This is a genomic window from Pseudomonas sp. P135 (genome assembly GCF_020312125.1).
Lineage (GTDB): Bacteria > Pseudomonadota > Gammaproteobacteria > Pseudomonadales > Pseudomonadaceae > Aquipseudomonas > Aquipseudomonas fragariae.
Map to the genome: position 1 here is coordinate 57,672 of NZ_JAGPYR010000012.1, position 57,422 is coordinate 115,093.

The 57,422-nt window shown below is 59.3% G+C and carries 47 protein-coding genes and 4 tRNA genes; 41 read left to right on the forward strand and 10 right to left on the reverse strand.

Annotated features, from left to right (window positions below; genetic code table 11):
- Positions 1-382: 382 nt before the first annotated feature.
- The 9 genes from uvrB (at position 383) to KBY08_RS17930 (ending at position 7,768) form a co-directional block, all read left to right on the forward strand.
- Positions 383-2,398: an excinuclease ABC subunit UvrB gene (gene uvrB / locus KBY08_RS17890; protein ID WP_003345654.1), complete on the forward strand. Its 2,016-nt coding sequence runs from the start codon at positions 383-385 to the stop codon at positions 2,396-2,398.
- A 696-nt stretch (positions 2,399-3,094) separates the two neighbouring features.
- Positions 3,095-4,576, forward strand: coding sequence for a glutamate--tRNA ligase (gltX, locus tag KBY08_RS17895; protein ID WP_011267360.1), 1,482 nt, complete (start codon positions 3,095-3,097; stop codon positions 4,574-4,576).
- Between the two features lie 148 nt (positions 4,577-4,724).
- A tRNA-Ala gene (locus KBY08_RS17900) sits at positions 4,725-4,800 on the forward strand.
- 88 nt (positions 4,801-4,888) lie between these two features.
- Positions 4,889-4,964, forward strand: a tRNA-Glu gene (locus tag KBY08_RS17905).
- Positions 4,965-5,015: 51 nt separating this feature from the next.
- A tRNA-Ala gene (locus KBY08_RS17910) sits at positions 5,016-5,091 on the forward strand.
- 46 nt (positions 5,092-5,137) lie between these two features.
- Positions 5,138-5,213 (forward strand) — tRNA-Glu (locus tag KBY08_RS17915).
- 525 nt (positions 5,214-5,738) lie between these two features.
- Entirely contained in the window at positions 5,739-6,200 is a 462-nt protein-coding gene (locus tag KBY08_RS17920; protein WP_003397383.1) for an acyl-CoA thioesterase, read from the forward strand.
- 29 nt (positions 6,201-6,229) lie between these two features.
- A complete protein-coding gene (locus KBY08_RS17925; RefSeq protein ID WP_024660961.1) occupies positions 6,230-7,195 on the forward strand; it encodes a tRNA dihydrouridine synthase in 966 nt (321 codons plus the stop codon).
- Positions 7,196-7,324: 129 nt separating this feature from the next.
- Positions 7,325-7,768, forward strand: coding sequence for an Hsp20 family protein (locus KBY08_RS17930; RefSeq protein ID WP_003316521.1), 444 nt, complete (start codon positions 7,325-7,327; stop codon positions 7,766-7,768).
- A 66-nt stretch (positions 7,769-7,834) separates the two neighbouring features.
- Here KBY08_RS17930 and KBY08_RS17935 read toward each other — a convergent pair whose 3' ends face one another.
- The gene (locus tag KBY08_RS17935) at positions 7,835-10,027 is read right to left on the reverse strand and encodes a putative bifunctional diguanylate cyclase/phosphodiesterase (protein ID WP_111522677.1); all 2,193 of its coding nucleotides are present in this window, start codon (positions 10,025-10,027) and stop codon (positions 7,835-7,837) included.
- A gap of 63 nt (positions 10,028-10,090) precedes the next feature.
- A complete protein-coding gene (locus tag KBY08_RS17940; RefSeq protein ID WP_003345646.1) occupies positions 10,091-10,963 on the reverse strand; it encodes a LysR family transcriptional regulator in 873 nt (290 codons plus the stop codon).
- A 145-nt stretch (positions 10,964-11,108) separates the two neighbouring features.
- Here KBY08_RS17940 and leuC point away from each other — a divergent pair, with 145 nt between their 5' ends.
- The 9 genes from leuC to KBY08_RS17985 all read left to right on the forward strand — a co-directional run bounded on the left by leuC (position 11,109) and on the right by KBY08_RS17985 (position 21,172).
- Complete coding sequence (gene leuC, locus KBY08_RS17945; protein WP_003406190.1) at positions 11,109-12,533, forward strand: 3-isopropylmalate dehydratase large subunit; 1,425 nt, start codon at positions 11,109-11,111, stop codon at positions 12,531-12,533.
- A 10-nt stretch (positions 12,534-12,543) separates the two neighbouring features.
- Positions 12,544-13,185, forward strand: coding sequence for a 3-isopropylmalate dehydratase small subunit (gene leuD, locus KBY08_RS17950; RefSeq protein WP_011267363.1), 642 nt, complete (start codon positions 12,544-12,546; stop codon positions 13,183-13,185).
- Positions 13,186-13,340: 155 nt separating this feature from the next.
- Complete coding sequence (gene leuB, locus KBY08_RS17955) at positions 13,341-14,423, forward strand: 3-isopropylmalate dehydrogenase (RefSeq protein WP_111522690.1); 1,083 nt, start codon at positions 13,341-13,343, stop codon at positions 14,421-14,423.
- A gap of 70 nt (positions 14,424-14,493) precedes the next feature.
- Positions 14,494-15,606: an aspartate-semialdehyde dehydrogenase gene (asd, locus tag KBY08_RS17960; protein WP_002552957.1), complete on the forward strand. Its 1,113-nt coding sequence runs from the start codon at positions 14,494-14,496 to the stop codon at positions 15,604-15,606.
- A 180-nt stretch (positions 15,607-15,786) separates the two neighbouring features.
- The gene (locus KBY08_RS17965) at positions 15,787-16,791 is read left to right on the forward strand and encodes a 2-dehydro-3-deoxygalactonokinase (RefSeq protein ID WP_011267365.1); all 1,005 of its coding nucleotides are present in this window, start codon (positions 15,787-15,789) and stop codon (positions 16,789-16,791) included.
- A 1-nt stretch (position 16,792) separates the two neighbouring features.
- The gene (locus KBY08_RS17970; RefSeq protein WP_011267366.1) at positions 16,793-17,428 is read left to right on the forward strand and encodes a 2-dehydro-3-deoxy-6-phosphogalactonate aldolase; all 636 of its coding nucleotides are present in this window, start codon (positions 16,793-16,795) and stop codon (positions 17,426-17,428) included.
- A 12-nt stretch (positions 17,429-17,440) separates the two neighbouring features.
- Positions 17,441-18,646 (forward strand): galactonate dehydratase, encoded by a 1,206-nt coding sequence (gene dgoD / locus KBY08_RS17975; protein ID WP_263870095.1) that lies wholly within the window; start codon positions 17,441-17,443, stop codon positions 18,644-18,646.
- Between the two features lie 326 nt (positions 18,647-18,972).
- Entirely contained in the window at positions 18,973-20,283 is a 1,311-nt protein-coding gene (locus KBY08_RS17980; protein ID WP_057457295.1) for an MFS transporter, read from the forward strand.
- Between the two features lie 79 nt (positions 20,284-20,362).
- Positions 20,363-21,172, forward strand: coding sequence for an IclR family transcriptional regulator (locus tag KBY08_RS17985; RefSeq protein WP_011267369.1), 810 nt, complete (start codon positions 20,363-20,365; stop codon positions 21,170-21,172).
- An 11-nt stretch (positions 21,173-21,183) separates the two neighbouring features.
- On the opposite strand, the gene KBY08_RS17990 is transcribed toward KBY08_RS17985, so the two are convergent.
- On the reverse strand, positions 21,184-22,236 hold the full coding sequence (locus tag KBY08_RS17990; RefSeq protein WP_003406175.1) for an NAD(P)-dependent alcohol dehydrogenase: 1,053 nt from the start codon (positions 22,234-22,236) through the stop codon (positions 21,184-21,186).
- 179 nt (positions 22,237-22,415) lie between these two features.
- Here KBY08_RS17990 and KBY08_RS17995 point away from each other — a divergent pair, with 179 nt between their 5' ends.
- On the forward strand, positions 22,416-23,309 hold the full coding sequence (locus KBY08_RS17995; protein ID WP_058398551.1) for an AraC family transcriptional regulator: 894 nt from the start codon (positions 22,416-22,418) through the stop codon (positions 23,307-23,309).
- A gap of 101 nt (positions 23,310-23,410) precedes the next feature.
- Here KBY08_RS17995 and KBY08_RS18000 read toward each other — a convergent pair whose 3' ends face one another.
- Positions 23,411-25,066, reverse strand: a complete 1,656-nt coding sequence (locus KBY08_RS18000; RefSeq protein WP_003406170.1) for an electron transfer flavoprotein-ubiquinone oxidoreductase — start codon at positions 25,064-25,066, stop codon at positions 23,411-23,413.
- A 519-nt stretch (positions 25,067-25,585) separates the two neighbouring features.
- Between KBY08_RS18000 and KBY08_RS18005 the strand changes: the two genes are divergently transcribed.
- From KBY08_RS18005 to KBY08_RS18045, 9 genes are all read left to right on the forward strand, one after another.
- The gene (locus tag KBY08_RS18005; RefSeq protein ID WP_024642775.1) at positions 25,586-26,335 is read left to right on the forward strand and encodes an electron transfer flavoprotein subunit beta/FixA family protein; all 750 of its coding nucleotides are present in this window, start codon (positions 25,586-25,588) and stop codon (positions 26,333-26,335) included.
- Positions 26,336-27,265, forward strand: a complete 930-nt coding sequence (locus KBY08_RS18010) for an electron transfer flavoprotein subunit alpha/FixB family protein (protein ID WP_003366683.1) — start codon at positions 26,336-26,338, stop codon at positions 27,263-27,265.
- A gap of 116 nt (positions 27,266-27,381) precedes the next feature.
- The gene (locus KBY08_RS18015) at positions 27,382-28,209 is read left to right on the forward strand and encodes a substrate-binding periplasmic protein (RefSeq protein WP_011267373.1); all 828 of its coding nucleotides are present in this window, start codon (positions 27,382-27,384) and stop codon (positions 28,207-28,209) included.
- Positions 28,210-28,219: 10 nt separating this feature from the next.
- Positions 28,220-28,573, forward strand: a complete 354-nt coding sequence (locus tag KBY08_RS18020) for a DUF4398 domain-containing protein (RefSeq protein ID WP_003409835.1) — start codon at positions 28,220-28,222, stop codon at positions 28,571-28,573.
- On the forward strand, positions 28,570-29,385 hold the full coding sequence (locus KBY08_RS18025; RefSeq protein ID WP_011267374.1) for an OmpA family protein: 816 nt from the start codon (positions 28,570-28,572) through the stop codon (positions 29,383-29,385). Before KBY08_RS18020 ends, KBY08_RS18025 begins: the two co-directional genes overlap by 4 nt.
- Positions 29,386-29,602: 217 nt before the next feature.
- Complete coding sequence (locus KBY08_RS18030; protein WP_003366691.1) at positions 29,603-31,042, forward strand: PLP-dependent aminotransferase family protein; 1,440 nt, start codon at positions 29,603-29,605, stop codon at positions 31,040-31,042.
- Positions 31,043-31,156: 114 nt separating this feature from the next.
- Positions 31,157-31,798 (forward strand): hypothetical protein, encoded by a 642-nt coding sequence (locus KBY08_RS18035; protein WP_011267375.1) that lies wholly within the window; start codon positions 31,157-31,159, stop codon positions 31,796-31,798.
- A gap of 94 nt (positions 31,799-31,892) precedes the next feature.
- Positions 31,893-32,150, forward strand: a complete 258-nt coding sequence (locus KBY08_RS18040; RefSeq protein ID WP_003406159.1) for a YkgJ family cysteine cluster protein — start codon at positions 31,893-31,895, stop codon at positions 32,148-32,150.
- A 56-nt stretch (positions 32,151-32,206) separates the two neighbouring features.
- A complete protein-coding gene (locus tag KBY08_RS18045) occupies positions 32,207-32,818 on the forward strand; it encodes an START domain-containing protein (protein WP_177410964.1) in 612 nt (203 codons plus the stop codon).
- Between the two features lie 65 nt (positions 32,819-32,883).
- Here the strand turns inward: KBY08_RS18045 and gltA are convergent, their stop codons facing one another.
- Positions 32,884-34,173, reverse strand: a complete 1,290-nt coding sequence (gene gltA, locus KBY08_RS18050) for a citrate synthase (RefSeq protein WP_002552974.1) — start codon at positions 34,171-34,173, stop codon at positions 32,884-32,886.
- Positions 34,174-34,534: 361 nt separating this feature from the next.
- On the opposite strand from gltA, the gene sdhC reads away from it, so the two are divergent.
- The 9 genes from sdhC to sucD all read left to right on the forward strand — a co-directional run bounded on the left by sdhC (position 34,535) and on the right by sucD (position 45,997).
- A complete protein-coding gene (sdhC, locus tag KBY08_RS18055; protein WP_003423585.1) occupies positions 34,535-34,909 on the forward strand; it encodes a succinate dehydrogenase, cytochrome b556 subunit in 375 nt (124 codons plus the stop codon).
- Positions 34,903-35,271 carry a succinate dehydrogenase, hydrophobic membrane anchor protein gene (gene sdhD, locus KBY08_RS18060; RefSeq protein WP_003316551.1) on the forward strand — a complete coding sequence of 123 codons (369 nt, stop codon included), beginning with the start codon at positions 34,903-34,905 and terminating at the stop codon, positions 35,269-35,271. Before sdhC ends, sdhD begins: the two co-directional genes overlap by 7 nt.
- Positions 35,272-35,274: 3 nt before the next feature.
- Positions 35,275-37,047 (forward strand): succinate dehydrogenase flavoprotein subunit, encoded by a 1,773-nt coding sequence (gene sdhA / locus KBY08_RS18065; RefSeq protein WP_003394562.1) that lies wholly within the window; start codon positions 35,275-35,277, stop codon positions 37,045-37,047.
- Positions 37,048-37,059: 12 nt separating this feature from the next.
- Positions 37,060-37,764, forward strand: coding sequence for a succinate dehydrogenase iron-sulfur subunit (locus KBY08_RS18070; RefSeq protein ID WP_003316554.1), 705 nt, complete (start codon positions 37,060-37,062; stop codon positions 37,762-37,764).
- Between the two features lie 259 nt (positions 37,765-38,023).
- The gene (locus KBY08_RS18075) at positions 38,024-40,855 is read left to right on the forward strand and encodes a 2-oxoglutarate dehydrogenase E1 component (protein WP_003366703.1); all 2,832 of its coding nucleotides are present in this window, start codon (positions 38,024-38,026) and stop codon (positions 40,853-40,855) included.
- A 41-nt stretch (positions 40,856-40,896) separates the two neighbouring features.
- A complete protein-coding gene (gene odhB / locus KBY08_RS18080; protein ID WP_011267377.1) occupies positions 40,897-42,132 on the forward strand; it encodes a 2-oxoglutarate dehydrogenase complex dihydrolipoyllysine-residue succinyltransferase in 1,236 nt (411 codons plus the stop codon).
- 172 nt (positions 42,133-42,304) lie between these two features.
- Entirely contained in the window at positions 42,305-43,741 is a 1,437-nt protein-coding gene (gene lpdA / locus KBY08_RS18085; protein ID WP_011267378.1) for a dihydrolipoyl dehydrogenase, read from the forward strand.
- A 208-nt stretch (positions 43,742-43,949) separates the two neighbouring features.
- A complete protein-coding gene (gene sucC, locus KBY08_RS18090; protein ID WP_003316561.1) occupies positions 43,950-45,116 on the forward strand; it encodes an ADP-forming succinate--CoA ligase subunit beta in 1,167 nt (388 codons plus the stop codon).
- On the forward strand, positions 45,116-45,997 hold the full coding sequence (gene sucD / locus KBY08_RS18095) for a succinate--CoA ligase subunit alpha (RefSeq protein WP_003316562.1): 882 nt from the start codon (positions 45,116-45,118) through the stop codon (positions 45,995-45,997). The genes sucC and sucD overlap by 1 nt, the downstream gene beginning before the upstream one ends.
- A gap of 98 nt (positions 45,998-46,095) precedes the next feature.
- Here sucD and KBY08_RS18100 read toward each other — a convergent pair whose 3' ends face one another.
- Positions 46,096-46,671, reverse strand: a complete 576-nt coding sequence (locus KBY08_RS18100) for a GNAT family N-acetyltransferase (RefSeq protein WP_024660985.1) — start codon at positions 46,669-46,671, stop codon at positions 46,096-46,098.
- A gap of 301 nt (positions 46,672-46,972) precedes the next feature.
- On the opposite strand from KBY08_RS18100, the gene brnQ reads away from it, so the two are divergent.
- Complete coding sequence (brnQ, locus tag KBY08_RS18105) at positions 46,973-48,286, forward strand: branched-chain amino acid transport system II carrier protein (protein WP_003406141.1); 1,314 nt, start codon at positions 46,973-46,975, stop codon at positions 48,284-48,286.
- A gap of 94 nt (positions 48,287-48,380) precedes the next feature.
- On the opposite strand, the gene KBY08_RS18110 is transcribed toward brnQ, so the two are convergent.
- Positions 48,381-48,641: a lipoprotein gene (locus tag KBY08_RS18110; protein WP_002552985.1), complete on the reverse strand. Its 261-nt coding sequence runs from the start codon at positions 48,639-48,641 to the stop codon at positions 48,381-48,383.
- Positions 48,642-48,954: 313 nt separating this feature from the next.
- Between KBY08_RS18110 and htpG the strand changes: the two genes are divergently transcribed.
- Both htpG and KBY08_RS18120 read left to right on the forward strand, forming a co-directional pair.
- Positions 48,955-50,862 carry a molecular chaperone HtpG gene (gene htpG / locus KBY08_RS18115; RefSeq protein ID WP_003406139.1) on the forward strand — a complete coding sequence of 636 codons (1,908 nt, stop codon included), beginning with the start codon at positions 48,955-48,957 and terminating at the stop codon, positions 50,860-50,862.
- A gap of 90 nt (positions 50,863-50,952) precedes the next feature.
- Positions 50,953-51,681, forward strand: a complete 729-nt coding sequence (locus tag KBY08_RS18120) for a dienelactone hydrolase family protein (protein ID WP_003406137.1) — start codon at positions 50,953-50,955, stop codon at positions 51,679-51,681.
- Positions 51,682-52,199: 518 nt separating this feature from the next.
- Here the strand turns inward: KBY08_RS18120 and fabB are convergent.
- The 3 genes from fabB to KBY08_RS18135 form a co-directional block, all read right to left on the reverse strand.
- Complete coding sequence (gene fabB, locus KBY08_RS18125; protein WP_003406135.1) at positions 52,200-53,423, reverse strand: beta-ketoacyl-ACP synthase I; 1,224 nt, start codon at positions 53,421-53,423, stop codon at positions 52,200-52,202.
- Between the two features lie 10 nt (positions 53,424-53,433).
- A complete protein-coding gene (gene fabA, locus KBY08_RS18130) occupies positions 53,434-53,949 on the reverse strand; it encodes a 3-hydroxyacyl-[acyl-carrier-protein] dehydratase FabA (protein WP_003316569.1) in 516 nt (171 codons plus the stop codon).
- 221 nt (positions 53,950-54,170) lie between these two features.
- On the reverse strand, positions 54,171-56,108 hold the full coding sequence (locus KBY08_RS18135; protein ID WP_003406132.1) for an ATP-binding protein: 1,938 nt from the start codon (positions 56,106-56,108) through the stop codon (positions 54,171-54,173).
- Between the two features lie 284 nt (positions 56,109-56,392).
- Here KBY08_RS18135 and KBY08_RS18140 point away from each other — a divergent pair, with 284 nt between their 5' ends.
- Positions 56,393-57,418: an NAD(P)H-dependent glycerol-3-phosphate dehydrogenase gene (locus tag KBY08_RS18140; RefSeq protein ID WP_003406131.1), complete on the forward strand. Its 1,026-nt coding sequence runs from the start codon at positions 56,393-56,395 to the stop codon at positions 57,416-57,418.
- The last annotated feature ends 4 nt before the right edge of the window (positions 57,419-57,422 follow it).

Below are 57,422 nucleotides of genomic sequence, written 5' to 3' on the forward strand. Positions count from 1 at the left end.
TGAAGAGTGGGAAGGGGACACGCTGAGGCTCGATGCGCCAAAGCGGTGCGCAAACAGAGCGTAGTATAGAGAGCATCCCCTCGGTGATCGACAGTGCAGGGCGGGTTTTTTACAGGTTTTTGCGCATATTTGTAGAACGTTCGTTCGGTTAAAACCTCAATGCTTTAAGTGGATGCCTTGAAAGGCTGATATATGACTCCATCTATTAGCCATCACTTCAAAACATCGCACGCCTGCTTCCCGGCGGGAACGGCTGTTTGCGATGATTTCGTCATGGCGCGCCGTCATGCGCCGACGAATATTTCCAGTTGTGCCGTCGAGGCGGTCAGGTCGCGGAGATTCACGCGAACCCGTCACACGCGCACCATTCAAGAGGTCAGTTATGTCCGAGTTCCAGCTCGTTACCCGCTTTGAGCCAGCCGGCGATCAGCCCGAGGCCATTCGCCAACTGGTCGAAGGGATCGACGCAGGGCTCGCGCATCAGACCTTGCTCGGGGTGACCGGCTCGGGCAAGACGTTCAGCATCGCCAACGTGATTTCCCAGATCAAGCGTCCGACGCTGGTGCTGGCACCGAACAAGACCCTGGCCGCGCAGTTGTATGGCGAATTCAAGGCGTTTTTCCCGAACAACGCCGTGGAGTATTTCGTTTCCTACTACGACTACTACCAGCCCGAAGCCTATGTGCCGTCGTCCGACACCTTCATCGAGAAGGATGCGTCGATCAACGACCACATCGAACAGATGCGCCTGTCGGCGACCAAGGCGCTGCTGGAGCGCAAGGATGCGATCATCGTCACCACGGTGTCGTGCATTTACGGTCTGGGCAGTCCGGAAACCTATCTGCGCATGGTCATGCACATCGATCGCGGCGACAAACTCGATCAGCGTGCCTTGCTGCGCCGCCTGGCCGATCTGCAATACACCCGTAACGACATGGACTTTGCCCGTGCGACCTTCCGGGTGCGCGGCGACGTGATCGACATCTACCCGGCCGAATCCGATCTGGAAGCGATCCGGGTCGAACTGTTCGATGACGAGGTCGAGAGCCTGTCGGCGTTCGATCCACTGACCGGCGAGGTGATTCGCAAGCTGCCGCGCTTCACCTTCTATCCGAAAAGCCACTACGTTACCCCGCGCGAAACGCTGATCGAGGCGATGGAAAACATCAAGGTCGAGCTGCAGGAGCGCCTCGAATACCTGCGCAGCCAGAACAAACTGGTGGAAGCCCAGCGTCTCGAGCAGCGCACCCGTTTCGATCTGGAAATGATGCTCGAGCTGGGCTACTGCAACGGTATCGAAAACTACTCGCGCTACCTGTCGGGTCGTCCGTCCGGTGCGCCGCCACCGACCTTGTTTGACTACCTGCCCCCCGATGCCTTGCTGGTGATCGACGAATCCCACGTCAGCGTGCCGCAGGTCGGCGCGATGTACAAAGGTGACCGTTCGCGCAAGGAAACTCTGGTCGAGTACGGCTTCCGCCTGCCGTCGGCACTGGATAACCGGCCGATGCGCTTCGATGAGTGGGAGGCGATCAGCCCGCAGACCATTTTCGTCTCGGCGACTCCGGGTAACTACGAGGCCGAGCACGCCGGGCGTATCGTCGAGCAAGTGGTGCGTCCGACCGGCCTGGTGGACCCGCAGATCGAGATTCGTCCGGCGCTGACCCAGGTCGACGACCTGCTGTCGGAAATTCACAAGCGTGCTGCGCTTGAGGAGCGGGTACTGGTCACCACGCTGACCAAACGCATGTCCGAGGATTTGACCGACTACCTGAGTGACCACGGCGTGCGGGTGCGCTACCTGCACTCGGACATCGATACGGTGGAACGTGTCGAAATCATCCGTGACCTGCGACTGGGGACGTTCGACGTGCTGGTGGGCATCAACCTGCTGCGCGAAGGTCTGGACATGCCTGAAGTGTCACTGGTGGCGATTCTCGATGCCGACAAGGAAGGCTTCCTGCGCTCCGACCGTTCGCTGATCCAGACCATTGGCCGGGCCGCACGGAACCTCAACGGCCGGGCGATTCTGTATGCCGACCGGATTACCGGCTCGATGGAGCGCGCCATCGGCGAGACCGAGCGACGTCGCGAGAAGCAGATCGCTTTCAACCTGGAACACGGTATTACGCCCAAAGGCGTATTCAAGGACGTCGCCGACATCATGGAAGGCGCCACCGTGCCTGGCTCGCGCAGCAAGAAGCGCAAAGGCATGGCCAAAGCCGCCGAAGAAAACGCCCGCTACGAGAACGAACTGCGCTCGCCGAGCGAGATCAACAAACGCATTCGCCAACTGGAAGAAAAAATGTACCAACTGGCCCGCGACCTGGAATTCGAAGCCGCTGCGCAGATGCGCGACGAAATCGGCAAACTGCGCGAGCGCTTGCTGGCGGTTTGATTGGCTAGCCGACTCTCGCGTCAATCCGCGTTGATCATCGTGCCAATGCTCTGCGTTGGCATGCCGTTGTCAAATCTCAATCCACCTGACAGAACTGCCGTGTGACGCGGAGCGTCACGAACTGCATTCCCACGCGGAGCGTGAGGAACGATAGTCATCAACTCCCGAGCCGTGCCTTTAGCCAAATTGCCCTAAAGTGCTTTTTGAGCGCGATGGCACAGACGACGCAGAGTGCGACGTAAGTGACGGCTGAGTCCTGGCGCTGATCCGGGGGTAGCCTGGCAGGACGCCAGGCTAGCCGCACCGGACCATGGATGGTCCGTTGCGGCGACCCCCGGATCAGTGTCAGGGCGAAGGAACCCGACGAAGTCGGGCCGGAAACAGGAGCGAGGGGGGTTTGCCTACTTTGGCCCCATCAAAGTAGGTCGCCGAGGGGCGAAAAGGTGACCTGAGCCGAACCTCAATCCACCTGACATCGCAGAACCGCTTTGTGACGCAGAGCGTCACGAACTGCATTCCCACGCGGAGCGTGCGGAACGAGAACTATCGTGGCTTGAAGCCTTTTTTCAGCACCCATCGGGCCCTGTGAGCAGCGCTGAGCGCGGAGCGCGAACGCAATCACATTGCCCGTGCTGGAGCCCCATGCCCCCGGCCTGTTAACATTCCGCGCTTGATCGACCTCATTCGGGATTTTCCATGACCACCGTTCGTACCCGCATCGCGCCATCGCCCACAGGCGACCCCCACGTCGGCACGGCCTACATCGCGCTGTTCAACTACTGCTTTGCCAAACAGCATGGCGGCGAGTTCATCCTGCGCATTGAAGACACCGATCAACTGCGCTCTACCCGCGAGTCCGAACAGCAGATCTTCGACGCACTGCGCTGGCTGGGCATCGACTGGAGCGAAGGCCCCGACGTCGGTGGTCCTCACGGCCCCTACCGGCAGAGCGAGCGCGGCGACATCTACCAGAAATACGCGCAGCAACTGGTCGACATGGGCCATGCCTTCCCGTGCTTCTGCACCGCCGAAGAACTCGACCAGATGCGCGCCGAACAGCAGGCCAAGGGCGAAACCCCGCGCTATGACGGTCGTGCCTTGCTGCTCTCCAAGGAAGAGGTTCAGCGCCGCCTGGATGCCGGCGAGCCACACGTTATCCGCATGAAAGTGCCGACCGAAGGTGTCTGCGTAGTACCTGACATGCTGCGTGGCGAAGTCGAAATCCCGTGGGACCGTATGGACATGCAGGTCCTGATGAAGACCGACGGCCTGCCGACCTACTTCCTCGCCAACGTCGTCGATGACCACCTGATGGGCATCACCCACGTACTGCGCGGTGAAGAATGGCTGCCATCGGCGCCGAAACTGATCCTGCTGTACGAATACTTCGGCTGGGACAAGCCGCAGTTGTGCTACATGCCGCTGCTGCGTAACCCCGACAAGAGCAAGCTGTCCAAGCGCAAGAACCCCACCTCAGTCACCTTCTACGAGCGCATGGGCTTCATGCCCGAGGCGATGCTCAATTACCTGGGGCGCATGGGCTGGTCGATGCCTGACGAGCGCGAGAAGTTCTCCCTGCAGGAGATGGTCGACAACTTCGACCTGTCGCGTGTTTCGCTGGGCGGGCCGATCTTCGATATCGAGAAGCTTTCCTGGCTCAATGGCCAATGGCTGCGTGATCTGCCGGTCGAGGAGTTCGCCTCGCGTCTGAAGACCTGGGCGCTGAATCCTGACTACATGATGAAGATTGCACCGCATGTGCAGGGCAGGGTAGAGACCTTCAGTCAGGTCGCACCGCTGGCCGGCTTCTTCTTCGCCGGTGGCGTCACGCCTGATGTGAAGCTGTTCGAGCACAAGAAGCTGTCCCCGGAGCAGGTGCGTCAGGTGATGCAACTGATCCTGTGGAAGCTGGAATCGCTGCGTCAGTGGGAGAAGGAGCGGATCATGGGCTGCATCCAGGCCGTGGTCGAGCATCTCGAACTCAAGCTGCGTGATGCCATGCCACTGATGTTCGCTGCGATCACCGGCCAGGCCAACTCGGTGTCGGTGACCGATGCGATGGAAATCCTCGGTCCGGACCTGACCCGCTTCCGGCTGCGTCAGGCCCTCGATTTGCTCGGTGGCGTTTCCAAGAAAGAAAACAAGGAATGGGAAAAGCTTCTGGGCTCTATCGCCTGAGGCATTACCTGTTCCTGTGAATCGCCCCCGGTTTTCCGGGGGTTGAATGGTAAGTGGTTGTATTACCGACAAAAAAGTTTGCAGATTGTAGAAAATAAATTTGACAGCCCTGTCACTCACGCTTAATATGCGCCCCGTCCACTGATGTGGGGCTTTAGCTCAGCTGGGAGAGCGCCTGCATGGCATGCAGGAGGTCAGCGGTTCGATCCCGCTAAGCTCCACCAAATTTAGCGTTTCAGAGTGCTGCTACACTGCTCTGAAATGATGTGAAACAAGCGGATCCAGCGACCGTTTGCTTTACGAGAAGGTTTTGTCCCCTTCGTCTAGTGGCCTAGGACACCGCCCTTTCACGGCGGTAACAGGGGTTCGAGTCCCCTAGGGGACGCCAGTTTCACCGAGTGATGCCGGAAGGTTGATCTCCGCCGAGAGGCGTAAATCCGGGGCTTTAGCTCAGCTGGGAGAGCGCCTGCATGGCATGCAGGAGGTCAGCGGTTCGATCCCGCTAAGCTCCACCAATTTTGCCAGGGTTCATCGTTCGATGAACCTGACTGAAGGTTTTGCGTCCCCTTCGTCTAGTGGCCTAGGACACCGCCCTTTCACGGCGGTAACAGGGGTTCGAGTCCCCTAGGGGACGCCACGATTTCCCGCTCTGCGGGACCAAGGGTCATTCGATTATTGAATGGCCCTTTTGTTTTTTAGGGGTTTGAAAACCCCTCCTTTCTGTTTTTATCTATTGCCACACTCAACTGTAACCGACTCTCGTGCCGATACTGCGTTGGCATGCCGTTCGGGACACTCCGCGTCCTCTATGCGTTCGCAACGCAGTGCGCCGCGAACTGCATCCTCGCGCTACAGCCCTCATGGTTATACATAAGTCTTGTGGGAGCGAGCTTGCTCGCGAAGAGGCCGGTATAGCTCCCAGGAAATAGGGGTTGGATGCATCGTCTTCGTGAGCAAGCTCACTCCCACAGGTCTGTGTCCAGTCTGCACGTACGGTTTCAGGCCTTTTATCCGGGCTTATCCAGACTTGTGTGTGACTCTGAGCGCTGTAGCGTGAAGAGCAAAAGGCGTTCCGAGGGGCGCTTTTCATGCCAGCGCGTGTGAACGCGCGCCATGACCCGCTACACTCCCGCCAATCACATCTACTCAAGCAGGAGCACGCATGGTCTGGGATCGGGCAACGCCTTTCGTCATTGATCTGAATGTCGCCGCCGAAGACATCGACGGGCTGGGGCACGCCAATAACGCCGTCTATGTGTCCTGGCTGGAGCGCTGTGCCTGGCGTCATTCGCAGTTTCTCGGGCTGGACCTGACTGAATATCGGCGTCTGGACCGGGCCATGGCGGTGGTCAGGCATGAGATCGATTACCTGGCCAGCGCCTACGAGAACGACGAACTGCAGTTGGCGACCTGGATCGTCGACTGGGACCGCCGCCTGAAAATGACCCGCTGCTTTCAGCTCAAGCGTCCTGCCGACAACCTGACGCTATTACGCGCGCAAACCACCTTTGTCTGCATCGAACTGTCCAGTGGGCGACCCAAGCGCATGCCTGCCGAGTTCATCGAGGGCTATGGCGCAGCCATCTCTGACAGCGCCGTTCCCAATCCGCACGTCGGGCAGTAAACTGGCGGACTTTTTTTCGAGTGTGACCCATGCAAATTGCTCTGGCGCCCATGGAGGGGTTGGTCGACGACATCCTGCGTAATGTGCTGACGAAAGTCGGCGGCATCGACTGGTGCGTGACCGAATTCATCCGGGTGTCCGAGCGTTTGATGCCGGCGCACTACTTCTACAAGTACGCTTCGGAGTTTCATAACGGCGCGAAGACTGACGCCGGTACGCCTTTACGGCTCCAGCTGTTGGGCTCCGATCCGGTGTGTCTGGCCGAGAATGCCGCGTTCGCCTGCGAGCTGGGCGCGCCCGTACTGGACCTCAACTTCGGTTGCCCGGCCAAGACCGTCAACCGTTCCCGTGGTGGCGCAGTTCTGCTCAAGGAGCCGGAACTGCTGCACACCATTGTCAGCCAGGTGCGCCGTGCTGTGCCCAAAGACATACCGGTCACCGCCAAGATGCGTTTGGGCTACGAAAACACCGACCTGGCGCTGGATTGCGCCAGAGCGTTGGCTGACGGCGGGGCCGAGCAAATCGTCGTGCATGCGCGCACCAAGGTCGACGGCTACAAGCCGCCGGCGCACTGGGAGTGGATCGCGCGCATTCAGGAAGTGGTCAAGGTCCCGGTAGTTGCCAACGGGGAAATCTGGACCGTTGAGGATTGGCGGCGATGCCGCGAAATCTGCGGCGCGCGGGACATCATGATCGGTCGCGGGCTGGTGGCGCGCCCCGATCTGGCCCGGCAGATTGCTGCGGCGCAGAAGGGCGAAGAGGTCGTGCCAATGACCTGGGACGCGTTGCAGCCGATGCTGCGGGTCTTCTGGCAGGACTGTCTGGTGAAGATGACGCTGATTCAGGCACCGGGTCGGCTCAAGCAGTGGCTGGTGCTGCTGACCAAAAGCTACCCCGAGGCGATCCTGATGTTCAATACGTTGCGCCGCGAGACCGACTGCGATCGCATCAGCGTATTGCTGGGCTGCGCGCCCGGTTGCTTACCCAAAAGCTGATCCCGACGAACGGTCAAAAAAATCCTGAAAAAAGTCTCTTGAAAAGCGAAAGGCTGTCCCTATTTTGGTGATCAGGCGATGCCGAAAACGGGTCGCTTAAACCACTCGCTGATAAACAGGAGAATTGTTATGGCTACTGCATTTTCTCTGGCTCCACTGTTTCGCAACTCAGTGGGATTCGACCGCTTCAACGACCTCTTCGAGTCGGCGGCGCGAAATGAGACAACCAGCGGCTATCCGCCCTACAACGTCGAGCGGCACACCGATGACCATTATCGAATCGTGATCGCTGCAGCAGGCATGCAAGAGCAGGATCTCGAGTTGCAGGTTGAAAAAGGTGTGCTGACCGTGATCGGCAACAAGCGCGAGCAAGAAGCCGAAAACGTGACGTATCTGCATCAGGGTATTGCCCGGCGTGAATTCAAGCTGTCGTTCAGGCTGGCGGACAATATCGAGGTCAAAGGGGCCGATCTGTCTCACGGCCTGCTGAATATTGACCTGGTGCGCAACGTGCCGGAAGAAGCGAAACCGAAACGCATTCCGCTCAATAGCCAGAAAGCGCTGGAAAACTGATCCGTCAGGTGATGTTGAGTCAGCGGCACGTAACAGGGAAGGCGCCTCAGGGCGCCTTCCTTTTTTTCAGTCCTGATGTGCGGTTTGCTGCGCAGGCCGTTTGAGCTCCAGCAAGGACTCGAACTGCGGGCCTGGCAGTGGTTCGCTGAACAGATAGCCCTGATAGGTGTAGCAGCCGACTCTTTCAAGAAACGCCAGTTGCTCGGAGGTTTCCACGCCTTCCGCGATCACGTTCAGGTTGAGGCTCTGCGCCATGGCGACGATGGCGCGGATGATTTCTGCGTCATTGGGGTCGTTGGTGGCGTCCTGGACGAAGGACTGGTCGATCTTCAGCGTATCCACCGGCAAGCGCTTGAGATAGGTCAGGGACGAATAGCCGGTGCCGAAATCATCCATCGCAAAGCTGACGCCCAGCGCCTTGAGGCTGAGCATCTTGAGAATGGTGTCGTCCAGATTCTGGATGACGATACCTTCGGTGATTTCCAGCTTGAGCATGGACGCCGGCAACTGGTGCAGCGTCAGGCTGCGCTCCACGCGCTCGATGAAATCGTGCTGGAGAAACTGCCGCGGGCTGATATTGACACCCATCAGGAATTTGTTTTCCGGGATCAGCCCTTGTCTTAACAGCAGGCCGCCGGTTTTGCAGGCTTCATTCAGAATATGGCTGCCGACCTCCAGAATCATCCCGCTTTCTTCAAGTATCTGCACGAACTGATCGGGCGCCAGCAAGCCGTATTCCGGGTGTTGCCAGCGCAGCAGGGCCTCGGCGCCGGTGATGTATTCGTTGCGACAGTCGACCTGGGCCTGGAAGTGCAGGTGAAATTCGTTGCGGGTCAGGGCCAGGCGCAAGTCATTTTCCAGGCGCAGACGCTGGCTGACGGCCTGTTGCATGGACACATGGAAAAACTGTGAAGCGTTACGCCCGCAATCCTTGGCCCGATATAGAGCGATATCGGCGCGCTTGAGCAGATCGGCCGGGGTCAGGCCATCATCCGGAATCAGCACCACGCCGATGCTCGGGGTGACCTGCAGGCGATGGCCGTCGAGAAACATCGGCTCGGCCAGCAGGTTGCGCAGGTTGTCGGCCAGCTCCCGCACTTGTCGGGTGACCTCGTCCTGCGAGCCTTCCAGGCCGCAGATCAATACCACGAATTCGTCGCCGCCCAAGCGCGCCACGGTGTCTTCCTGGCGCACGCTGGCTTCCAAGCGCGCGGCGATGATGCTCAGAACGCTGTCGCCCACCGGATGGCCGAGCGAGTCATTGATGTGCTTGAAATGGTCCAGATCGAGAAACAGCAGGGCGCCGCGCAGGTTCTGGTGCTGAAGCAGCGACACCTGCTGGCTCAGGCGGTCGAGCAGCAGTGCGCGATTGGGCAGCCCGGTCAGCGGGTCGTGATAAGCCAGGTGCTGAATCTGCGCCTGGGCATTTTTAAGCGCGCCGATGTCGCGGGCGTTCATCAGCAGGCAAGCGGTGTTGTTCAGGGTGATGAACTCGACCGATATATCCAGCACCAGCGGCGCGCCATGCTTGTCCCGACCGTCCATTTCGCGGTGATGCACGCGGCCTTTCTGGCGCAGTTCTTCAAGCATGTGTTCGCGCTGCAAGGTGTCGGTCCAGATGCCGACTTCATGCGCTGTACGGCCAAGCACTTCCTGGGCGCTGAAACCGGTCAGGCGGCTGAAGCCATCGTTGACCTCGACGTAGCGGCCCGAGTCGATTTCAGTGATGGTGATCGAGTCGGGGCTTGAATGAAACGCCTTGGCAAATTTTTCCTCGCTGGCCTCCAGGGCTATCTGAGCACACTGTTGGGTAATGTCCATCAGGGTGCCGGACAGCCTGACGGGCTGGCCCTGTTCATCCCGATAAATCCGCGCGCGGCCTTCAAGCAGGCGTGACGTGCCGTTCTTCAATTGAAACCGGTAGGTGACTTGCAGGCAGTCCTGCCCGGTTTCGAGTGCCGCAGCGTAGATTGCACGCATGCGACGGCGTTCTTCGGCGGGCAGGCTGCCGAAGAACTGCCCGCCAGACTGGTCGACGGGCAGTGCCGGCATGCCGTGCAACAGCGCCGCGCGTGCCGAAGCCTGCAGCCGGTTGCGGACGATATCCAGATCCCAGGTGCCCATTTGCGCCAGGTCCAGTGCCAGCTCCAGGCGATCACGGGTTTCCTGCAGGGCCCGCTCTGCGTCTTTCAGCGACAGCCTGGCAGAGGCCGTCTGTACGGTGGTTTTCGGCGCGGCGTTATCCGGTGGGTTGGGCATGTTATCCGAGCCTTTGATCGATGGAGCCGCCAGAGCGATCTGTCTGCGGCCTGCAGCCTCTATTCACTGTGTCTGCGCATCGAGCAGTTTCATGAATGCCCGTGCCGCATTCGATAGCGTGCGTTCGGTGTGCAGGATGTAGCCTAGCTGGCGATTGAGCTGTACGCCCGGCAGCGGAATGCGCGCCACCTGCTCGTCGAGCATGGTGCGCGGCAGAACGCTCCAGGCCAGGCCTATGGAAACCATCATTTTGATGGTCTCCATATAGTTGGTGCTCATGGCGATGTTGGGCTTGAGGCCCTGGGCCTCGCACAAGCCGCTGACAATGTGATGGGTAAACGTGTTACCGCCGGGAAATACCGCCGGATAGCGCACAATATCCTCCAGCTTCATCGGGCCGCTGTTGGCCAGCGGGTGCTCGGGTGCAGCGACGAAATCCAGCGGATCGTCCCATACGGGCACGGCGCGGATCAGTGCATGCGGCTCGGGCGCCAGTGTAATGACTGCCAACTCGGCGCGCCCGTGAAGAATTTCTTCATAAGCGATTTCCGAATCCAGGAACTGAATGTCCAGTGCAACCTTCGGGTAAGTGCGGGTAAAGGCCCGTAATATCGGCGGCAAACGGTGCAGGCCGATGTGATGGCTGGTCGCCAGAGTCAGCCGCCCGGTGACTTCCCCGGTCAGGTTGGTCAGTGCCCGGCGGGTGTCATCCAGCACGTTGAGAATCTGGTAGGCGCGTGGCAGCAGGGCGCGTCCGGCCTCGGTCAGACTGACTTCGCGGCCCAGGCGATCGAACAGGCGCACGTTGAGTTGCTGCTCCAGACCGGCGATGCGCTTGCTGATGGCCGGTTGGGTCAGGTAAAGGCGTTCGCCTGCCCCGGAGAAACTGCCGGTCTCGGCAATGGCGATGAAGGCATTGAGGTTGGCCAGGTCCATGGTCAGATTCCAGTTGGTTATCCAAAGTATGAAAATTATGAATTTGAGTTATTTAAGCATATTCCATAGGATGACCGCACAAGCCAAAGGGTCATCGCCACGATTGCCCAAGGCATAGAAACAAGCTGATGAGGAAGTACGTCCGATGGCCGGGAAAACGCTCTACGACAAGCTCTGGGATTCGCATTTGGTCAAACAGCGCGACGACGGTTCGGCGCTGATCTACATTGACCGTCATATCATCCATGAAGTGACCTCGCCGCAGGCGTTCGAAGGTCTGCGGCTGGCGAAGCGCAAGCCGTGGCGGATCGACTCGATCATCGCCACGCCTGACCATAACGTGCCGACCACGGCCGAACGCAAGGGTGGCATCGGTGCCATCGAGGATCAGGTGTCGCGCTTGCAGGTGCAGACCCTCGACGACAACTGCGACGAGTACGGCATCACCGAATTCAAGATGAATGACCCGCGCCAGGGCATCGTCCATGTGATCGGCCCGGAGCAGGGCGCAACCCTGCCAGGCATGAGCGTGGTCTGCGGCGACTCGCACACCTCTACCCACGGTGCATTCGGTGCGCTGGCCCACGGTATCGGCACTTCCGAGGTCGAGCACGTGCTCGCCACCCAGTGCCTGGTCGCCAAGAAAATGAAGAACATGCTGGTCTCGGTCGAAGGGCAATTGCCGTTCGGCGTGACGGCCAAGGACATCGTGCTGGCAGTGATTGGCAAGATCGGCACCGCAGGCGGTAACGGTTACGCCATCGAGTTCGCCGGCAGCGCGATTCGCGACCTGTCGATCGAAGGGCGCATGACCATCTGCAACATGTCCATCGAAGCGGGTGCCCGGGTCGGCATGGTGGCCACCGACGAGAAGACCGTCGAGTACGTCAAAGGCCGTCCGTTCGCACCCAAGGGCGCGGAGTGGGACCTCGCTGTCGAAGCCTGGAAGGACCTGGTGTCCGACCCGGACGCTGTGTTCGATACCGTGGTCAGGCTGGACGCCGCACAGATCAAGCCGCAGGTCAGCTGGGGCACCTCGCCGGAAATGGTCCTCGCGGTCGATCAGAACGTGCCGGACCCTGCGCAAGAGCCGGATCTGGTCAAGCGCGGCTCCATCGAACGTGCGCTCAAGTACATGGGCCTGAAAGCCAATCAGCCGATTACCGATATCCAGCTGGACCGGGTATTCATCGGTTCCTGCACCAACTCGCGCATCGAAGATTTGCGTGCTGCTGCGGATGTCGCCAAGGGCCGCAAGGTGGCTTCAACCATCAAGCAGGCCATCGTGGTGCCGGGTTCGGGGCTGATCAAGGCGCAGGCCGAGAAGGAAGGGCTGGACAAGGTGTTCATCGAAGCCGGCTTCGAATGGCGTGAACCGGGCTGCTCCATGTGCCTGGCGATGAACCCGGACCGCCTGGGTTCCGGCGAGCATTGCGCGTCGACCTCCAACCGTAACTTCGAAGGTCGTCAGGGCGCCGGTGGCCGGACGCATCTGGTGAGTCCGGCGATGGCCGCTGCCGCTGCAGTGAATGGCCGTTTCATCGATGTTCGCGACCTGATCCAGCACTGAGGAGTCCCGTATGAAAGCCTTTACCCAGCACCATGGCCTGGTCGCTCCTCTGGATCGTGCCAATGTCGACACCGACCAGATCATTCCCAAGCAGTTTCTCAAGTCGATCAAGCGCACGGGTTTTGGCCCGAACCTGTTCGATGAATGGCGTTATCTGGATGTCGGCCAGCCGTATCAGGACAACTCCAAGCGCCCGCTGAACCCTGACTTCGTGCTCAATCATGAGCGGTATCAGGGTGCCAGCGTGCTGTTGGCCCGGGAGAACTTCGGTTGCGGTTCCAGCCGCGAACACGCGCCTTGGGCACTGGAAGAGTACGGTTTCTGCGCAATCATTGCGCCGAGCTACGCGGACATCTTCTTCAATAACAGCTTCAAGAACGGCTTGTTGCCGATCATCCTGTCCGAGGAAGACGTTGATCAACTATTCAAGCAGGTGGAAGCCTCGCCCGGTTATCAGTTGAGTATCGATCTGCAGGCGCAGACCGTGACCCGTCCGGATGGCAAGGTCCTGAGCTTTGAAATCGATGCGTTCCGCAAGCATTGCCTGCTCAATGGTCTGGACGACATCGGCCTGACGCTGATGGACGCCGAGGCCATCGCCGGTTTCGAGAGCAGGCACCGCGCCAGCCAGCCGTGGTTGTTCCGCGACTGATCGATTGATCGATCGACAGCGGATGCATGTTTGCCAGTAAGGTGTAATTGCGCCTTGCTGGCAAAAGTGTTTTGGCCGGACGCTAAATTTTCTGTGGTATTGAGCGTTTCAAGCAGGCGTTGTCAAAGACGCCGATGCACAAAATCGAGGATGTTATGAGCAAGCAGATTCTGATTCTCCCAGGTGACGGTATTGGTCCGGAAATCATTACCGAAGCGGTCAAGGTGCTGGAGCTGGCCAACGAAAAGTATCAACTGGGCTTTGAATTGACCCACGACGTGATCGGCGGCGCGGCCATCGACAAGCACGGCGTGCCGCTGGCCGATGAAACCCTGGAGCGTGCCCGTGCGGCCGACGCCGTGCTGCTCGGCGCAGTCGGCGGACCGAAATGGGACACCATCGAGCGTGACATCCGTCCTGAGCGCGGTCTGCTGAAAATCCGTTCGCAACTGGGCCTGTTCGGCAACCTGCGTCCGGCGATCCTTTATCCGCAACTGGCCGACGCGTCGAGCCTGAAGCCGGAAATCGTCGCCGGCCTGGATATCATGATCGTTCGCGAGCTGACCGGTGGCATCTATTTCGGCGCGCCACGCGGCACGCGGGTGCTGGATAATGGCGAGCGTCAGGCTTACGACACGCTGCCTTACAGCGAAAGCGAGATCCGCCGCATTGCCAAGGTCGGTTTCGACATGGCCATGGTGCGTGGCAAGAAGCTCTGCTCGGTGGACAAGGCCAACGTGCTGGCGTCCAGCCAGCTGTGGCGCGAAATCGTCGAGCAGGTCGCCAGGGATTACCCTGAAGTCGAACTGAGCCACATGTACGTCGACAACGCTGCCATGCAACTGGTGCGTGCACCCAAGCAGTTCGATGTGATCGTGACCGACAACCTGTTCGGCGACATCCTCTCCGATCAGGCATCGATGCTCACCGGCTCCATCGGCATGCTGCCGTCGGCCTCGCTGGACACGGCCAACAAGGGCATGTACGAGCCATGTCACGGTTCGGCGCCGGACATCGCCGGCAAAGGCATCGCCAACCCGTTGGCGACCATTCTCTCGGTGTCGATGATGCTGCGTTACAGCTTCAATCTGACCGATGCGGCCGATGCCATCGAAAAGGCTGTCAGCCTGGTTCTGGATCAGGGTATCCGCACCGGCGACATCTGGTCGGAAGGCAAAGTCAAAGTCGGTACGCAGGAAATGGGCGATGCGGTAGTCGCCGCGCTGCGGAATCTGTAATCTCTCTGGCCCGCCGCCTGCTGTGTACGCGCAGAGCGGCGGTCCCACTTTTATTCAAGGTGTAGTTGCGATGAAACGTGTAGGTCTGATCGGTTGGCGTGGCATGGTCGGTTCCGTGCTCATGCAGCGGATGCGGGAAGAGCAGGACTTCGATCTCATTGAGCCGGTGTTCTTCACTACTTCCAATGTCGGTGGCCAGGCGCCTTCGGTGGGCAAGGATGTTGCGCCCCTGAAAGATGCCTACAGCATCGACGAGCTGAAAACCCTGGACGTGGTGCTGACCTGCCAGGGTGGCGACTACACCAATGAGGTGTTCCCCAAGCTGCGCGAAGCGGGCTGGCAGGGTTACTGGATCGATGCGGCGTCCAGCCTGCGCATGCAGGATGATGCGGTCATCGTGCTTGACCCGGTGAACCGCAAGGTCATCGACCAGCAACTGGACGCGGGCACCAAGAACTATATCGGTGGCAACTGCACCGTCAGCCTGATGCTGATGGGGCTGGGCGGCCTGTTCGATGCCGGTCTGGTCGAGTGGATGAACGTCATGACCTATCAGGCGGCCTCCGGCGCCGGCGCGCAGAACATGCGTGAGCTGATCAGGCAGATGGGCGCGGTGCATGCTTCGGTGGCCGATGATCTGGCCAACCCGGCCAGCGCCATTCTGGACATCGACCGCAAGGTGGCTGAAGCCATGCGCAGCGAGTCGTTCCCTACCGAGAACTTCGGCGTACCGCTGGCGGGCAGCCTGATCCCGTGGATCGACAAGGCCCTGCCAAACGGCCAGAGCCGCGAAGAGTGGAAAGGCCAGGCCGAGACCAACAAGATCCTCGGTCGCTTCAAGAGCCCGATCCCGGTGGACGGCATCTGCGTGCGCATCGGCGCCATGCGTTGCCATAGCCAGGCGCTGACCATCAAGCTGAACAAGGATGTGCCGATTGCGGACATCGAAGGTTTGATCAGCCAGCACAACCCGTGGGTCAAGCTGGTGCCGAACAACCGCGAAGCCAGCATGCACGAGCTGAGCCCGACCGCCGTGACCGGCACCATGAGCATTCCGGTAGGGCGTCTGCGCAAACTCAACATGGGTTCGCAGTACCTGGGCGCTTTCACCGTGGGTGACCAGCTGTTGTGGGGCGCTGCGGAGCCGCTGCGTCGCATGCTGAGAATCCTGCTGGAGCGTTGAGGCTTCGGTTTCACAGCCAACCCGCTTCCTGAAAGGGAAGCGGGTTTTTTAATGGCTGATACTTTTGGTTGATCGCCCTTTGTCCCTATATATGGGATTGAAATTTACATATTGAGATAAGTGTAACAACGGGTTTATAGTCGTCCTGCACTCACTTCCAAAAAAACAACAGGTGACGCAATGCAGGCGCAATTGATCGCGCTCGATTGGGGGACAACCTCACTTCGTGCTTATCGACTTGGCGAACATGGCCAGGTACTGGAACAGCGCGCGTTGAGCGCGGGCATCATGCAGTTGCCAACCACGCCGCGGCTGATCGCGGGGCAGTTCTGCAGTGACGGTTTCGAACTGGCCTTCGACCAGGCGTGCGGCGACTGGCTCGATGCCCAGCCGGATCTGCAGGTGATTGCCTGCGGCATGGTCGGCAGCGCGCAGGGCTGGCGCGAGGCGGCTTATCGGGAAACGCCGGCCAGCGTCAACGAGCTGAGCGCAGCGTTGCAGACGGTACGCAGCGTGCGCGGCGTGACGGTGCACATCATCCCCGGCGTCCTGCAGCGCTCGACCCTGCCCAACGTCATGCGTGGCGAAGAAACCCAGGTGCTGGGTGTGCTGGCAGGGCTCGAAGACGGGCAGGGCAGCCAGCCGCTGCTGATCGGTCTGCCGGGCAGCCACTCCAAATGGGTGCAGGTAGAGCGCGGTCGCATCGTTCACTTCGATACCTTCATGACCGGTGAGGTTTACGCCGCGCTCTGCGCCCACACCATTCTCGGGCGCACCATGCAGCCTGCCGAGGCGTTCGATGAGCAGGCCTTTGACCGCGGCTTGTCGATTGCCCTGTCCGACGCGGGCTCCGCCGGGCCACTGTCGACTATTTTCAGCACGCGAACGCTCGGCCTGACCGGGCAATTGAGTGCCAGCGCGCAACCTGACTATCTTTCCGGCCTGTTGATTGGCCATGAACTGGGCGCCATCGCCAGGCTGCATCTGCACAACCACGAACAATTGCCTGCGGTGATCCTCATCGGCAGCGATTCGCTGTGCACGCGCTATGCACGCGGGCTGGCCGTTTGTGGCTTTCCCGGGGTGACATTGGCCGAGCAGGCGACCGAGCGCGGCCTCTGGCAGGTCGCCGTGCAGGCTGGCCTGATCGCGCGCCGCTCGTCCCAACACATTCGAGAGGTTTGACATGCTCAAGCAAGCATTGAAAGAAAATGGTCTGGTCGCGATTCTGCGCGGCTTGCGTCCCGAAGAAGCGCCTGCCATGGGCGATGCGCTGTACGAAGCGGGTTTTCGGGTCATCGAAGTGCCGCTCAACTCTCCGCAACCGTTCGACAGCATCCGCCTGTTGCGACAGCAGTTGCCTGCCGATTGCCTGATCGGTGCTGGCACTGTGCTCACCCCTGAGCAGGTGACTCAGGTCAAGGACGCCGGCGGGCAAGTGATCGTCATGCCGCACAGCGACGCCAAGGTGCTGCGTGCGGCCAAGGCGGCCGGGCTATTCCTGTCGCCAGGCGTCGCGACGCCGACCGAAGCCTTTGCGGCACTGGCCGAAGGCGCCGATGTGCTCAAGCTGTTTCCTGCCGAGCAGATGTCGCCGGCGGTGGTCAAGGCGTGGCTGGCGGTCTTGCCCAAGGGCACGATTCTGCTGCCGGTCGGTGGTATCTCGCCGGACAACATGAAGGTATTTCTCGACGCCGGTGTGAAGGGGTTTGGTCTGGGCTCCGGGCTGTTCAAACCTGGCATGAGCGTCGCAGACGTCACCGAGCGTGCCCAGGCCTATGTGGCGGCCTGGAAGCAGCACAGCGCAGCGCTTGCAGACTGACCGGCGCAGCAGATGCCGCCGTGCAGTAGCCGCTATCCAATAAGAGAATCAACAAGAGAAACCGCACCCATGAAAATCACCAAACTCACCACGTTCATCGTTCCGCCGCGCTGGTGCTTCCTCAAGGTCGAGACCGACGAGGGCGTTGTCGGCTGGGGCGAGCCAGTGGTCGAAGGCCGCGCGCATACCGTCGCCGCTGCCGTGGAAGAGCTGTCCGATTACCTGATCGGCAAAGACCCGCGCAACATCGAAGACATCTGGACGGTGCTGTATCGCGGCGGCTTCTACCGCGGCGGCGCGATCCACATGAGTGCGCTGGCCGGCATCGATCAGGCGTTGTGGGACATCAAGGGCAAGGCGCTGGGTGTGTCGGTCAGCGACCTGCTCGGCGGTCAGGTGCGTGACAAAATTCGCGTCTACTCGTGGATTGGCGGTGATCGGCCCGCCGACACGGCGCGCGCCGCCAAGGAAGCGGTGGAGCGCGGTTTTACGGCGGTGAAGATGAATGGCACCGAAGAGCTGCAGTTTCTCGACACCTTCGACAAGGTCGACCTGGCGCTGGCCAACGTGGCCGCCGTGCGTGATGCGGTGGGGCCGAATGTCGGCATCGGTGTGGACTTCCACGGCAGGGTCCACAAGCCGATGGCCAAGGTGCTGATGAAAGAGCTGGACCCGTACAAGCTGATGTTCATCGAAGAGCCGGTGCTCAGCGAGAACTATGAAGCACTGAAGGAACTGGCGCCGCTGACCAGTACGCCGATTGCGCTGGGCGAGCGGCTGTTCTCGCGCTGGGACTTCAAGCGCGTATTGAGCGAAGGCTACGTCGACATCATCCAGCCGGATGCCTCGCACGCCGGTGGCATTACCGAAACCCGCAAGATCGCCAATATGGCCGAAGCCTACGACGTTGCGCTGGCGCTGCATTGCCCGCTGGGGCCTATCGCGCTGGCGGTGTGCCTGCAACTGGATGCGGTTTGCTACAACGCGTTCATCCAGGAACAGAGCCTGGGTATCCACTACAACGAAAGCAACGACCTGCTCGATTACGTCAAACACCCGGAAGTCTTCGACTACGACAAAGGCATGGTCAAGATCCCCAACGGCCCCGGCCTGGGCATCGAAATCAACGAAGAGTACGTCATCGAACGCGCCGCCATCGGCCACCGCTGGCGCAACCCGATCTGGCGTCATGCGGATGGCAGTTTTGCCGAGTGGTAGAACAGCAAATCCGCTAGCCATCTTTTCGGCGCTCTGCGCTCATTGCCATACATAAGTCCTGAAGAGCCTGGAAAATGGGCGTTCAGGCTTCTGCCCGCAGGGCGTGGGAGCGAACTTGTTCGCGAAAAGGCCGACATGTTCTCTGAAAATGTTTCGTTTGAAGAATTGTCTTCGCGAACAAGTTCGCTCCTACGGCCTTCGGCCAGAATCAAAAGCGCACTTGCGTATAACGATGAGCGCTCTGCGTGGGAACGAGAATCGGCGTGCCTTCAGCTCGGTTATATCGAAATACAGACCTCAATAAATCCAACAAGAGGCTACATTCCATGCGCACTCGAACTCTGGAGGGTGCGGCATCCCTGGTGACGCCGTCCCGCAAACGTTTCTTTATCATGGTGCTGCTGTTCATCACCGTAGTGATCAACTACCTGGACCGCAGCAACCTGTCGATTGCCGCACCAGCGCTGACCTCCGAACTGGGCCTTGACCCGGTGCATGTCGGGCTGATCTTTTCCGCGTTCGGCTGGACCTACGCCGCCATGCAACTGCCCGGGGGCTGGCTGGTGGACCGCGTGCCGCCGCGCATTCTCTACACCGCAGCCCTGCTGCTGTGGTCCATCGCGACCATCATGCTCGGCTTCGCCGCCAGCTTCATCGCCCTGTTCGTACTGCGCATGGCGGTTGGTGCGCTGGAAGCGCCTGCTTATCCGATCAACAGCCGCGTGGTCACCACCTGGTTTCCCGAGCGCGAGCGGGCTACCGCCATCGGCGTCTACACCTCCGGGCAGTTCGTCGGCCTGGCGTTTCTGACCCCGGTACTGGCCTGGCTGCAGGCGCACTACGGCTGGCACATGGTGTTTGTCGCTACCGGTGGAGTCGGCGTGTTGTGGGCGTTGATCTGGTACACGGTGTATCGCGAGCCACGTGATTTCAATGGCGTCAATCAGCAGGAAATCGAACTGATCCAGGAGGGCGGCGGGCTGGTGGACATCCAGAAGGACGTCGAAAAACAGAAGCAGGCGTTCAGCTGGCTGGACCTGGGTATTGTGTTGAGCAAGCGCAAGCTGTGGGGCATCTACCTGGGGCAATTCTGCCTGAACTCCACGCTGTGGTTTTTCCTGACCTGGTTCCCGACCTACCTGGTGAAATACCGGGGCATGGACTTCATCAAATCGGGCCTGCTGGCGTCGTTGCCGTTCCTCGCCGCGTTTGTCGGTGTGCTGTGCTCGGGCTTCTTCTCCGACTGGCTGATCCGTCGCGGGCATAGCGTAGGCTTTGCGCGCAAGTTGCCGATCATTGCCGGGCTGCTGATCTCGACCTCGATCATCGGTGCCAACTTCGTCGACTCCACGCCGCTGGTGATCACCTTTCTGGCGCTGGCGTTCTTCGGCAACGGTCTGGCGTCGATCACCTGGTCGCTGGTCTCGACCCTGGCGCCAGCGCGCCTGCTGGGCCTGACCGGTGGCACGTTCAACTTCATCGGCAACCTCTCTGCCATCGCCACCCCGATCGTGATCGGCTTTCTGGCGTCGGGAGACTCGTTTGCGCCTGCCATTACCTACATATCGGTCCTGGCACTGCTGGGCGCGCTGTCTTACATCCTGCTGGTAGGGAAGGTGGAGCGTATCGAGCTCTGATGTCGACGCGTCTGGACACTGGCGGTGATAATGCCGCCCGTTTTCGATCCGAACCCTTTTGATCCGAGCAAGGTTTTTCATGCATAACGATTCGATCACTCCTGAAAAGACTATCGGCAAGGAATCCGTACCCACCGGGACCCAGACCTTGCTGCGCGGGCTGGGGGTGGTGCAGGCGGTTGCCGGTGGCGCACGGGACCTCAAGGAGATCGCCCGGCTGATCGGCACCACGCGCAGTACCACGCACCGTCTGGCCAGTTGCCTGGTCGAGGAGCGTTACCTGCGCATCGTTCCTCAGGTGGGCTATCTGCTTGGGCCGAAATTGATCGAGCTGGGGTTTCAGGCGCGTGAAGAAGTGCCCCTGGCGATGCTGGCCCGGCCGTATCTGGATCGCTTGTCGGAGCTGACCGGCGATACCGTGCATCTGGCGGTGCGGGAAGGGGATGACGTGCTCTATCTGCACAAGAATCCCGGTCGCAATGGTCCGGAAATGCGTTCGCGGGTCGGGCATCGGATGCCGCTGGTGCGCACCGGTATCGGCAAGGCACTGCTGCTGGACAGTGCTCAGTCCGAGTGGCAACGGCTGTATGAAATCAGCATGCCGAGCACAGGCAGAAATCCGCTATGGCCTGCTCATGAGCAGCAAACCTGGGAGCAGTTGAAGGCGCGGCGGGAGGAGTATGTACAAGGAGGGTATGCATTCGATCTGGAGGACAACGAACCGTCGATCCGTTGTGTCGCAGCGCCGGTACGTGATGCCAGCAAACAGATCGTTGCCGGCATCAGTGTCGCCAGTACCGTGCCCTACATGCCGCTGGAGAAGATGGCCGAGCTGGTTCCGCTGATCAAAACCATCGCGGCGGAACTCTCGGCCGATCTCGGCGGCTGATCGACAGTCGATCAGGCCTTCAGCGTGGCCATGTCGATCACGAAGCGGTACTTCACGTCACCGGCCAGCATGCGCTCGTAGGCTTCGTTGATGTTGCGGATATCGAGCATTTCGATGTCGCAGGTGATGTCGTTCTCGGCGCAGAAATCCAGCACTTCCTGAGTTTCCGCGATACCGCCGATCAACGAACCGGCCAGCACGCGGCGGCTCATTACCAGATTGGCTGCGTGTACTGGTGGCTCGATCGGCTCGATCAGGCCGACCAGAATGTGGGCGCCATCGAAACGCAGGGTTTCCAGGTAGGGGTTCAGGTCGTGCTGCACCGGAATGGTGTCGAGCAGGAAGTCGAAGTGCCCGGCAGCAGCCTTCATCTGTTCGGCATCGGTGGACACGATCACATGATCGGCGCCTTGACGATGTGCTTCCTGAGCCTTGGCGGCGGAGCGGGTGAACAGGGTCACTTCAGCGCCCATGGCCTTGGCGAACTTGATGCCCATGTGGCCCAGGCCGCCCATGCCCAGAATGCCGACCTTGTCGCCCGCCTTGACGCCGTAGTGCTTGAGCGGCGAATAGGTGGTGATGCCTGCGCAGAGAATCGGCGCAGCAGCGGCCGGATCGAGTTTTTCCGGGACGCGCACGACGAAGTGCTCGGCGACCACAATGCTGTTCGAGTAACCGCCCATGGTGTTGCTGCCGTCCACGCGATCCGGCGTGGCGTAAGTCATGGTCGGGCCTTCCAGGCAGTACTGCTCGAGGTCCGACTTGCAGGCCGAGCATTCACGGCATGAATCGACCATGCAGCCGACACCGACCATGTCACCGACCTGGTATTGGGTTGCACTGCTGCCGGTGGCAGTGACGCGACCGACAATTTCGTGGCCCGGCATCAGCGGGTAGACGGCAATGCCCCATTCGTTGCGTGCCTGGTGAATATCGGAGTGGCAGACGCCGCAATAAAGGATTTCGATGGCAACGTCGTCGGCACGCAGAGCGCGACGTTCGAAGGTCATCGGGGCGAGGGGAGCGGTAGCTGACTGTGCGGCGTAACCGATAGCTGTGTACATGTTTGACCTCGCAAGGTGTGACGGAAGAGAGGCGGACCATTGTCCTGATACGGGCCCTTCGCGGCTATGGTGAATCCTCCGTGTTTCATGCCTATTCCTCCGGCCTGATATTTCAGGGTCGGCGCTGAGGCGCAAATCTGCGATGATACGGCTGTCTGTTTCTCTGTCAGGCTGTGCCCATGACCTTACCTGTTATGCCGGATGGCAATGCCACCCTTGTTTCCCTGATCCAGCCGCTGGCGGTGCGCCCGGGGTTTGTCGCTACGTCGTTGCCGGAGGTCCGCGTGCTTTCGGCGTTTGGTTATGTCGCCAGCAGCCCGCAGATCTACGAGCCGAGCCTGATGATCGTGGTGCAGGGCAGCAAGGTCGCGTGCCTGGGGCCGCGTACGTTCGAATACGGCACCGGGCATTACCTGATTCAGGCGCTCTCTGTGCCGTTCAAGTGCGAAACCTTTGCCAATCCGGAAAAGCCGCTTTACGGTGTTTCAGTGGCCATCGACCGGGTATTGCTCGGTGAGCTGGTGCAGGCGATGGGCCCGGTCACTGGACACGAGAGTCAGGTGCAGACACCGGAATCCATGACCTCGGTGCGCATCGACAACACCATGCGCGACAGTGTCGAGCGTCTGCTGCGTTGTCTGCATGATCCGCTGGAGTGTCAGGCCATGGGCCAGGCACGGATTCGCGAGGTGCTGTACACCGCCCTGCGTGGACCGCAGTCCGGGGTGTTGCGTGCACTGGTCGAACAGCAGGGGCAGTTTGCGCGAATTGCCTCGGCCGTGACCTATCTGCATGAGCATTATGACCACGCGCTGAACGTCGACACGCTGGCCAGTTGCGCGAACATGAGCACGTCGACCTTTCATGAACATTTCAAGCGCAGCACGCTGTTGTCGCCGGTGCAGTACCTCAAGCGCCTGCGCCTGCTCAAGGCTCAGCAACTGCTGGTGGCCGAGGGCCTGGGTGTGGCGCAGGTCGCGCTAAAGGTCGGCTATCAAAGCGCGTCGCAGTTCAGTCGCGAATACAAACGTTACTTTGAGCGCAGACCGGGCGAAGAGGGATGTAGGGGGTAGCCGCAAGCTTCAAGCCGCAAGCTTCAAGATCAAAGCTTGTAGCTTGTAGCTTGTAGCTTGTAGCTTGTAGCTTGTAGCTTACAACTTGCAGCTGCTTCACCTCACATATTCGGGTAGGTCGGGCCGCCAGCACCTTCCGGTGCCACCCAGGTGATGTTCTGCGACGGGTCCTTGATGTCGCAGGTCTTGCAGTGCACGCAGTTCTGCGCGTTGATCTGGAAGCGTTTCTCGCCGTCTTCCTTGGTGATGACTTCATACACGCCGGCCGGGCAGTAACGCTGAGCCGGCTCGTCATACAGCGGCAAGTTCTTGCTGATCGGGATGCTCGGATCGGTCAGCTTCAGGTGGCAGGGTTGTTCCTCTTCATGGTTGGTGCTGGAGAGGAATACCGAACTGAGCTTGTCGAAACTGAGCTTGCCGTCGGGTTTCGGGTAATCGATCTTCTTCGAGTCGGCTGCCAGCTTGAGGCAGGCGTAGTCCGGCTTGGTGTCATGCAGCGTGAACGGCAGCTTGCCACCGAAAATGTTCTGATCGATGAAGTTGAATGCGCCGCCCTTGATCGCGCCGTATTTGTGGATCGCCACGCCAAAGTTGCGGCTGGCGAACAGCTCTTCGTGCAGCCAGCTGGCCTTGAAGGCATCCACGTAGGAAGTCAGCACGTCGCCGCCTTCCTTGCCGGCCAGCAGCGCGTCGGCCACCGAATCGGCAGCCAGCATGCCGGACTTCATCGCCGTGTGGCTGCCCTTGATCTTGGCGAAGTTCAGCGTGCCCAGATCGCAGCCGATCAGCGCGCCACCGGGGAAGACCATTTTTGGCAGGGAGTTCAGGCCGCCCTTGGTGATCGCGCGGGCGCCGTAGCTGATGCGCTTGCCGCCTTCCAGGTATTGCTTGATGACCGGGTGATGCTTGTAGCGCTGGAATTCGTCGAACGGCGACAGGTACGGATTGCTGTAGGACAGGTCGACGATCAGACCGACCACTACCTGATTGTTTTCCAGGTGGTAGAGGAACGAGCCGCCCGGATTGTCATCGTTCAGCGGCCAGCCTGCGGTGTGAACCACCAGCCCCTGTTCATGTTTTGCCGGGTCGACTTCCCAGATTTCCTTGAGGCCGATAGCGTAATGCTGCACGTCGGCTTCGTCGTCGAGGTTGAAGCGCTTGAGCAGCTGCTTGCCGATGTGACCACGGCAGCCTTCGGCGAACAGCGTGTACTTGGCGCGCAGTTCCATGCCGGGGGTGTACAGGCCTTCCTTCGGATTGCCTTCGCGGTCGACACCCAGATCGCCGGTGACGATGCCGCGTACCACACCGTTCTCGTCGAACAGCGCTTCCTGGGCGGCAAAGCCCGGATAGATTTCGACACCGAGGTTTTCAGCCTGCTGAGCCAGCCAGCGGCACAGGTTGCCCAGCGAGATGATGTAGTTGCCATGGTTGTGCATGGTCTTGGGGACGAAAAAGTCCGGTATTTTCTGGGCTTTTTCGGCATCGCGCAGCATATAGATGTCGTCGCGCTTGACCGGCGTGTTGAGCGGGGCGCCCAGTTCCTGCCAGTTGGGGAACAGTTCATTCAGCGCGCGGGGCTCGAACACGGCACCGGAGAGGATGTGCGCACCGACTTCGGAGCCTTTTTCCACCACGCAGACGCTGATTTCCTGGCCAGCTTCAGCGGCCTTCTGTTTAAGGCGGCAAGCGGCAGAAAGCCCGGACGGGCCGGCTCCGACGATAACGACGTCGAATTCCATGTATTCGCGTTCCACAGGCTATCTCCTACTCTCAAGGCTCACGGTGTTTTTATGGGCACTGCTTTTTTAGTCGCTGCAGGCCGACGCATGGAGGTATTGAACCGCCCCGTCTTTTAATGGTTCGCATTATATCTACACCACTGCGCGGGTCCAATACAAACGTTTGTTTGAATCGGCCGCAGGCCAGATAAATCAAAGACACCAGACTCGGAACTGGCCGATTTGGCGTATTGACCGGAAAAGGCGTTGCGGTCAATATACGGGCGGTTTTGCGTTTGCCGTAGGCTGAAACGAGGTTCCCGGATTGCGGGCAATCTCTGAAAAGGCATCAGGCAGACGCGCTGCAGGCAACAGGTCAACGTCGCACGGCGCATTTTACACACCCAGCCGCTGCTTGACGGGTGACTCCCGGCTTTTATAGGGCTTTTTAAAGCCGTCCGAATGGCCTGCACGCATAGCGATTGCTTGTTGAGGACACATATCGATCGCCTGGTGCCGCCGGGCGACTTCTTTTCACCGGAGAGTGAGGAATCCATGAAGGTTCTTGTAGCTGTCAAACGAGTGGTCGACTACAACGTCAAGGTTCGCGTCAAGGCGGACAACTCCGGCGTCGATCTTGCCAACGTCAAAATGTCCATGAACCCGTTCTGCGAAATCGCCGTTGAAGAGGCGGTTCGTCTTAAAGAGAAGGGTGTAGCCACCGAAATCGTCGTCGTCACCATCGGCCCTACCACCGCTCAGGAACAACTGCGTACCGCCCTGGCACTGGGTGCCGACCGTGCCGTGCTGGTCGAGTCCGCCGAGGAGCTGACTTCTCTGGCCGTGGCTAAGCTGCTCAAGGCCGTGGTCGACAAGGAGCAGCCGCAACTGGTGATCCTTGGCAAACAGGCCATCGACAGTGATAACAACCAGACCGGCCAGATGCTGGCTGCGTTGAACGGCTACCCGCAGGGTACGTTCGCATCCAGGGTTGAAGTGACCGGTGACAAGGTTGCCGTGACCCGTGAAATCGACGGCGGCCTGCAGACCGTTTCCCTGAGCCTGCCAGCCATCGTGACCACGGACCTGCGTCTGAACGAGCCACGCTACGCTTCGCTGCCCAATATCATGAAGGCCAAGAAAAAGCCGCTTGAAGTGCTGACCCCGGATGCACTGGGCGTTTCCACGGCCTCGACCAACAAGACCCTCAAGGTCGAAGCGCCGGCTGCACGCAGCGCCGGCATCAAGGTCAAGTCGGTGGCTGAACTGGTCGAGAAACTGAAAAACGAAGCGAAGGTAATCTAAATGACGATCCTGGTTATCGCTGAACACGACAACGCGACCGTAGCCCCGGCTACGCTCAACACCCTTGCTGCTGCCCAGAAGATCGGCGGTGACATTCATTTGCTGGTGGCCGGTTCCGGCGTGAGCGCCGTTGCCGACGCCGCCGCCAAAATTGCCGGTGTGACGAAGGTCCTGGTGGCTGACCACGAAGCCTACGCGCACCAACTGCCTGAAAACATCGCTCCCCTGGTTGTAGAGCTGGCTGCGGGCCATAGCCATGTTCTGGCTGCGGCAACGTCCAATGGCAAGAACATCCTGCCGCGTGTCGCTGCGCAGCTGGATGTCGACCAGATCTCCGAGATCGTTTCGGTGGTGTCCGCCGACACCTTCACCCGTCCGATCTACGCCGGTAACGCCATCGCCACCGTGCAGTCGACGGCTGCAGTCAAGGTCATCACCGTACGAGCCACCGGCTTCGATCCGGTGGCTGCAGAGGGTGGCTCGGCCGCTGTTGAAGCGGTTTCGGCTGCTCACGATGCCGGCAAGTCCAGCTTTGTGGGTGAAGAACTGGCGAAATCCGATCGTCCGGAGCTGACAGCGGCCAAGATCGTCGTTTCCGGTGGTCGCGGCATGCAGAACGGCGACAACTTCAGGCACCTGTACACGCTGGCCGACAAGCTCGGTGCGGCAGTGGGTGCTTCCCGCGCTGCGGTCGACGCCGGTTTCGTACCCAACGACATGCAGGTCGGTCAGACCGGCAAGATCGTTGCGCCTCAGTTGTATATCGCGGTCGGTATTTCCGGTGCGATTCAGCATCTGGCCGGTATGAAGGATTCCAAGGTGATCGTTGCGATCAACAAGGATGAAGAGGCGCCAATCTTCCAGGTCGCCGATTACGGTCTGGTGGCTGACTTGTTCGAAGCCATCCCCGAGCTGGAGAAGCTGGTTTAAGCCACGCGCTTGCACTATAAAGAGAACCCGTTCGATTCGGGGTTCGCGCACCGGCGGTTTACGGTGCGCCTGCCCGGATCGAACGGGTTTTTTATTGAGTATCGAAAGGACTTCTCATGGTGCATTCCCGGCTGCTGTCTTCGCTTCTCTTCGGGCTGATCACGCTGCCGACACTGGCATCCGCCGCAGGCAAGTGCGAGCGTCTGATCGTGACCGGCAGCCCGGACGCGCCGCCTTATCTGTGGCGTGATCCCCAGGACCCGCGGCACCTGATGGGCGCCAATGCCGATCTGCTGACGCAGGCAGCGGGCGAGCTGGGTATCAAGGTCGAGTTTCTGTATGGCGGCAAGCGCAGTCAGGCACTCGAAGAAGTGCGCACCGGGCGCATGGACCTGCTGGCTGACGCACCGTTGAATGCCGCACAACTCGAAGCGCTGGATTACATTCATCCGCCGATCGTGCAGAACGAGATCATGGTCTGGACGCGTCACGATCACAGCGTGCCGTTCAATGCCGTCAGCGAGCTGCAGGGCCATCCCGGCGCCATGTCGGAAAAGACCCGTTTGACGCCTTCCTTTGATGCGCTGGCCAGACAGAATCTGACTCTGGAGCGCCTGCCTGCACTCACGCCTGCCTTTCAGAAGCTGGCCTTGGGTGAGGTGGATTACGTGCTTGCCGGGCGTTATGCCGGTATGGTTATGGTGCAGACGCTAGGTCTTTCCACAGACCTGACAGCGCAGCCGTTACCGGTCGATACACCGGGTTTTTACCTGGCCTTGTCGTTCAACTCGGCCTGCAATGAACCATGGTTGCGCGGACAGCTGGCGAAAAAGATGACAGAATCGGCCGCCTCTGGCCTTGCGGGCGATGTCATCAGGCACAACCTGGCATTGTGGAAAGCCCAACTGCTGCAGCCTGCCAGCGCCAGCGCACCCAACAAGTAGGGATGTTTTTGTGAGTATTCGTTTTTCAATTGCCGTCATGGCAATCGCCACGCTGGCCGGCTGCGCCAGTGATCCGGTACCAACCGAGCAGTTCAAACTGACCGAGCAGGCGCTGGAGCAGGCCAAGGCGGTCGGCGCCAGTGACGATCAACCCGAGATGGAAGTCGCTCAGGCCGGATTCGCCGAAGCCCGCGCCTCCATGGCAAGCCACGCCTACAAGGACGCGCGCATGAAAGCCGAGCAGGCCGAGCTTGATGCGCGCCTGGCCGAGGCGCGAGTGCTGACCCTCAAGAGCCAGGAGCAGATCAATCAGTTGAATACCCGCCTCAATCGCTTGCGCAAGCAGCTGGGGGAGGCGCAATGAAGCGTATTCCTCGTGTCCTGAGTGTGTGTCTGTTGCTGGGGTCGGCTGGCCTATACGGTTGTGCCGGTCACAAGGACAGTGGCCAGGCCTTGCAGCAGGCCAGCGCCGACTTCCAGAAGGTCAAGGAAGATACCGATGTGCTGCGCAGTGCGCCCAAGGATGTCATTCGCGCGGGTGAATCACTGGCCCGCGCCGAGCGTCTGTCCAGTTATCTGGGAAGCGGTGCCGATGTCGCTCACTACGCCTACCTCAGCAGCCGCTACAGCGAGATCGCGCGTGAGCACAGCAATCTGATGTTGAGCCAGGAGCGTCTGGCGAAAATGGACATGGAGCGCCAGCGTATGCAGCTGGCACTGCGTGAAGCCAAGCTGGCCAGCGCCCAGCAGCAGGGCCGTTGGCTGGAAGATCAGATTCTCAGCCTGGCCACCACCGAAACCGACCGCGGGCTGGTCATGACCCTGGGCGATGTGCTGTTCGACGCCGGACATGCCGAGCTGAAAAACTCGGCAAGTCGCACCATTCTCAAGGTTGTACAGTTTCTGCAGATCAACCCGCGCCGAGTGGTCCGTATCGAGGGTTATACCGACAGCACGGGCGATCGTCAGGAAAACCTGAAGCTGTCGAAAGACCGGGCACAAGCCGTCGCTGACGTGCTGATGGACCTGGGCATCGATGAAAAACGTATCCATGTCGAAGGCTATGGGCAGGAGTTTCCTGTGAATGCCAACACCTCCGAGCGGGGCCGCGCGCAAAACAGGCGTGTCGAGATCGTTTTCTCGGACGAAAAAGGTCAGCTGGGCGCAGCTCGCTGATAAAAAGCCGGTAAAAAGCCCGACGCCGGAAACGGCCTCGGGCTTTTTTGTCTTTAATCACGTTGATTATGGCGTTTCTGCCCGCGTTTATTTTCACTCAGCAAGCATCAATGCTGGCCTGATTTCAAACTGTTCCCGTACACTTCCGATCTGTGCCGGTTATTACGCATCTGTATGTTCAAAAATAATAAATCGCCGGTCTTTTTGAGGCTGTGTCATGACCAATCTCTTGCTCTACCAGCGTATCGCTCAGCAGTTGGCCGAAGACATCCGTCGTGGTGTTTATCAGCCCGGCGAGCGGGTGCCGTCCGTTCGCAAAATGAGTTCGCAGCTCAACGTCAGCCATGCAACTGTATTGCAGGCTTACGCGAACCTTGAAGACCAGGGGCTGATCCGGGCACGTCCTCAGTCCGGCTATTACGTCCATCAAACGCCTGCGCTGACGGCATCGACCCCGGATATCGCGCGGGTCGAGCGGCCCGGCCTGGTTACACGCAGCAGCATTATCCAGCAGGTCCTCGAAGAGTCCCGCCGCGAAGGCGTGTTCGCCCTCGGGGCTGCGGTGCCCCATGTGGATTACCTGCCGGTACGCGCGCTGCATCAGCAACTGGCCAAGGTCACGCGCTTTCACAGTCCGCGGGCCTTCAGTTACATGTTCAGCCCCGGCTTCGAACCCTTGCGCAGGCAGGTCGCGATTCGTATGCGCGACGCCGGGGTGGTGGTCGATCCGTCTGAAGTGGTGATCACTCACGGCTGCGTGGATGCGCTGCAGATGGCCCTGCGGGTGCTGACCCGGCCCGGCGATCTGATAGCCGCCGAATCGCCAGCCTATTACGGGTTGCTGCAACTTGCCGACCTGCTGGGTTTGAAGGTCATCGAAATCCCCAGTGATCCGGCCACCGGCATCAGTCTTGAAGCCTTGCAGCTGGCGGCCAATCAATGGTCCATCAAGGCTCTGGTGCTGACCTCACGGCTGAGCAATCCACTGGGCGGCACCATGCCGGAGGAGCGGCAGAAAAATCTGCTGCGGCTCACCTCGGATTTCGATATCCAGGTGGTTGAAGACGACGTCTATGGCGAGTTGATGTTCGAAGTAGGGCGGACCAAGGCGCTCAAGGCGTTCGACCGGTTGGGGAGGGTGATTTACTGCTCGAGCTTCTCCAAGACCTTGTCGCCGGGTGTGCGCATCGGCTGGATGATAGCCGGCAAATACCAGGCGGAAATTCAGCGCCTGCAAACCTTCAGCACTCACTCGGCGTGCAGCGTCACGCAAATGGCTGTCGCGGCTTACCTCGAAAACGGCGGCTACGATCGGCACCTGCGCTTCATCCGTCTCGAATACCGCAAGAATCTCAGTGCCTATCAGCTGGCGGTGCAGCAGTTCTTCCCCGAAGGCACGCAGATGAGTCGTCCCGCGGGAGGCTTTATCCTCTGGGTCAGTCTGCCGGGCAGGGTCAACACCCAGGAGTTGCACGTGCGTGCGCTCGAGCAGGGCATCAGCATTGCGCCCGGATTGATTTTCAGTAACACCGAGCAGTTCAACCACTGTATTCGTTTGAATTGCGGCATGAAATGGAACAAGGAAGCCGAACGGGCCTTGATGACATTGGGGATTCTGGCCAAGCAGTTATGTCAGGAGGCTGTTCAGGCGTATTGATCGGCAAAGATTTTTGTCAATTCTTCGGAACTCTTGTCTTGTCAGGTTGGCCTCAAAAGGACAGCATGTGTTTCTTTCCGGCTTTTTGCCACTGTCTTGCCTGACTCTTTGCCTATGAATGTTTTTCGCTGTCTCGGATTGCTTGTCGTCGTACTTCTGAGTGGTTGTGACGCTCCGGACACCTCTGTGCCCAAACCCAAGACCGAGGCGGTCATCACCGCGCCGGTATCGCCCGAGGTGCATCTGAAGACTGAGGCACCTGCGCAGGCAGTCGCCACCGATGCCAAGCAAATCAAGGCGCCGGACACCATGCATCAGCTGATGCCGGGCGTGCCTGTCGTGCCTGTGGTGGTCGGAAAGGAAAAATCAGAACCTGCAGCACCTCAGAGCGTCAAATCGGCGACTTCCGAAAAACCCTCTTCCAGGGTTGTGGCAGCCAAGGCGCCTGCGAGCAAGCGCAAGAACGCCAAGGATGCCAAGACCGCCAGCGTCAAGGATGTGCGAATCAAAGCACCCAGGCTGGACCTGAGCCTGCCTCCCGAGCTGGTCAAGGAGCTCGACCCGCCTGCCAAGGTGATTACCAACAAGCGCAAGCCGATATTGCCGCAGATGTTCAGCGACAAGGGCGATTCTGCGAACCCCGGCCCGTTCGAGCTCGAGGGGAGATTGCTGACCAACGAAATGCAATTGCAGATGCGTAATGACAACCGTCGCGATGTAGAAGGTGCTGCGCTGGACTTCAAATTCAAGCAGTAAGTCCTGCCTGTCGTCCGATACGGCGTTTTCAAACAGACGTTTTGACGGTTAATATCCTTTCTCTTTTTCAATTTTCAAACAAGGGTGTCTGGTCATGGACTGCCGTTCCGGTTGTGGCGCGTGCTGCATAGCGCCTTCCATCACGTCTCCCATACCCGGTATGCCCGACGGAAAGCCTGCTGGCGAACGCTGTCTGCATCTGTCGGTCGAGTTTTTGTGCGCCTTGTTCGGCAGGGCTGAGCGGCCCGCGGTGTGCAGTCAGTTCAAGGCGGCAGAGGATGTCTGCGGTGCCGATCAGGCGGATGCCATTCGCCTGATCGGTTGGTGGGAAAAAGCCACTGCGGTGGCCTGAAAAAGTGTTTTCGAGCACAAATGCTTCTTCGGAACTTCAAAACAAGGAATAAAACAATGGGTCCGCTGTATCGCATGGCTGTTGCTTGTGGCTTCACTGTAATGCTTGCCGGAACGGCGCAGGCTGAAGAGTGGAAAGAGGTCAAGAATCAGGATGGCATCAAGGTCTCGTTGAGCGACGTGCCTGGTTCCGATTACAAGGCGTATCAGGGTATTGCGCTGATCAATGCCAGCGTAAGCAAGTTGCGTGCGCTCCAGGAGGATGTCACGGGGGCCTGCGCCTGGATCCATGAGTGCAAGTTGCAGAAAGTGCTCAAGCACGAAGGCAACAAGACCTGGACCTACAGCCGGTTCAATACTCCCTGGCCGGTGACGCCTCGCGATTCGGTACTGTTGATCACCACTCAGGAAGGTCCTGACGGGAGTGTTACCCGAAACCTCGAAGAGCAGCCTTCGTATATCCCCGAGGAGAAGGGGTATGTGCGCGTAACCGAGGTCAAGGGCTTCTGGAAAATGGTGCCCAAAGGGCCGAACCAGACTGAAGTGACCTATCAGGTTCACACCGAGCCGGGTGGCAGTGTGCCGTCGATGTTGGCCAACAAGTTCGTTGTCGATGCGCCGTTCAATACCTTGAAAGCGCTCAGGGAGCGTGCCGCGCAAACCAAATGATCCGCACCGGATAGCGCGCATAAAAAAAAGGGCTGCCAATGGCAGCCCTTTTTTGTGCGTGGCGCTTACTTGCGGTCTTGCAGGGCGACGATGTCGCGTTGCACGTTGCCGGTGTACAGCTGGCGAGGGCGACCGATCTTGTAAGGGCTGGAGAGCATTTCTTTCCAGTGCGAGATCCAGCCGACAGTCCGCGCCAGGGCGAAGATCACGGTGAACATGCTGGTCGGAATGCCGATGGCCTTGAGGATGATGCCCGAATAGAAGTCGACGTTCGGGTACAGCGAGCGCTCGATGAAGTACGGATCGGTCAGGGCGATCTCTTCGAGGCGCATGGCCAGTTCGAGTTGAGGATCGTTGGTGATGCCCAGCTCTTTCAGTACTTCGTCGCAGGTCTGCTTCATTACAGTGGCGCGCGGGTCACGGTTCTTGTAGACGCGGTGACCGAAGCCCATGAGCTTGAACGGATCGTTCTTGTCCTTGGCCTTGGCAATGAACTTATCGATGTTCGACACATCGCCGATTTCATCGAGCATGGTCAGTACCGCTTCGTTGGCGCCGCCGTGGGCAGGGCCCCAGAGCGCTGCGATACCGGCTGCGATACAGGCGAACGGGTTGGCGCCCGAAGAGCCTGCCATGCGCACGGTGGAAGTCGAAGCGTTCTGCTCGTGATCGGCGTGGAGGATGAAGATCTTGTCCATCGCCTTGGCCAGCACCGGGCTGATCGGTTTGATCTCGCACGGGGTGTTGAACATCATGTGCAGGAAGTTTTCCGCGTAGCTGAGGTCGTTGCGCGGGTACATCATGGGTTGACCCATGGAGTACTTGTAGACCATCGCTGCCAGGGTCGGCATCTTGGCGACCAGGCGGACCGCGGAAATCTCGCGGTGCTGCGGGTTATTGATGTCCAGCGAGTCGTGGTAGAACGCTGACAGGGCACCGACTACGCCACACATGACGGCCATCGGGTGGGCGTCGCGGCGGAAACCGTTGAAAAAGGTCTTGAGCTGTTCGTGAACCATCGTGTGGTTCTTGACCACGGCCACGAACTGGGCTTTCTGCTCGGCGGTGGGCAGTTCGCCGTTGAGCAGCAGGTAGCAGGTTTCGAGGTAGTCGGACTGCTCGGCCAGTTGTTCGATCGGGTAGCCGCGGTGCAGCAGAATGCCATTGTCACCATCGATGTAGGTGATCTTCGAATCGCAAGACGCCGTGGACATGAAACCAGGGTCAAATGTGAAGCGGCCGGTGGCGGTCAGGCCGCGTACGTCGATCACGTCCGGACCCACTGTACCGGTCAGAATTGGCAGCTCGACGGGGGCAGCGCCCTCGATGATCAACTGCGCTTTTTTGTCAGCCATGTGGCCTCCTATTTATGCTTCAAATCATCAGACAGGCCCCCCACGCAGGGCCCGCATCACTATAGTGAGATAAATTCTAAAGTCAATTTGCCTAAAGTCGTGTTCCGCAAGGGCCCGGCCGTGGATTTTGCAGACGGTTTACTGCCGTTTACGCCTTTTGTCGCGGCAACGCAATGCGCTATTGGCGGTACGTCTGCGCGTTGTCATTAGTAACCTAACTGTCTATACTCGGCGTCCGACCGCCAGAGGCTTTTGGCCTGTTTCAAGGGGGTCGTCACTTCCTGGGTGGTGGGTACCTGACCAGTGCACTTCCCAACAACTTGCCCTGATTGTTAGGGGCTCTTCAGTGTGAAAAAAAGCCGTGAATAGCCAACGACCTGTAAATCTAGACCTAAGGACCATCAAGCTCCCAGTCACCGCTTACACGTCCATCCTTCACCGCATCTCCGGTGTCATCCTCTTTGTCGGTATTGCAATCATGCTGTATGCAATGGACAAGTCGCTGGCCTCCGAAGAGGGATTTGGTGAAGTCAAGGCGTATATGACCAGTCCGCTGGCCAAGCTGATCATCTGGGGACTTCTGTCTGCCCTGCTGTACCACCTGGTGGCCGGTATTCGTCACCTCATCATGGACTCGGGGGTAGGCGAGACGCTTGAAGGCGGCAAGCTGGGCTCCAAAATCGTTATCGCGGTCTCCGTGATTCTGATTCTTCTGGCGGGAGTATGGATATGGTAACCAACGTCACCAACCTGTCGCGTTCGGGTCTCTATGACTGGATGGCTCAGCGTGTTTCCGCAGTCGTGCTCGCGGCTTATTTCATCTTCCTGATCGGCTACATGGTCTTTCACCCGGGTCTGAGCTACGCCCAATGGCATGGTCTGTTCGCTCACAACGGAATGCGTATCTTCAGTCTCCTGGCCCTCGTTGCCCTTGGCGCTCACGCCTGGGTCGGCATGTGGACCATCGCGACCGACTACCTGACGCCGATGGCGCTGGGCAAGTCCGCCACTGCAGTACGTTTCCTGTTCCAGGCGGTATGCGGCGTTCTGATGTTCGCCTACTTCGTCTGGGGCGTGCAGATTCTTTGGGGTATCTGATCCATGGCTAACATTAATGCGCTTTCTTTCGACGCCATCATCATTGGTGGTGGCGGTGCCGGCATGCGCGCTGCGCTGCAGCTCGCCCAGGGCGGTCACAAGACTGCCGTGGTCACCAAGGTCTTCCCGACCCGCTCGCACACCGTATCCGCCCAGGGTGGCATCACCTGTGCAATCGCTTCCGCCGATCCGAACGATGACTGGCGCTGGCACATGTACGATACCGTCAAGGGTTCCGACTACATCGGTGACCAGGACGCTATCGAATACATGTGTTCCGTAGGTCCGGAAGCGGTCTTCGAGCTCGAGCACATGGGCCTGCCGTTCTCCCGTACCGAGCAGGGCCGTATCTACCAGCGTCCGTTCGGTGGCCAGTCCAAGGACTTCGGCAAGGGCGGGCAGGCTGCCCGTACCTGCGCTGCTGCCGACCGTACCGGTCACGCGCTGCTGCACACCCTGTATCAGGCCAACCTGAAGGCGGGCACTGTATTCCTCAACGAATACTATGCAGTGGATCTGGTGAAGAACAACGATGGCGCCTTTGTCGGCATCATCGCGATCTGCATCGAGACGGGCGAAACCTCGTACATCCGCGCCAATGCAACCGTGCTGGCGACCGGCGGTGCAGGCCGTATCTACTCGTCGACCACCAACGCCCTGATCAATACCGGTGACGGTATCGGCATGGCGCTGCGTGCCGGTGTGCCGGTTCAGGACATCGAAATGTGGCAGTTCCACCCGACCGGCATTGCCGGCGCAGGTGTACTGGTCACCGAAGGTTGCCGCGGTGAAGGCGGTTACCTGATCAACAAGCACGGCGAGCGTTTCATGGAGCGTTACGCTCCGAACGCCAAGGACCTTGCCGGTCGTGACGTTGTGGCACGTTCCATGGTCAAGGAAATCATTGCCGGTAACGGCTGTGGTCCCGATGGCGATCATGTGATGCTCAAGCTCGATCACCTTGGCGAAGAAGTGCTGCACAGCCGTCTGCCAGGCATCATGGAACTGTCCAAGACCTTCGCTCACGTCGATCCTGCGACCGCGCCGATTCCTGTCGTACCGACCTGCCACTACATGATGGGCGGCGTTGCCACCAACATTCATGGCCAGGCGATCACTCAGGATGCGGCGGGCGTCGATCAGATCATTCCTGGTCTGTTCGCGGTCGGTGAAGTGGCTTGCGTATCGGTTCACGGCGCCAACCGTCTGGGCGGCAACTCGCTGCTCGATCTGGTGGTGTTCGGCCGCGCGGCGGGTATCCACCTGGAGCAGGCGCTGCGTGAAGGCGTCGATTATGCGCGCGCTTCCGAGTCCGACATCGATGCTGCCCTCGCACGCCTTGCCGGCCTGAACGAGCGCACCACCGGTGAAGACGTTGCAACCCTGCGAAAAGAGCTGCAGAGCTGCATGCAGAACTACTTCGGTGTATTCCGTACTGGCGAATACATGCAGAAGGGTATTGCCCAGCTGGCTGATCTGCGCGTACGTATCGCCAACGTCAAGATCAACGACAAGAGCCAGGCGTTCAACACCGCCCGTATCGAAGCGCTTGAACTGCAAAACCTGCTGGAAGTTGCCGAAGCCACGGCGATTGCCGCAGAGCATCGTAAAGAGTCCCGCGGCGCTCACGCTCGTGAAGACTTCGAAGATCGCGATGACGAGAACTGGTTGTGCCACACCCTGTATTTCCCGGGTGACAAGAGTGTGACCAAACGTGCCGTGAACTTCTCGCCGAAAACTGTCCCGACTTTTGAACCGAAGATTCGGACTTATTAAGGGGTGACCGATATGTTGCAAGTCAGTGTTTATCGTTACAACCCTGATCAGGACGCTGCACCATTCATGCAGGAGTTTCAGGTCGATACCGGTGGCAAGGACCTGATGGTGCTGGACGTGCTGGCTCTGGTCAAAGAGCAGGATGAAGGCTTTTCGTACCGTCGCTCGTGCCGTGAAGGCGTGTGCGGTTCCGACGGCATGAACATCAACGGCAAGAACGGCCTGGCCTGCATCACGCCGCTGTCGGCTGTCGTTGCCAAGAACAAGCTGATCGTACGTCCGCTGCCGGGTTTGCCGGTTATCCGTGACCTGGTCGTCGATATGAGCATCTTCTACAAGCAGTACGAGAAGGTGAAGCCGTTCCTGCAGAACGACACGCCGGCTCCGGCCATCGAACGTCTGCAAACGCCGGAAGAGCGCGAAAAGCTCGATGGTCTGTACGAGTGCATCCTGTGCGCTTGCTGCTCGACTTCCTGCCCGTCCTTCTGGTGGAACCCCGACAAGTTCCTGGGTCCTGCTGCACTGCTGCAAGCCTACCGTTTCCTGGCTGACAGCCGTGATACTCGCACCAGTGAGCGTCTGGCTTCGCTTGATGATCCGTTCAGCGTATTCCGCTGCCGCGGCATCATGAACTGCGTCAACGTCTGTCCGAAGGGCCTTAACCCAACCAAGGCTATCGGTCACGTGCGCAACATGTTGTTGCAGAACGGCGTCTGATTCATCGCTTTATCTGTTACACCGTTACACCGAAGTGGCTACGGCGCAGGCTTCAACCGGCGCCGTAGTTTTAACCTGAGCAGTAGCTCGCAAAGCTGCGGCTCTTATTTTGAAGAAATGAGACCAGCAGGGGCATCCGGGCTGGTACCCGGACTATCTGCGTGATCCCTGGTGACTTGATACAGTCGCTGCACACGACTATTTCAGGATTGCTCTGGTGTCTTCGCCGGTGGTGTCCCCTTACCGAGGGTGACCAAGCATGCAAGAAAGCGTGATGCAGCGCATGTGGAACAGTGCCCACCTATCCGGTGGTAACGCTGCCTATGTGGAAGAGCTCTATGAGCTTTACCTGCACGACCCTAACGCTGTGCCAGAAGAATGGCGCACCTACTTTCAGAAGTTGCCAGCTGATGGCAGCTCTGCCACTGATGTATCGCACTCGACCATTCGCGATCATTTCGTGTTGCTGGCCAAAAACCAGCGCCGCGCTCAACCGGTATCCGCCGGCAGTGTGAGCAGCGAACACGAGAAGAAGCAGGTTGAAGTGCTGCGACTGATCCAGGCATATCGGATGCGTGGCCACCAGGCTGCCCAACTCGATCCGCTGGGCCTGTGGCAGCGCCCTGCGCCTGCGGATCTGTCGATCAATCATTACGGCTTGACCAATGCCGATCTTGATACGACCTTCCGTGCCGGCGACCTGTTCATCGGCAAAGAGGAAGCGAGCCTACGCGAAATTCATGAAGCGTTGCAGCAGACATATTGTCGCACCATTGGCTCCGAGTTCACTCACATCGTGGATTCCGAGCAGCGCAACTGGTTCATGCAGCGTCTCGAGAGTGTTCGTGGCCGTCCGGTGTTCTCGGCTGACATTCAGAGCCACCTGCTCGAGCGTGTTACCGCAGCCGAAGGCCTCGAAAAATACCTGGGCACCAAATACCCGGGCACCAAGCGTTTCGGTCTGGAAGGCGGCGAAAGCCTGATTCCGATGCTCGACGAGCTGATTCAGCGTTCCGGGTCCTATGGCACCAAGGAAGTCGTGATCGGCATGGCCCACCGTGGCCGCCTCAACGTACTGGTGAACACCTTCGGCAAGAATCCTCGCGACCTGTTCGACGAGTTCGAAGGCAAGAAGAAAGTGGAGCTGGGTTCCGGTGACGTCAAATACCACCAGGGCTTCTCTTCCAACGTCATGACCGCAGGCGGTGAGGTTCACCTCGCCATGGCCTTCAACCCGTCTCACCTGGAGATCGTGTCTCCGGTGGTCGAAGGGTCGGTGCGTGCACGTCAGGATCGTCGCAACGATCCGAACGGTGACAAGGTTCTGCCGATTTCCCTCCACGGCGACGCGGCCTTTGCCGGCCAGGGCGTGGTCATGGAAACCTTCCAGATGTCGCAGACTCGCGGCTTCAAGACGGGCGGCACGATCCACATCGTCATCAACAACCAGGTGGGCTTCACCATCAGCAACCCGCTGGACTCGCGTTCCACCGAGTACGCCACCGACGTTGCCAAGATGATCCAGGCGCCGATCCTCCACGTGAATGGGGATGATCCGGAAGCCGTGATGTTCGTGACCCAGCTGGCCATCGATTACCGCATGCAGTTCAAGCGCGACATCGTGATCGATCTGGTCTGCTACCGTCGCCGTGGTCACAACGAAGCTGACGAGCCGAGCGGTACCCAGCCTCTGATGTACCAGCAGATCACCAAGCAGCGCACCACGCGCGAGTTGTATGCCGAGCATCTGATCAAGACCGGCGTTCTTGACGATGCCCGCGTTCAGGCCAAGGTCGACGACTACCGCAGCGCGCTGGACAACGGTCTGCACGTGGTGAAAAGCCTGGTCAAGGAGCCGAACAAGGAATTGTTCGTCGACTGGCGTCCATACCTGGGCCATGCCTGGACTGCGCGTCACGACACCCGCTTCGATCTCAAGACCCTGCAGGAACTGTCCGCCAAGCTCATGGAGCTGCCGGAAGGCTTCGTCGTGCAGCGTCAGGTTCAGAAAATCTACGAAGACCGCCAGAAGATGCAGGCCGGTGGCTTGCCGATCAACTGGGGCTACGCCGAAACCATGGCGTACGCCACACTGGCCTTCGAAGGTCACCCGATCCGCATGACCGGCCAGGACATCGGTCGTGGTACGTTCTCGCACCGTCACGCCGTGCTGCACAACCAGAAAGACGCCGGGACCTATATCCCGCTGCAGAATCTGTACTCCGGTCAGCCACGTTTCGACCTGTACGACTCGTTCCTTTCGGAAGAGGCCGTACTGGCATTCGAATACGGTTATTCGACCACCCAGCCTGATGCACTGGTTATCTGGGAAGCCCAGTTCGGCGACTTCGCCAACGGTGCCCAGGTGGTTGTCGACCAGTTCATCACCAGCGGCGAGCACAAGTGGGGCCGTCTGTGCGGTCTGACCATGCTGTTGCCTCATGGCTATGAAGGGCAGGGGCCAGAGCACTCGTCGGCCCGTCTGGAGCGTTACCTGCAATTGTGCGCCGAGCACAACATTCAGGTGTGCGTACCGACGACTCCGGCGCAGATCTATCACTTGTTGCGTCGTCAGGTCATCCGTCCGCTGCGCAAGCCGCTGATCGTGCTGACACCGAAGTCGCTGCTGCGTCACAAGCTGGCTGTTTCGACCCTGGAAGATCTGGCCGAAGGCTCGTTCCAGACCGTCATTCCGGAAATCGACACCCTCGATCCGGCCAAGGTCACGCGTCTGGTGCTGTGCAGCGGCAAGGTTTACTACGACCTGCTGGAAAAACGCCGTGCCGAAGGGCGTGAAGACATCGCCATCGTTCGCCTCGAGCAGCTGTATCCGTTCCCTGAAGATGATTTGATGGAAACCATCGCGCCTTACACCAACCTGCAGCATGTGGTCTGGTGTCAGGAAGAACCGATGAACCAGGGTGCCTGGTACAGCAGTCAACACCACCTGCGTCGCAGCATGGGCAACCACAAACGTGAACTCGTTCTCGAGTACGCCGGTCGTGATGCTTCTGCCGCTCCGGCGTGTGGTTACGCTTCGATGCACGCCGAGCAGCAGGAAAAACTGCTGCAAGATGCCTTCACTGTTTAACGCCTTCGCGCATTAGAAACCGAATTAAGGAATTACAGATAATGGCTATCGAGATCAAAGCCCCCTCTTTCCCGGAATCCGTTGCCGACGGCACCATTTCCAAGTGGTACAAAAAAGAGGGCGATGCGGTAAAGCGCGACGAGATGCTGGTCGATATCGAGACTGACAAGGTTGTCCTCGAAGTGCTGGCCGAAGCTGACGGCGTGATGGGAACGATCACCAAGGAAGAGGGTGCCATCGTCCTGTCCAACGAAGTGCTTGGGACATTGAATGACGGTGCTACAGCATCTGCAGCTCCGGCACCTGCTGCTGCGCCTGCCGCGGCACCTGCTTCGGCACCCGCCGCTGCACCGGCTGCAACTGCTGGCGAAGAAGACCCGATTGCTGCGCCTGCTGCGCGTCAACTGGCTGAAGAAAACGGCATCAACCTGGCCAGCGTCAAGGGCACTGGTAAAGACGGCCGTATCACCAAGGAAGACATCGTTGCTGCCGTTGAAGCGAAGAAATCCGCTCCGGCCGCTGCGCCTGCTGCCAAGCCTGCTGCTGCCGCTGCTCCTGTCGTCGCCGCTGGCGATCGCACCGAGAAGCGTGTACCGATGACTCGCGTGCGTGCAACGGTTGCCAAGCGTCTGGTCGAAGCCCAGTCGAACATGGCGATGCTGACCACGTTCAACGAAGTCGACATGACCGAAGTCATGGCACTGCGTTCCAAGTACAAGGACCTGTTCGAGAAGTCGCACAACGGCGTACGCCTGGGCTTCATGTCGTTCTTCGTCAAGGCTGCCACCGAGGCGCTGAAACGCTTCCCGGCCGTCAACGCGTCGATCGACGGTTCCGATATCGTTTACCACGGCTATGCCGACGTCGGTGTCGCGGTTTCCAGCGATCGCGGTCTGGTCGTACCGGTTCTGCGTAACGCAGAGCACATGAGCCTGGCTGAAATCGAAGGCGGCATCGCCACCTTCGGCAAGAAAGCCCGTGACGGTAAACTGTCCATCGATGAGATGACCGGCGGTACGTTCACCATCACCAATGGTGGTACTTTCGGTTCGATGATGTCGACGCCGATCGTCAACCCGCCACAGGCTGCAATTCTGGGCATGCACAACATTCTGCAGCGTCCGATGGCAGTCAATGGTCAGGTTGTGATTCGCCCGATGATGTATCTGGCGTTGTCCTACGATCACCGTTTGATCGACGGCAAGGAAGCGGTAACCTTCCTCGTGACCATCAAGAACCTGCTGGAAGATCCTGCTCGTCTGCTGCTGGATATCTGATGGAGTAGCCTCGAGCTGCAAGCTTCAAGCTTCAAGTCAGAAGCGAAAGGCGAGCAGTCGGGGCTGATGTGTTTCACCTAATTCAATAGGTCGCAAGTCGGCCTCGCGATGAAACGCGGACTGACTTGCAGCTTGCAGCTAAAAGCTCGCAGCTATAGAGGAATTCTTTTTTATGTCCCAGAAATTCGACGTGGTAGTGATTGGCGCAGGCCCTGGCGGTTATGTTGCCGCCATCAAGGCTGCGCAACTTGGTCTCAAGACTGCCTGCATCGAGAAGTATCAGGACAAAGAGGGCAAACTGGCCCTTGGCGGTACCTGCCTGAACGTGGGTTGCATTCCTTCCAAGGCACTGCTCGACAGCTCCTGGAAATTCTATGAAGCCAAGAACGGTTTCAGCGTACATGGCATCTCCACCTCCGACGTGAGCATCGACGTTCCGGCGATGATCGGCCGTAAGTCGACCATCGTCAAAGGCCTGACCGGCGGCGTTGCCAGCCTGTTCAAGGCCAACGGCGTGACCACGCTGCAGGGCCACGGCAAACTGCTGGCCGGCAAGAAAGTCGAGCTGACCGCTGCCGACGGCACTGTCGAAATCATCGAAGCGGACCATGTGATCCTGGCTTCGGGTTCGCGTCCTATCGACATTCCACCCGCTCCGGTTGATCAGAAAATCATCGTCGACTCGACCGGTGCTCTTGAATTCCAGCAGGTTCCACAGCGTCTGGGCGTCATCGGCGCTGGCGTGATCGGTCTGGAACTGGGTTCCGTGTGGGCTCGCCTGGGTGCCCAGGTCACCGTTCTGGAAGCGCTGGACAAGTTCATCCCGGCAGCCGACGAAGCGGTTTCCAAGGAAGCACTGAAAACCTTCAACAAGCAGGGCCTGGACATCAAGCTGGGCGCTCGCGTGACCGGTTCCAAGGTCGAAGGCGAACAGGTTGTGGTCAGCTACACCGACGCTGCCGGCGAACAGTCGATCACCTTCGATCGTCTGATCGTTGCCGTGGGCCGTCGTCCGGTTACCACTGACCTGCTGGCTTCGGACAGCGGTGTCGATCTGGACGAGCGCGGTTTCATCTACGTCGATGACTACTGCACCACCAGCGTACCGGGCGTATACGCCATCGGTGACGTGGTTCGCGGTCTGATGCTGGCGCACAAGGCCTCGGAAGAGGGCATCATGGTTGTCGAGCGCATCAAGGGCCACAAGGCCCAGATGAACTACAACCTGGTCCCGTCGGTTATCTACACCCACCCGGAAATCGCCTGGGTAGGCAAGACCGAACAGACCCTGAAGGCCGAAGGCGTTGAAGTCAATGTCGGTACGTTCCCGTTCGCAGCCAGTGGCCGTGCCATGGCAGCCAACGACACCGGCGGTTTCGTCAAGATCATTGCCGACGCCAAGACCGACCGTGTTCTGGGTGTTCACGTGATTGGCCCGAGCGCTGCCGAACTGGTACAGCAGGGCGCAATCGCGATGGAGTTCGGTACCAGTGCAGAGGACATCGGCATGATGGTCTTCTCGCACCCGACCCTGTCCGAAGCGCTGCATGAAGCTGCACTGGCTGTGAATGGCGGCGCCATCCACATTCAGAATCGCAAGAAACGCTAAGACAACAAGAGAAACCACGACGCAGTGCCCGTCGTTGGCCTTGCAAGCAGGGCTTACCGCGGAATCTGCGCCGGACTCGACCTCTCAGGCGGCTTCATGAGTGTCCCACGGCATTTGCGGAGTCCACCCGGAGTAGCGGTCACAGGTGGTGCGGCACGCTGACGTGCAGCACCGAATGCGCAGTACCTAAACGAAGACGGTAATAAGCATGAATCTTCACGAGTATCAGGGTAAGCAGCTGTTCGCTGAGTACGGCCTGCCAGTATCCAAGGGTTACGCGGTAGACACCCCGGAAGCAGCAGCAGAAGCCTGCGACAAGATCGGCGGGACCGAGTGGGTCGTCAAAGCCCAGGTTCACGCAGGTGGTCGCGGTAAAGCGGGCGGCGTAAAGCTGGTTCGCAGCAAGGAAGACGCTGCAGCGTTCGCTCAACAGTGGTTGGGCAAGCGCCTGGTGACTTACCAGACTGACGCCAACGGTCAGCCAGTGACCAAGATCCTGGTCGAGTCCTGCACCGACATCGCCAAAGAGCTGTATCTGGGCGCTGTGGTCGATCGTTCCAGCCGTCGTATCGTGTTCATGGCTTCCACTGAAGGTGGCGTGGACATCGAGAAGATCGCTCACGACACTCCTGAAAAGATTCTCAAGGCCACCATCGATCCACTGGTCGGCGCTCAGCCGTTCCAGGGTCGCGATCTGGCATTCCAGCTGGGTCTGGAAGGCAAGCAGGTCACTCAGTTCGCCAAGATCTTCACCGGTCTGGCCAAGCTGTTCCAGGACCATGACCTGGCATTGCTGGAAGTGAACCCGCTGGTGATCAAGGCTGACGGCGATCTGCACTGCCTGGACGCCAAGATCAACATCGACGCCAACGCCATGTACCGTCAGCCAAAGCTGAAGGGCTTCCACGATCCTTCGCAGGACGATCCTCGCGAAGCTCACGCAGCCAAGTTCGAACTGAACTACGTTGCGCTGGAAGGCAACATCGGCTGCATGGTCAACGGTGCCGGCCTGGCCATGGGTACCATGGACATCGTCAACCTGCATGGCGGCAAGCCTGCAAACTTCCTTGACGTTGGCGGCGGTGCCACCAAGGAACGCGTTACCGAAGCGTTCAAGATCATCCTGTCCGACGCCAACGTCGCTGCAGTACTGGTCAACATCTTCGGCGGCATCGTTCGTTGCGACATGATTGCCGAAGGCATCATCGGTGCAGTGAAAGAAGTCGGCGTTAAAATCCCGGTTGTTGTGCGCCTTGAAGGCAACAACGCTGAGCTGGGCGCTAAAGTACTGGCAGAAAGCGGTTTGAACATCATCGCTGCTACCAGCCTGACCGACGCTGCTCAACAAGTTGTCAAAGCCGCGGAGGGCAAGTAATGAGCGTCCTGATCAATAAAGACACCAAGGTTATCTGCCAGGGTTTCACTGGTTCGCAAGGTACCTTCCACTCCGAGCAAGCCATTGCCTACGGCACCAAGATGGTGGGCGGCGTGACACCAGGAAAGGGCGGCACCACGCACCTGAACCTGCCAGTGTTCAACACTGTTAAAGAAGCAGTAGACACCACTGGCGCAACCGCCAGCGTGATCTACGTTCCGGCTCCTTTCTGCAAGGATTCCATCCTTGAAGCAGCGTTCGGCGGCATCAAGCTGATCGTTTGCATCACCGAAGGCATCCCGACTATCGACATGCTGGAAGCCAAGGTCAAGTGCGACGAGCTGGGTGTGGTCCTGATCGGTCCTAACTGCCCAGGCGTCATCACTCCGGGCGAGTGCAAGATCGGCATCATGCCAGGTCACATTCACTTGCCAGGCAAGGTCGGCATCGTGTCGCGTTCCGGCACCCTGACTTACGAAGCTGTGAAGCAGACCACTGACGCCGGTTTCGGTCAGTCCACCTGTGTTGGTATCGGCGGTGACCCGATCCCTGGCTCGAACTTCATCGACATCCTGAAGCTGTTCCAGGAAGATCCTAAGACCGAAGCGATCGTCATGATCGGTGAGATCGGCGGTTCGGCTGAAGAAGAAGCGGCTGCCTACATCAAGGCACACGTGACCAAGCCGGTTGTTTCCTACATCGCTGGTGTGACTGCTCCTCCGGGCAAGCGCATGGGCCATGCCGGTGCAATCATCTCGGGTGGTAAAGGTACTGCAGACGAGAAATTCGCTGCACTGCAGGACGCTGGCGTGAAAACCGTGCGTTCCCTGGCAGACATCGGCAAGGCCCTGGCCGAGCTGACCGGTTGGCCGACCAAGTAAGCCTCGCTTGCTTTTCGGGTAATCGACAAAAGCCACCTTCGGGTGGCTTTTGTTTGGGCGGGTGAAAAGGTGGCGGGGCGTCCTGGTCCTGTTTTCGTCTATCGATTGTTATTCATCTGCCATTCCTGACGGGTCAACTCCCATATCTGCTCCTGTGTGGTTCCGCAGACAAACTGCGCTTCCTGAACGGTCACAAGGCGCATGCCTTCGCGCCGCGACAGGCGGCACGACGCTTCATTCAAGGCCGATTTGGCCACGCGCAACACGGGGCGTTTGAGGGTTTCAAACCAGAAACGGTCGATGGCCACGCAGACCTCCGATATCAGGCCCAGCCCCTGATAGGGTGGGGATAGCCAGAACCCGCGATTGTTGTCCTCCTCATCCATCATGCACGCGGCACCGATCAGATGATCCTGTTCGCCGCGAAGGCGAATCGACCAGTGCCACTCCTCACCGTCCTGCATGGCCGGCAAGGCGTCCTCGCGGATATAACGCAGCGCTTCTCCGTCCGGATAAGGCCAGGGCACGTGGTGAGTCAGATAACGCACTACCTCCCACTGGTTGAACAGGCTTTGCATCGCTGCGGCGTCGTCAAGCTGCAAGGGCTGCAGGACCAGGCGCGGCGTGAACAGGGTCGGTGTGGGTATCGCGCTCAGATGGGTGATGTCAGGCATGGAAATAAGCTGCCGGGTATAGAGAGGAGGCCCAATCTATCCGTTAGGAAACGGCTGGTCTGTCAGGCATTTCTGGTTTTACAGCGGCTTTTGCAATTGCCAGTTCAAGGTGCGTCGTCGGGTGGCTCGCCCTGAGACAGTGCATTTTCGAGCGAAGTTGGCTACCCTGTCCGCCGTTTTTGCGTTGCCCTCACGAGGGGCGTTTCGCAAGGTACTGCCACGTCTTACGCCGACGGGCTGCGTCTGCCCCATTCATGGGTGACGTCCCATCCCTTATTTCGATTCCGTGTGGTCCCTCGTAATGAAAGTGTTGAAAGGCCAGGACATCCTGGCACTCGGTTTTATGACATTTGCCCTGTTCGTCGGGGCTGGCAACATCATCTTTCCCCCCATAGTGGGTCTGCAGGCCGGGCCGCATGTATGGATGGCGGCGCTGGGCTTTCTGGTCACCGCGGTTGGCTTGCCGGTCATTACCGTGATCGCTCTGGCCAGGGTCGGGGGCGCGATGGATGCCCTGAGCAGTCCGATTGGCAAGATCGCCGGCGGGGCGCTCGCTGCCGTCTGCTACCTGGCGGTCGGCCCTTTGTTCGCCACTCCGCGTACCGCTACGGTCTCGTTCGAAGTCGGTCTGGCGCCGCTGACCGGCGACACCCCGATGGCATTGTTCCTCTACAGTCTGGTGTATTTTCTGGTGGTGTTCTGGGTTTCGCTGTACCCGGGGCGCTTGCTCGATACCGTCGGACGCTTTCTGGCGCCGCTCAAGATCATCGCGCTGGCGGTATTGGGCATCGCGGCATTCGCCTTGCCGGCAGGCGGAATAGGGGAGGCGGAGCCCGCGTACGCCGTAGCACCGTTTTCCCAGGGCTTCATCAATGGTTACCTGACCATGGATACGCTGGGGGCGCTGGTCTTCGGTATCGTCATCGTCAACGCGATCCGCTCTCGCGGTGTCGAATCGCCCCGTCTGATCACGCGTTACGCGATCATTGCCGGGCTGATTGCCGGAGTCGGACTGGCGCTGGTGTATGTCAGTCTGTTTCGCCTCGGTTCCGGCAGCCACGCCGTGGCGGCAGGTGCCAGCAACGGCGCGGCGGTTCTGCATGCCTACGTACAGCACACCTTCGGTTCGCTGGGCAGCGGATTCCTGGCCGTGCTGATTTCCCTGGCGTGTCTGGTCACTGCGGTAGGCCTGACCTGTGCCTGCGCCGAATACTTTGCCAAGGTGCTGCCGCTGTCCTACAGAACGCTGGTGATCATCCTCGCCGTGTTCTCGTTGCTGGTGTCCAATCTCGGGTTGACCAAACTGATCCAGTTTTCGATTCCGGTGCTCACGGCGATTTACCCGCCATGCATCGTTCTGGTCGCGCTGAGCTTCTGCAAGGAGCTCTGGCAGAGCCAGGGACGCGTGGTGGCGCCTGTGATGCTGGTTTCGCTGGTGTTCGGCCTGATCGATGCGCTGAAGGGCGCCGGTTTCGGCGACGCGCTGCCCGATGTTCTGAGCCATCTGCCGCTGGGTGATCAGGGGCTTGCATGGCTGGTGCCCGCTGTTGTCACGCTGGCAGTTGCTGTGGTGGTCGACAGGGTCATGGGCAAGCGCAGCGAGGCGCTGGCTTGAAGGCCGTGCTTTAGACGATTGCGCAGTAAAAAAACGTGTTGCATGAAGAGGCCCGCTATAAGCGGGCCTCTTTAGTTCTGCGAGCGTCTCAGCCTTACTTGGTGGCTGGTGCTGCTTCTGGCGCCTTGTTGGCGTTTTCATTGGTGCGCTGCTGAGCGGCTTCAGCGTTCTTCTGAGCGGCTTCCTGGCTTTCCTTGGCCGCGTCATTCACTTTTTCCTGAGCCTTTTCCATCGACTCCTGGGATTGCTGAGCTGCCTTGTTGGCATCTTGCTGGGTGTTTTCGGACTTTTTGTCACAGGCGGCAAGGCCCAGGGTGGCAGAAAGCATCAAGGCATAGGCTAAAGATTTACGCATGGGGTGTTTCTCCTTATTGATTATTCACGAGCCTAAGAGCCTGCCCCTGAGGGTTAAGTTCCACCGGTGACGACAATAATGGAGGGCGTTGTTTCACGGTCGTTACAGGCTGATCAAAGCGCGCCGGTCATGAGCCGTTCCGGCAAGCTCCGAGCAGGCTGGTTCGCCTCGTGCCCGATGCACGAAACACGCTCCAGGCATCATTGGCTCTTGAAATCCCCGACCCAGCCCCCACCTTGATGACTACCCGCTGTCACACAGGCTGCTGCCTGACCGTGACGGCTTATACCATCCAGATCGGAGTTTGATGATTATGAGTGTGGAAACTCAAAAGGAAACCCTGGGCTTCCAGACCGAGGTAAAGCAACTGCTGCACCTCATGATCCATTCGCTGTATTCCAACAAGGAAATTTTCCTTCGCGAATTGATCTCGAACGCGTCTGACGCGGTCGACAAATTGCGTTTTGAAGCGTTGTCCAAGCCCGAGTTGCTGGAAGGCGGCGCGGAGCTGAAAATTCGTGTGAGCTTCGACAAGGACGCGAAGACCGTTACGCTTGAAGACAACGGCATCGGTATGAGCCGTGAAGACGTGATCACCCACCTGGGCACGATCGCCAAGTCCGGCACCGCCGATTTCATGAAAAACCTGTCGGGCGACCAGAAGAAGGACTCGCACCTGATCGGTCAGTTCGGTGTCGGCTTCTACTCGGCGTTCATCGTTGCCGATCAGGTCGAAGTGTTCAGCCGTCGTGCCGGCACGCCAGCGAGCGAAGGTGTGCACTGGTCTTCCAAGGGCGAAGGCGAGTTCGAAGTCGCCACCGTCGACAAGGCTGATCGTGGCACCCGTATTGTTCTGCACCTGAAAAACGGTGAAGAGGAATTCGCTGACGGCTACCGCCTGCGCAACATCATCAAGAAATACTCCGACCATATCGCCTTGCCGATCGAGCTGCCCAAAGAGCAGGCTCCGGCAGCCGAAGGCGAGGAGCCTGCGGCGCTGGAATGGGAAACCGTCAACCGCGCCAGCGCGCTCTGGACCCGTCCGCGCACCGAGGTGAAGGACGAGGAGTACCAGGAGTTCTACAAGCACGTCGCGCACGACTACGAGAACCCGCTGAGCTGGAGCCATAACAAGGTCGAAGGCAAGCTGGAATACACCTCGCTGCTGTACGTGCCTGCGCGTGCGCCGTTTGATCTGTATCAGCGCGAAGCACCGCGTGGTCTCAAGCTCTACGTGCAGCGCGTGTTCGTGATGGATCAGGCCGAGTCGTTCCTGCCGCTGTACATGCGCTTCGTCAAGGGCGTGGTCGACTCCAATGACCTGTCGCTGAACGTTTCCCGCGAAATCCTGCAGAAAGACCCGATCATCGACTCGATGAAGTCGGCGCTGACCAAGCGCGTGCTGGACATGCTGGAGAAGCTGGCGAAAAACGAGCCCGAGAAGTACAAGGGCTTCTGGAAAAACTTCGGTCAGGTCCTCAAGGAAGGTCCGGCAGAAGACTTCGCCAACAAGGAAAAAATCGCCGGTCTGCTGCGTTTCGCGTCGACGTCCGACGACAGCGGCGAACAGAGCGTTTCCCTGGCCGAGTACCTGGCGCGCGCCAAGGAAGGTCAGGACAAGATTTACTACCTCACTGGCGAATCCTACGCACAGGTCAAGAACAGCCCGCACCTTGAGGTCTTCCGCAAGAAAGGCATTGAAGTGCTGTTGCTCACCGATCGTATCGACGAGTGGCTGATGAGCTACCTGAGCGATTTCGATGGCAAGGGCTTTGTGGATGTGGCGCGTGGTGACCTGGACCTGGGCAATCTCGACTCCGAAGAGGACAAGAAGGCTCAGGAAGAGATCGCCAAGGACAAGGAAGGCCTGATCGAGCGTCTGAAAGCCGCCTTGGGTGAGTCGGTAAGCGAAGTGCGGGTTTCCCATCGCCTGACCGATTCGCCTGCAATTCTGGCCATTGGCGAGCAGGATATGGGTCTGCAGATGCGTCAGATTCTGGAAGCCAGCGGGCAAAAGGTGCCGGATTCCAAGCCTATCTTCGAATTCAACCCTGCCCACCCGTTGATCGGCAAGCTCGATGCCGAACAGAGCGAAGACCGCTTCGGCGATCTGTCGCACATCCTGTTCGATCAGGCTGCGCTGGCCGCTGGTGACAGCCTCAAGGATCCGGCCGCTTACGTGCGTCGTCTGAACAAGTTGCTGGTAGAACTGTCGGTTTGATAGCCGGTTGACAAGAAACCCGCCTCGGCGGGTTTTTTGTTTCAGTTCCCGCGACACGTCTTTCATCTCTCCAACGATCAGGAGTCAGTAATGAGCAGCACTATCGAAATTCGTTCTGTGGTCTATCAGATTGATGGTCAATCTTATGAAAGCCGCCTGGTATACGACACAAAAGCGACTGCTGCACAGCCAGGTCTGTTGATGGCGCCCAACTGGATGGGTGTCAGCCAGGGTGCCGAAGACATTGCCAAAGCCGTGGCCGAGAAGGGCTACGTGGTATTGCTGGCTGATCTTTATGGCCAGCAGATTCGCCCGAGTAACAATGACGAAGCAGGCGCCGCCATGACGCCGCTGAAGAACGACCGTGGTTTGTTGCGCAAGCGCATGCAGGCAGGTCTCGATCAGTTGCTGAGTCAGGCGGATGTTTCGCTGGATGTAAGCAGAATCGCAACGTTCGGCTTCTGCTTTGGCGGCTGCTGCTCGCTGGAGCTGGCGCGTACCGGTGCCGAGCTGAAAGCCGCGATCTCCTTCCACGGCACGCTGGACACACCCAATCCGGCTGACGCCAAAAACATCAAGGGCTCGGTGCTGGTCCTGCACGGTGCTTCTGACCCGTTGGTGCCGAAAGAGCAACTGCCGGCTTTCGAAGATGAAATGAACGCCGCTGGCGTGGACTGGCAGCTATACAGCTACGGCGGCGCATTCCATTCCTTCACCGATCCGCACGCCAACGTGCCGGGGATGATGATGTACGATCCCAAAGTGTCGAGTCGCGCGTTCAAGTCCATGCATGACCTGCTGAACGAAGTGTTCGGCTGAAGGAACACTGTCCCCGCAGGCGTGCTGGAGAACACTGTCGTGCCCATGCCCCGCGTGGACATGCCGTTCTGGACGCTCTGCGTCCTCTTTCGACGCAGAGCGTCGTGAACTGCATTCCCACGCTGGCGCGTGAGGAACGAGAGGTGTTCGGAAAATCCATCTCTCGCAGGCGCGCCGGAGAACACTATCGTGCCCATGCTCCGCGTGGGCATGCCGTTCTGGACGCTCTGCGTCCTCTGCTGCATTCCCACGCTGGAGCGTGAGGAACGAGAGGTGTTCTGAAGATCCATCTTCCCGCAGGCGCGCCGGAGAACACTATCGTGCCCATGCTCCGCGTGGGCATGCCGTTCTGGACGCTCTGCGTCCTCTGCTGCATTCCCATGCTGGAGCATGAGCAGCGAGAGGTGTTCTGAAGATCCATTGTCCCCGTAGATATACCGAAGAACACTAGCCACTTTGCCCGACTCACAAAAAAGGCGCCTTGAAAGGCGCCTTTTCTGTTTGTTGCAGAAGCAGTATTACTTGCCCGCCCAGCGTTTCAACACCAGCGTGGCGTTGGTGCCGCCGAAGCCGAAGCTGTTGCTCATGACCAGATCGAGCTTCGCATCTTCCTGGGTCTTGAGCAGGATAGGCATGTCGGCAACCACCGGGTCCAGCTCGTCGATGTTGGCCGAACCTGCGATGAAGTTGTTCTCCATCATCAGCAGGCAGTAGATCGCTTCGTGGACACCTGCGGCGCCCAGCGAGTGGCCCGACAGGCTCTTGGTGGAGCTGATCGCCGGAGCGTTGGCGCCGAATACTTCGCGCACGCCCTCCATTTCCTTGGCGTCGCCGACCGGGGTCGAGGTGCCATGGGTGTTGATGTAGTCAATGGCACCGGAGTCGATATCGCCCAGCGCCATCTTCATGCAACGAATGGCACCTTCACCGCTGGGTGCGACCATGTCGTAGCCATCGGAGGTCGCGCCGTAACCGACGATTTCTGCGTAGATCTTCGCGCCACGCGCCAGAGCGTGTTCGAGTTCTTCGACAACCACCATGCCGCCACCACCGGCAATGACGAAACCGTCACGCTTGGCATCGTAGGCACGCGAGGCTTTTTCCGGCGTCTCGTTGTACTGGGTGGACAGCGCGCCCATCGCGTCGAACAGGAACGACTGGCTCCAGTGCTCTTCTTCGCCGCCACCGGCAAAGACGATGTCCTGCTTGCCCAGCTGGATCTGCTCGACAGCGTTGCCGATGCAGTGTGCGCTGGTGGCGCAGGCGGACGAGATGGAGTAGTTCACACCCTTGATCTTGAACGGCGTGGCCAGGCAGGCCGAAACGGTGCTGCCCATGGTCCGCGTGACGCGGTAAGGGCCGACACGCTTGACGCCTTTTTCACGCAGGGTATCCAGCGCTTCCATCTGGTTCAGGGTCGAGGCGCCGCCGCTGCCGGCGATCAGACCGGTACGCACGTTGGAAACCTGCTCGTCGGTCAGGCCCGAATCGGTAATGGCGTCTTTCATCGCCAGATAGGCATAGGCTGCCGCATGGCCGACGAAGCGGAAGATCTTGCGATCGATCAGTTCTTCCAGATTCAGGTCGATGGAGCCGGAAACCTGGCTACGCAGACCCATTTCGGCATATTCCGGGTTGAAGCGGATGCCAGGGCGGTTAGCACGCAGGTTAGCGGTGACGGTGTCTTTGTCATTGCCCAAGCAGGAAACAATACCCAGACCAGTGATAACGACGCGGCGCATGCGAGTACCCTTAGAAATTTTCAGTGGAAGTGAACACGCCGACCCGGAGGCCTTCGGCGGTATAGATTTCGCGACCGTCGACACTCACCGAACCGTCGGCGATGGCCAGGTTCAGCTTGCCCTTCAGGACGCGCTTGATATGGATGTTGTAAGTGACTTTTTTGGCGGTAGGCAGAACCTGACCGAAAAACTTCACTTCGCCTGAACCCAGGGCGCGGCCACGGCCGGGGTTGCCCTGCCAGCCAAGATAGAAGCCAACCAGCTGCCACATGGCGTCGAGGCCCAGGCATCCGGGCATGACCGGATCACCTTCGAAGTGGCAGGCAAAGAACCACAGGTCCGGATTGATATCCAGTTCGGCGACCAACTCACCCTTGCCGAACTTGCCGCCCTCGTCGCTGATGTGCGTGATGCGATCAACCATCAGCATGTTGGGGGCGGGCAGTTGCGCATTACCTGGGCCGAACAGCTCGCCACGACTGCAGCGCAGCAGGTCTTCCCGGGTAAAGGCGTGTTGTTTGGTCATGCGAGCTCCTCAATAATCTTGTGCGGCAGGTTGTGGCGCCACTGGCCCGAACGCCAGTCCTGGCGCGATAATTTCGCCAGGACCCTGTCCGGCAGCCTACTCATAGACTGTTGCGTTGTAATGAAAGTCACAGCGCAGGTGAAATCAAGGTACACCTGTACACTGAATTTTGTCATTCAGCCGATTTTGCTGGCCGATCTGGATGCCAAGACTGCCGTAATTTAACATTTATCGCCAGTCGCAGGTGCTTCAAAGGACAGCCAGCGCTGTAAAACCTGCTGTAAATCAGCATGTTTGAAGGGCTTTGGCAGGTAATCATCCATTCCTGCCTGCAAACAGGCGTCCCGGTCCCCCTGTAACGCGTTGGCTGTCAGGGCAATGATTGGGATTCGTTCCAGCCCGGAAAGTTGCCTGATTCGACGGGTGGCCTCGTAGCCATCCATGACCGGCAGTCGGCAATCCATGAGAATCAGCGCGTGGTTGCCTGCACGTGCCTTCATCACCGCTTCGGCCCCGTCGACAGCGATATCGACCTCACACCCCAGATTACGCAACATGGCCTGCACCACCGTGCGGTTCACCGGGTTGTCTTCGACCAGCAGGATACTGCGCTCCCGGCCATGTGCATCGAGTATCGACAGCGGTTTGGCAATAGCCACCGAGGCATCGCGCGAGAGGGGCAGGGGGATCTGCAGCGTGAACAACGAGCCCGAACCTTCCTTGCTCTCGGCGTACAAGGTGCCGCCCATGCGTTCGGCCAGGGTCCGTGCAATCGGCAGCCCCAGCCCCGTGCCGCCGTAACGCCTGGAAATGGAGCTATCGGCCTGCTTGAACGCATCGAACATCGATTCCAGTCGCTCGGCGTCGATACCGATGCCGCTGTCCTGTACCGCACAGGTAAAGTGCAGCCGCTCATCGTCGAGCATTGCCCACCTGGCGTCCACGCAGACCTTGCCTTGCTCGGTGAATTTAAGTGCGTTGCCGATCAGGTTCACCAGAATCTGGCGAATGCGGGTCGGATCGCCTATGACGTTCATGGTCTCCAGGCCTGGCTGAATGTGCAGCTCCAGCAGCAGGTTGCGTTGCGCGGCGCTGTGGTTGAAGGCGTGGGTCGAGGCGCTGACCAGTTCAGCCAGGTTGAACGGTATGCCTTCCATTTGCAGGGCATCGCGCTCAATGCGGGAAAAGTCGAGGATATCGTTGATGACCCGCAGCAGATGCTCGGTGGATTCGGTCGCCAGCGTCGCGTACTCGCTCTGCTCATGGGTCATGTGCGTGGTTTCCAGCAACTGCAGCATGCCCAGTACGCCGTTCATGGGGGTACGCAGCTCGTGACTCATCATGGCCAGAAAATCCGATTTGGCGCGGTTGGCCTGTTCGGCTTCTTCCCGCGTCTGGATCAGTTGTGCCACCGAGCGCTGCTGCTCGAGGCTGGCGCGGTGCAGGTTCTCTGCCAGATTATTGATGTGCCGCGCCAGCGCGCCCAGCTCGGCGTCGTCGCTGACCGGCATGGGCGTGTGGTAATCGCCCTGTTGAATCGCCTTGAGCGCTTCGCCCATATCGCTGATGGGTCTGGACAGGCTCAAGGCCAGGCTGCGCGCCAGCAGAAAGGCGAACAACAAGGCGACCATCGCCAGGACGCCGGCCTTGAGCAGTATCTCCTGCTGACGTCGGCTGAATGCTTCGCTGGACATGCCCACCAGAACCCGCCCCAGATAACTCTGTGAAGCGCCCTGCGCGGGTTGGCCTTTTCCTGCGGCCGGCGCGCCGGGATTGCCGTGAATGGTGGTGCGCTGCGGTTGGACGGGGGCGAGGAAGACTTCCATCTGCCGGGTCTGCTGCTCGTTTTCACGCGGCTGGTCTATGTAGATCACGGCGGTATTGGAGCTGTCCTGAATTTCCACATAGCGAACGCTGGGCATGGACAGGGTGGCGCGCATCAACGCCTTGAGCCCCTCGATATCGCCCGTGGTCACGCCCGGCTCGACCGCGGTCGCCAGTTGATTGGCGATCAGTTGCCCGGTGTGATTGAGCTCCTGACGCAGGTCCTGAATACGTACGAAGGTAAAAAAGCTGATCAGCAAAGCCGTCAGCAACAGGGCAGGGCCAAGGCTGATGATCTGCGTGCGGGTATTGATGTCCCAGTGCCGAAACTTCATCGGCTGTGCGCCTCGCGCGCAACGCATTGCGGAGGTGGTTCGATTGATGCGTCCATGCCTGTTCGCCCGGTGGTCGCGAATCGGTCCGGCTGCACAAGGCAGTCCGACCATCGCGATGATTCATGCTGTGCGCGCATGTTAACCGAGATGGCGCGTGTTTCCAGCGAACTTGTTGAATGATGACGTACGGAGTGCGTAACCGAACAGCTTTGTCGCTGGCCGATAACGTGTTGCTCCGTATAATGACGGCATCGCCACTTGAATGGCTCTGGATGGATAGTTTTATGACCACACAGCAACCCGTCGCGGTGCTTGGCGGTGGCAGCTTCGGTACGGCCATTGCCAATCTGCTGGCCGAGAACGGCCATCAGGTTCGTCAGTGGATGCGCGATCCGGAGCAGGCTGAGGCCATTCGCGTCAATCGTGAAAACCCCCGCTACCTCAAGGGCATCAAGATTCGTCCTGAAGTCGAGCCGGTCACCGACCTGACGGCGGTGCTCGACGCCAGCGAACTGATCTTCGTCGCCTTGCCATCGAGTGCCTTGCGCTCGGTGTTGTCGCCTCATGTCGCGCGCCTGAATGGCAAGATGCTGGTGAGCCTGACCAAGGGTATCGAAGCGCAGAGCTTCAAGCTCATGAGTCAGATCCTCGAAGAGATCGTCCCGCAGGCGCGTATCGGCGTGTTGTCCGGGCCCAATCTGGCGCGGGAAATCGCCGAACATGCGCTGACCGCAACAGTGGTTGCCAGCGAAGACGAGGCACTGTGTCAGGAGGTTCAGGCTGCATTGCACGGGCGAACCTTTCGCGTCTATGCCAGCAATGACCGGTTTGGTGTCGAACTGGGCGGGGCCCTGAAGAACGTCTACGCGATTATTGCCGGCATGGCGGTGGCGCTGGACATGGGCGAAAACACCAAAAGCATGCTGATCACCCGGGCGCTGGCGGAAATGACCCGGTTTGCGGTCAGCCAGGGCGCCAACCCGATGACCTTTCTGGGCCTGGCCGGGGTGGGCGATCTCATCGTCACCTGTTCCTCGCCGAAAAGCCGCAACTATCAGGTCGGTTTTGCGCTGGGCCAGGGGCTGACGCTGGATGAAGCGGTCACGCGTTTGGGCGAGGTGGCCGAGGGTGTGAACACCCTCAAGGTGCTCAAGGTCAAAGCGCAGGAAGTGCAGGTCTATATGCCATTGGTCGCGGGGCTGCATGCGATTCTTTTTGAAGGCCGTACGCTCAGCCAGGTCATTGAGGCGCTGATGCGGGCCGAGCCCAAGACGGACGTCGATTTCATTTCGATTACCGGCTTTAATTGAATTC

What these genes read in the sequence shown, in the direction of transcription:
- odhB (WP_011267377.1), top strand. Translation starts at nt 40,897, where the DNA reads ATGGCTATCGAGATCAAAGCCCCCTCTTTCCCGGAATCCGTTGCCGAC.
- sucD (WP_003316562.1), top strand. Translation starts at nt 45,116, where the DNA reads ATGAGCGTCCTGATCAATAAAGACACCAAGGTTATCTGCCAGGGTTTC.
- KBY08_RS17940 (WP_003345646.1), bottom strand. Translation starts at nt 10,963, where the DNA reads ATGGACCTGGCCAACCTCAATGCCTTCATCGCCATTGCCGAGACCGGC.
- KBY08_RS18140 (WP_003406131.1), top strand. Translation starts at nt 56,393, where the DNA reads ATGACCACACAGCAACCCGTCGCGGTGCTTGGCGGTGGCAGCTTCGGT.
- KBY08_RS17980 (WP_057457295.1), top strand. Translation starts at nt 18,973, where the DNA reads ATGCGCACTCGAACTCTGGAGGGTGCGGCATCCCTGGTGACGCCGTCC.
- sdhA (WP_003394562.1), top strand. Translation starts at nt 35,275, where the DNA reads ATGGCTAACATTAATGCGCTTTCTTTCGACGCCATCATCATTGGTGGT.
- KBY08_RS17920 (WP_003397383.1), top strand. Translation starts at nt 5,739, where the DNA reads ATGGTCTGGGATCGGGCAACGCCTTTCGTCATTGATCTGAATGTCGCC.
- KBY08_RS18135 (WP_003406132.1), bottom strand. Translation starts at nt 56,108, where the DNA reads ATGAAGTTTCGGCACTGGGACATCAATACCCGCACGCAGATCATCAGC.
- KBY08_RS18005 (WP_024642775.1), top strand. Translation starts at nt 25,586, where the DNA reads ATGAAGGTTCTTGTAGCTGTCAAACGAGTGGTCGACTACAACGTCAAG.
- KBY08_RS17935 (WP_111522677.1), bottom strand. Translation starts at nt 10,027, where the DNA reads ATGCCCAACCCACCGGATAACGCCGCGCCGAAAACCACCGTACAGACG.
- KBY08_RS17970 (WP_011267366.1), top strand. Translation starts at nt 16,793, where the DNA reads ATGCTCAAGCAAGCATTGAAAGAAAATGGTCTGGTCGCGATTCTGCGC.
- KBY08_RS17995 (WP_058398551.1), top strand. Translation starts at nt 22,416, where the DNA reads ATGACCTTACCTGTTATGCCGGATGGCAATGCCACCCTTGTTTCCCTG.
- fabA (WP_003316569.1), bottom strand. Translation starts at nt 53,949, where the DNA reads ATGACCAAACAACACGCCTTTACCCGGGAAGACCTGCTGCGCTGCAGT.
- KBY08_RS18040 (WP_003406159.1), top strand. Translation starts at nt 31,893, where the DNA reads ATGGACTGCCGTTCCGGTTGTGGCGCGTGCTGCATAGCGCCTTCCATC.
- KBY08_RS18035 (WP_011267375.1), top strand. Translation starts at nt 31,157, where the DNA reads ATGAATGTTTTTCGCTGTCTCGGATTGCTTGTCGTCGTACTTCTGAGT.
- KBY08_RS18025 (WP_011267374.1), top strand. Translation starts at nt 28,570, where the DNA reads ATGAAGCGTATTCCTCGTGTCCTGAGTGTGTGTCTGTTGCTGGGGTCG.
- fabB (WP_003406135.1), bottom strand. Translation starts at nt 53,423, where the DNA reads ATGCGCCGCGTCGTTATCACTGGTCTGGGTATTGTTTCCTGCTTGGGC.
- lpdA (WP_011267378.1), top strand. Translation starts at nt 42,305, where the DNA reads ATGTCCCAGAAATTCGACGTGGTAGTGATTGGCGCAGGCCCTGGCGGT.
- KBY08_RS18120 (WP_003406137.1), top strand. Translation starts at nt 50,953, where the DNA reads ATGAGCAGCACTATCGAAATTCGTTCTGTGGTCTATCAGATTGATGGT.
- KBY08_RS17930 (WP_003316521.1), top strand. Translation starts at nt 7,325, where the DNA reads ATGGCTACTGCATTTTCTCTGGCTCCACTGTTTCGCAACTCAGTGGGA.
- KBY08_RS18010 (WP_003366683.1), top strand. Translation starts at nt 26,336, where the DNA reads ATGACGATCCTGGTTATCGCTGAACACGACAACGCGACCGTAGCCCCG.
- leuD (WP_011267363.1), top strand. Translation starts at nt 12,544, where the DNA reads ATGAAAGCCTTTACCCAGCACCATGGCCTGGTCGCTCCTCTGGATCGT.
- KBY08_RS18015 (WP_011267373.1), top strand. Translation starts at nt 27,382, where the DNA reads ATGGTGCATTCCCGGCTGCTGTCTTCGCTTCTCTTCGGGCTGATCACG.
- htpG (WP_003406139.1), top strand. Translation starts at nt 48,955, where the DNA reads ATGAGTGTGGAAACTCAAAAGGAAACCCTGGGCTTCCAGACCGAGGTA.
- KBY08_RS17985 (WP_011267369.1), top strand. Translation starts at nt 20,363, where the DNA reads ATGCATAACGATTCGATCACTCCTGAAAAGACTATCGGCAAGGAATCC.
- brnQ (WP_003406141.1), top strand. Translation starts at nt 46,973, where the DNA reads ATGAAAGTGTTGAAAGGCCAGGACATCCTGGCACTCGGTTTTATGACA.
- KBY08_RS17990 (WP_003406175.1), bottom strand. Translation starts at nt 22,236, where the DNA reads ATGTACACAGCTATCGGTTACGCCGCACAGTCAGCTACCGCTCCCCTC.
- KBY08_RS18075 (WP_003366703.1), top strand. Translation starts at nt 38,024, where the DNA reads ATGCAAGAAAGCGTGATGCAGCGCATGTGGAACAGTGCCCACCTATCC.
- gltX (WP_011267360.1), top strand. Translation starts at nt 3,095, where the DNA reads ATGACCACCGTTCGTACCCGCATCGCGCCATCGCCCACAGGCGACCCC.
- KBY08_RS18110 (WP_002552985.1), bottom strand. Translation starts at nt 48,641, where the DNA reads ATGCGTAAATCTTTAGCCTATGCCTTGATGCTTTCTGCCACCCTGGGC.
- leuB (WP_111522690.1), top strand. Translation starts at nt 13,341, where the DNA reads ATGAGCAAGCAGATTCTGATTCTCCCAGGTGACGGTATTGGTCCGGAA.
- uvrB (WP_003345654.1), top strand. Translation starts at nt 383, where the DNA reads ATGTCCGAGTTCCAGCTCGTTACCCGCTTTGAGCCAGCCGGCGATCAG.
- gltA (WP_002552974.1), bottom strand. Translation starts at nt 34,173, where the DNA reads ATGGCTGACAAAAAAGCGCAGTTGATCATCGAGGGCGCTGCCCCCGTC.
- KBY08_RS18070 (WP_003316554.1), top strand. Translation starts at nt 37,060, where the DNA reads ATGTTGCAAGTCAGTGTTTATCGTTACAACCCTGATCAGGACGCTGCA.
- KBY08_RS18100 (WP_024660985.1), bottom strand. Translation starts at nt 46,671, where the DNA reads ATGCCTGACATCACCCATCTGAGCGCGATACCCACACCGACCCTGTTC.
- KBY08_RS18045 (WP_177410964.1), top strand. Translation starts at nt 32,207, where the DNA reads ATGGGTCCGCTGTATCGCATGGCTGTTGCTTGTGGCTTCACTGTAATG.
- KBY08_RS17965 (WP_011267365.1), top strand. Translation starts at nt 15,787, where the DNA reads ATGCAGGCGCAATTGATCGCGCTCGATTGGGGGACAACCTCACTTCGT.
- sdhD (WP_003316551.1), top strand. Translation starts at nt 34,903, where the DNA reads ATGGTAACCAACGTCACCAACCTGTCGCGTTCGGGTCTCTATGACTGG.
- sucC (WP_003316561.1), top strand. Translation starts at nt 43,950, where the DNA reads ATGAATCTTCACGAGTATCAGGGTAAGCAGCTGTTCGCTGAGTACGGC.
- dgoD (WP_263870095.1), top strand. Translation starts at nt 17,441, where the DNA reads ATGCCGCCGTGCAGTAGCCGCTATCCAATAAGAGAATCAACAAGAGAA.
- KBY08_RS17925 (WP_024660961.1), top strand. Translation starts at nt 6,230, where the DNA reads ATGCAAATTGCTCTGGCGCCCATGGAGGGGTTGGTCGACGACATCCTG.
- leuC (WP_003406190.1), top strand. Translation starts at nt 11,109, where the DNA reads ATGGCCGGGAAAACGCTCTACGACAAGCTCTGGGATTCGCATTTGGTC.
- KBY08_RS18030 (WP_003366691.1), top strand. Translation starts at nt 29,603, where the DNA reads ATGACCAATCTCTTGCTCTACCAGCGTATCGCTCAGCAGTTGGCCGAA.
- asd (WP_002552957.1), top strand. Translation starts at nt 14,494, where the DNA reads ATGAAACGTGTAGGTCTGATCGGTTGGCGTGGCATGGTCGGTTCCGTG.